At 70.1% G+C, this 57,671-nt stretch carries 46 protein-coding genes and 1 other RNA gene (2 of these 47 only partly in view); 19 read left to right on the top strand and 28 right to left on the bottom strand.

What is annotated here, in order from left to right:
* Positions 1–67, bottom strand: the beginning of a protein-coding gene (locus POL67_RS12380; RefSeq protein ID WP_271917485.1) for a response regulator. 617 nt of this gene lie to the left of the window's left edge; 67 of the gene's 684 nt are visible here — the first part of the coding sequence; it begins with the start codon at positions 65–67; its stop codon lies off the left edge, out of view.
* Positions 68–219: 152 nt separating this feature from the next.
* Complete coding sequence (locus tag POL67_RS12375) at positions 220–1,716, bottom strand: ATP-binding protein (RefSeq protein WP_271917484.1); 1,497 nt, start codon at positions 1,714–1,716, stop codon at positions 220–222.
* Positions 1,717–1,874: 158 nt separating this feature from the next.
* On the opposite strand from POL67_RS12375, the gene POL67_RS12370 reads away from it, so the two are divergent.
* The 6 genes from POL67_RS12370 to POL67_RS12345 are packed head-to-tail and all read left to right on the top strand — an operon-like array spanning position 1,875 to position 7,981.
* Complete coding sequence (locus POL67_RS12370) at positions 1,875–3,332, top strand: hypothetical protein (protein WP_271917483.1); 1,458 nt, start codon at positions 1,875–1,877, stop codon at positions 3,330–3,332.
* A gap of 21 nt (positions 3,333–3,353) precedes the next feature.
* Complete coding sequence (locus POL67_RS12365; RefSeq protein ID WP_271917482.1) at positions 3,354–4,052, top strand: plastocyanin/azurin family copper-binding protein; 699 nt, start codon at positions 3,354–3,356, stop codon at positions 4,050–4,052.
* A complete protein-coding gene (locus POL67_RS12360) occupies positions 4,034–5,263 on the top strand; it encodes a multiheme c-type cytochrome (protein ID WP_271930801.1) in 1,230 nt (409 codons plus the stop codon). The genes POL67_RS12365 and POL67_RS12360 overlap by 19 nt, the downstream gene beginning before the upstream one ends.
* Positions 5,260–7,053: a PP2C family protein-serine/threonine phosphatase gene (locus POL67_RS12355; protein WP_271917481.1), complete on the top strand. Its 1,794-nt coding sequence runs from the start codon at positions 5,260–5,262 to the stop codon at positions 7,051–7,053. The genes POL67_RS12360 and POL67_RS12355 overlap by 4 nt, the downstream gene beginning before the upstream one ends.
* Before the next feature lie 59 nt (positions 7,054–7,112).
* On the top strand, positions 7,113–7,604 hold the full coding sequence (locus POL67_RS12350) for a hypothetical protein (protein ID WP_271917480.1): 492 nt from the start codon (positions 7,113–7,115) through the stop codon (positions 7,602–7,604).
* Positions 7,601–7,981 carry a hypothetical protein gene (locus POL67_RS12345; RefSeq protein WP_271917479.1) on the top strand — a complete coding sequence of 127 codons (381 nt, stop codon included), beginning with the start codon at positions 7,601–7,603 and terminating at the stop codon, positions 7,979–7,981. Before POL67_RS12350 ends, POL67_RS12345 begins: the two co-directional genes overlap by 4 nt.
* 176 nt (positions 7,982–8,157) lie before the next feature.
* Here the strand turns inward: POL67_RS12345 and POL67_RS12340 are convergent, their stop codons facing one another.
* From POL67_RS12340 to POL67_RS12310, 7 genes are all read right to left on the bottom strand, one after another.
* Positions 8,158–9,201 carry an ABC transporter permease gene (locus POL67_RS12340; RefSeq protein ID WP_271917478.1) on the bottom strand — a complete coding sequence of 348 codons (1,044 nt, stop codon included), beginning with the start codon at positions 9,199–9,201 and terminating at the stop codon, positions 8,158–8,160.
* A complete protein-coding gene (locus POL67_RS12335; RefSeq protein ID WP_271917477.1) occupies positions 9,198–10,721 on the bottom strand; it encodes an ABC transporter permease in 1,524 nt (507 codons plus the stop codon). The genes POL67_RS12340 and POL67_RS12335 overlap by 4 nt, the downstream gene beginning before the upstream one ends.
* Positions 10,722–10,726: 5 nt before the next feature.
* On the bottom strand, positions 10,727–12,172 hold the full coding sequence (locus POL67_RS53555) for an FHA domain-containing protein (protein ID WP_271917476.1): 1,446 nt from the start codon (positions 12,170–12,172) through the stop codon (positions 10,727–10,729).
* Positions 12,169–13,197: a trypsin-like serine peptidase gene (locus tag POL67_RS12325; protein WP_271917475.1), complete on the bottom strand. Its 1,029-nt coding sequence runs from the start codon at positions 13,195–13,197 to the stop codon at positions 12,169–12,171. The genes POL67_RS53555 and POL67_RS12325 overlap by 4 nt, the downstream gene beginning before the upstream one ends.
* A gap of 58 nt (positions 13,198–13,255) precedes the next feature.
* Positions 13,256–14,533: a Stp1/IreP family PP2C-type Ser/Thr phosphatase gene (locus POL67_RS12320; RefSeq protein ID WP_271917474.1), complete on the bottom strand. Its 1,278-nt coding sequence runs from the start codon at positions 14,531–14,533 to the stop codon at positions 13,256–13,258.
* A 7-nt stretch (positions 14,534–14,540) separates the two neighbouring features.
* Positions 14,541–16,172: a double zinc ribbon and FHA domain-containing protein gene (locus POL67_RS53550; RefSeq protein WP_271917472.1), complete on the bottom strand. Its 1,632-nt coding sequence runs from the start codon at positions 16,170–16,172 to the stop codon at positions 14,541–14,543.
* Positions 16,173–16,259: 87 nt separating this feature from the next.
* Complete coding sequence (locus tag POL67_RS12310) at positions 16,260–16,943, bottom strand: hypothetical protein (RefSeq protein ID WP_271917471.1); 684 nt, start codon at positions 16,941–16,943, stop codon at positions 16,260–16,262.
* Between the two features lie 282 nt (positions 16,944–17,225).
* Between POL67_RS12310 and POL67_RS12305 the strand changes: the two genes are divergently transcribed.
* Positions 17,226–17,618, top strand: coding sequence for a hypothetical protein (locus tag POL67_RS12305; protein WP_271917470.1), 393 nt, complete (start codon positions 17,226–17,228; stop codon positions 17,616–17,618).
* 9 nt (positions 17,619–17,627) lie between these two features.
* Here POL67_RS12305 and POL67_RS12300 read toward each other — a convergent pair whose 3' ends face one another.
* The 3 genes from POL67_RS12300 to POL67_RS12290 all read right to left on the bottom strand — a co-directional run bounded on the left by POL67_RS12300 (position 17,628) and on the right by POL67_RS12290 (position 20,481).
* Entirely contained in the window at positions 17,628–18,749 is a 1,122-nt protein-coding gene (locus tag POL67_RS12300; protein ID WP_271917469.1) for a tetratricopeptide repeat protein, read from the bottom strand.
* The gene (gene ltaE, locus POL67_RS12295) at positions 18,746–19,783 is read right to left on the bottom strand and encodes a low-specificity L-threonine aldolase (protein WP_271917468.1); all 1,038 of its coding nucleotides are present in this window, start codon (positions 19,781–19,783) and stop codon (positions 18,746–18,748) included. The genes POL67_RS12300 and ltaE overlap by 4 nt, the downstream gene beginning before the upstream one ends.
* Before the next feature lie 86 nt (positions 19,784–19,869).
* The gene (locus POL67_RS12290; protein ID WP_271917467.1) at positions 19,870–20,481 is read right to left on the bottom strand and encodes a hypothetical protein; all 612 of its coding nucleotides are present in this window, start codon (positions 20,479–20,481) and stop codon (positions 19,870–19,872) included.
* A gap of 627 nt (positions 20,482–21,108) precedes the next feature.
* Between POL67_RS12290 and POL67_RS12285 the strand changes: the two genes are divergently transcribed.
* The 3 genes from POL67_RS12285 (at position 21,109) to fdhF (ending at position 25,359) form a co-directional block, all read left to right on the top strand.
* Positions 21,109–21,771 carry a hypothetical protein gene (locus tag POL67_RS12285; RefSeq protein WP_271917466.1) on the top strand — a complete coding sequence of 221 codons (663 nt, stop codon included), beginning with the start codon at positions 21,109–21,111 and terminating at the stop codon, positions 21,769–21,771.
* Positions 21,772–21,898: 127 nt separating this feature from the next.
* Entirely contained in the window at positions 21,899–22,393 is a 495-nt protein-coding gene (locus POL67_RS12280) for a hypothetical protein (protein ID WP_271917465.1), read from the top strand.
* A 113-nt stretch (positions 22,394–22,506) separates the two neighbouring features.
* On the top strand, positions 22,507–25,359 hold the full coding sequence (gene fdhF / locus POL67_RS12275; RefSeq protein ID WP_271917464.1) for a formate dehydrogenase subunit alpha: 2,853 nt from the start codon (positions 22,507–22,509) through the stop codon (positions 25,357–25,359).
* Positions 25,360–25,362: 3 nt separating this feature from the next.
* On the opposite strand, the gene POL67_RS12270 is transcribed toward fdhF, so the two are convergent.
* The 4 genes from POL67_RS12270 to erpA all read right to left on the bottom strand — a co-directional run bounded on the left by POL67_RS12270 (position 25,363) and on the right by erpA (position 29,246).
* On the bottom strand, positions 25,363–26,925 hold the full coding sequence (locus POL67_RS12270) for an ATP-binding response regulator (RefSeq protein WP_271917463.1): 1,563 nt from the start codon (positions 26,923–26,925) through the stop codon (positions 25,363–25,365).
* A 285-nt stretch (positions 26,926–27,210) separates the two neighbouring features.
* An RNA gene (gene rnpB, locus POL67_RS12265) (RNase P RNA component class A) lies at positions 27,211–27,619 on the bottom strand.
* Between the two features lie 49 nt (positions 27,620–27,668).
* Positions 27,669–28,520 (bottom strand): sigma-70 family RNA polymerase sigma factor, encoded by an 852-nt coding sequence (locus POL67_RS12260; RefSeq protein ID WP_136931464.1) that lies wholly within the window; start codon positions 28,518–28,520, stop codon positions 27,669–27,671.
* Positions 28,521–28,919: 399 nt separating this feature from the next.
* Positions 28,920–29,246 carry an iron-sulfur cluster insertion protein ErpA gene (gene erpA / locus POL67_RS12255; RefSeq protein WP_136931465.1) on the bottom strand — a complete coding sequence of 109 codons (327 nt, stop codon included), beginning with the start codon at positions 29,244–29,246 and terminating at the stop codon, positions 28,920–28,922.
* A gap of 153 nt (positions 29,247–29,399) precedes the next feature.
* Between erpA and POL67_RS12250 the strand changes: the two genes are divergently transcribed.
* From POL67_RS12250 to POL67_RS12240, 3 genes are all read left to right on the top strand, one after another.
* Positions 29,400–30,107: a hypothetical protein gene (locus tag POL67_RS12250; RefSeq protein ID WP_271917461.1), complete on the top strand. Its 708-nt coding sequence runs from the start codon at positions 29,400–29,402 to the stop codon at positions 30,105–30,107.
* 9 nt (positions 30,108–30,116) lie between these two features.
* Positions 30,117–32,675 carry a homocysteine S-methyltransferase family protein gene (locus POL67_RS12245; protein ID WP_271917459.1) on the top strand — a complete coding sequence of 853 codons (2,559 nt, stop codon included), beginning with the start codon at positions 30,117–30,119 and terminating at the stop codon, positions 32,673–32,675.
* 95 nt (positions 32,676–32,770) lie between these two features.
* Positions 32,771–35,362, top strand: a complete 2,592-nt coding sequence (locus POL67_RS12240) for an HD domain-containing protein (protein WP_271917458.1) — start codon at positions 32,771–32,773, stop codon at positions 35,360–35,362.
* Positions 35,363–35,966: 604 nt separating this feature from the next.
* Here POL67_RS12240 and POL67_RS12235 read toward each other — a convergent pair.
* The 3 genes from POL67_RS12235 to POL67_RS12225 are packed head-to-tail and all read right to left on the bottom strand — an operon-like array spanning position 35,967 to position 39,489.
* Complete coding sequence (locus POL67_RS12235) at positions 35,967–36,878, bottom strand: ABC transporter permease (RefSeq protein ID WP_271917457.1); 912 nt, start codon at positions 36,876–36,878, stop codon at positions 35,967–35,969.
* Entirely contained in the window at positions 36,875–37,984 is a 1,110-nt protein-coding gene (locus POL67_RS12230; RefSeq protein WP_271917456.1) for an ABC transporter permease, read from the bottom strand. The genes POL67_RS12235 and POL67_RS12230 overlap by 4 nt, the downstream gene beginning before the upstream one ends.
* A complete protein-coding gene (locus POL67_RS12225; RefSeq protein ID WP_271917455.1) occupies positions 37,981–39,489 on the bottom strand; it encodes an ABC transporter ATP-binding protein in 1,509 nt (502 codons plus the stop codon). The genes POL67_RS12230 and POL67_RS12225 overlap by 4 nt, the downstream gene beginning before the upstream one ends.
* A 97-nt stretch (positions 39,490–39,586) precedes the next feature.
* On the opposite strand from POL67_RS12225, the gene POL67_RS12220 reads away from it, so the two are divergent.
* Positions 39,587–41,959: a fused MFS/spermidine synthase gene (locus POL67_RS12220; protein WP_271917454.1), complete on the top strand. Its 2,373-nt coding sequence runs from the start codon at positions 39,587–39,589 to the stop codon at positions 41,957–41,959.
* Between the two features lie 12 nt (positions 41,960–41,971).
* On the opposite strand, the gene POL67_RS12215 is transcribed toward POL67_RS12220, so the two are convergent.
* A complete protein-coding gene (locus tag POL67_RS12215) occupies positions 41,972–42,721 on the bottom strand; it encodes an OmpA family protein (RefSeq protein WP_271917453.1) in 750 nt (249 codons plus the stop codon).
* 117 nt (positions 42,722–42,838) lie between these two features.
* Between POL67_RS12215 and POL67_RS12210 the strand changes: the two genes are divergently transcribed.
* From POL67_RS12210 to POL67_RS12200, 3 genes are read left to right on the top strand one after another with little or no spacing between them, the layout of a single operon-like run.
* Complete coding sequence (locus POL67_RS12210; protein ID WP_271917450.1) at positions 42,839–43,243, top strand: hypothetical protein; 405 nt, start codon at positions 42,839–42,841, stop codon at positions 43,241–43,243.
* Positions 43,244–43,265: 22 nt separating this feature from the next.
* Complete coding sequence (larE, locus tag POL67_RS12205) at positions 43,266–44,108, top strand: ATP-dependent sacrificial sulfur transferase LarE (RefSeq protein WP_271917449.1); 843 nt, start codon at positions 43,266–43,268, stop codon at positions 44,106–44,108.
* Positions 44,109–44,141: 33 nt separating this feature from the next.
* Entirely contained in the window at positions 44,142–45,065 is a 924-nt protein-coding gene (locus POL67_RS12200; RefSeq protein WP_271917448.1) for an MBL fold metallo-hydrolase, read from the top strand.
* A 76-nt stretch (positions 45,066–45,141) separates the two neighbouring features.
* Here the strand turns inward: POL67_RS12200 and POL67_RS12195 are convergent, their stop codons facing one another.
* From POL67_RS12195 to POL67_RS12185, 3 genes are all read right to left on the bottom strand, one after another.
* The gene (locus POL67_RS12195; protein ID WP_271917447.1) at positions 45,142–45,675 is read right to left on the bottom strand and encodes a Spy/CpxP family protein refolding chaperone; all 534 of its coding nucleotides are present in this window, start codon (positions 45,673–45,675) and stop codon (positions 45,142–45,144) included.
* 155 nt (positions 45,676–45,830) lie between these two features.
* Positions 45,831–46,544, bottom strand: coding sequence for a glycoside hydrolase family 16 protein (locus POL67_RS12190; protein WP_271917445.1), 714 nt, complete (start codon positions 46,542–46,544; stop codon positions 45,831–45,833).
* Between the two features lie 172 nt (positions 46,545–46,716).
* Entirely contained in the window at positions 46,717–50,319 is a 3,603-nt protein-coding gene (locus tag POL67_RS12185; protein WP_271917444.1) for an FG-GAP repeat domain-containing protein, read from the bottom strand.
* Positions 50,320–50,480: 161 nt separating this feature from the next.
* On the opposite strand from POL67_RS12185, the gene POL67_RS12180 reads away from it, so the two are divergent.
* Entirely contained in the window at positions 50,481–51,479 is a 999-nt protein-coding gene (locus tag POL67_RS12180) for a DNA polymerase III subunit (protein ID WP_271917443.1), read from the top strand.
* Here the strand turns inward: POL67_RS12180 and POL67_RS12175 are convergent, their stop codons facing one another.
* Positions 51,480–52,106: a hypothetical protein gene (locus POL67_RS12175; RefSeq protein ID WP_271917442.1), complete on the bottom strand. Its 627-nt coding sequence runs from the start codon at positions 52,104–52,106 to the stop codon at positions 51,480–51,482.
* Positions 52,103–52,789, bottom strand: coding sequence for a thiamine phosphate synthase (locus POL67_RS12170; RefSeq protein WP_271917441.1), 687 nt, complete (start codon positions 52,787–52,789; stop codon positions 52,103–52,105). Before POL67_RS12170 ends, POL67_RS12175 begins: the two co-directional genes overlap by 4 nt.
* Before the next feature lie 81 nt (positions 52,790–52,870).
* Here POL67_RS12170 and POL67_RS12165 point away from each other — a divergent pair, with 81 nt between their 5' ends.
* Positions 52,871–54,130 carry a hypothetical protein gene (locus tag POL67_RS12165; protein WP_271917440.1) on the top strand — a complete coding sequence of 420 codons (1,260 nt, stop codon included), beginning with the start codon at positions 52,871–52,873 and terminating at the stop codon, positions 54,128–54,130.
* 32 nt (positions 54,131–54,162) lie between these two features.
* Here POL67_RS12165 and POL67_RS12160 read toward each other — a convergent pair whose 3' ends face one another.
* The 3 genes in view from POL67_RS12160 to POL67_RS12150 are tightly spaced (at most 23 nt apart) and all read right to left on the bottom strand, a layout consistent with a single transcriptional unit that may run on beyond the window.
* Complete coding sequence (locus POL67_RS12160) at positions 54,163–54,753, bottom strand: Tll0287-like domain-containing protein (protein WP_136965911.1); 591 nt, start codon at positions 54,751–54,753, stop codon at positions 54,163–54,165.
* Positions 54,754–54,776: 23 nt separating this feature from the next.
* The gene (locus POL67_RS12155; RefSeq protein WP_271917439.1) at positions 54,777–56,084 is read right to left on the bottom strand and encodes a cytochrome c3 family protein; all 1,308 of its coding nucleotides are present in this window, start codon (positions 56,082–56,084) and stop codon (positions 54,777–54,779) included.
* Between the two features lie 15 nt (positions 56,085–56,099).
* A protein-coding gene (locus tag POL67_RS12150) for an FAD-dependent oxidoreductase (protein WP_271917438.1) crosses the window boundary here: on the bottom strand, positions 56,100–57,671 show its final stretch. The gene runs 2,247 nt beyond the window's last position; only the last 1,572 of its 3,819 coding nucleotides appear in the window; its start codon lies off the right edge, out of view; the stop codon is at positions 56,100–56,102.

Below are 57,671 nucleotides of genomic sequence, written 5' to 3'. Positions count from 1 at the left end.
CGAGCTCGCGGCAAATCTCGCTGTCGTCGACCACGAGAATCCGTCGCTTCGTCGTGCTCGCGCTCATGAATGCCTCTCGCTCACCGAGGGTGATGGCTCCCGCGCGTCATGCACGGGCCATTGACGCCATCGTATCGAGGAGCCGTTGCCACGGCAAGAAGGACGTAACCCGGGGGCACGATTCACGCGCGCGGCGGAAAAACCGGTGTATGGACGGAGTCAGAATACCTCGGGCCGCACGAGCAGGACGTCGGCCCCGTCGACCGTCACGATCTCGGCAGGGCAATCGTCCGCCGTGGGGCAGAGGCGCGTGGCCACGGCCGCGTACGGCTCGCCGCCAGCACGAAGCGTGAAGCGAGCCTCCCCACGCCGCACCTCGATCCGCACGCCCTCGCCGCTCCGCGCGCCGCCCGGCGGCGCCATATCGAAGTATTCCACCGGGTCGAGCGCCGGCATCCCACCTTCGGCAGGCAAGACACGAACGCCGGGCCCGGTCGCCACCGCAAGGACGAGGTCGGCGCCCCGCGCAGGAAAACAAATGACGGGGAGCACGTGGCTCGCCTGGGGGACGCGGAGCCGGAGCGTCGTGCCCTGGCCGCGGCGCGTGGTGATGGAGATACAGCCGCCGACCCGCTGGATGGCAGCCCGCGCCGCGTCGAGGCCGATGCCGCGGCCCGAGACGTCCGTGACCTCGGTCCGCGTGGACAGGCCGGGGCGAAAGAGCAGCTCCGTGAGCTCGTCATCCTGCGCGCACAGGGCGATCTCCGGCGTGGAGATGCCGAGGTCGATCGCGCGCACCCGCACCGCTTCGAGGTTCACGCCCGCGCCGTCGTCCTCGACCGAGATCTCGATCTCGCCGCCCTTCTGCCGCGCCGCGACGCAAATCGACGCCTCGGGCGTTTTGCCCGCGGCCCGGCGCGCCTCGGGCCGCTCGATGCCATGATCCACCGCGTTGCGGAGCGCGTGCAGGAGGACGACTTCGACCGACTCGGCGACCTCGGCGCGCACGCGCACGTCCTCCACATCGAAGGCGACACGGACCTCCTTGCCGAGGCTCTCCGCGAGGAGGCGCGCCGCCTCCTCGTGCGGCGCGAGGCGCGGCGCGAGGGTGACGGCCGAGAGGGAGGTGACCTCCGCGGAGAGCGCGCGGACGACGTCGCCGAGGCGCCCACGCGCGCGCCCCGCCGCGACGTGCTCCAGAAAAACGCGCACGGCGAGGGCCGCGAGGCGCCGCTGCGTGGCCATCGATACGCGATCGGGGAGGTCGACGACGGCGCTGCGGGGCTCGGGCACGGGCGGGGGGTATTCGGGCTCGTCGGCCGAGACGTCGGCGAGGACCTCCTCGATCTGGTGGACGAACCCCTCGACATCCATCCCGGCGCTCGGGGCCGCGTCTTTGCGGCGGAGCATCACGACCGCGAACCGGATGGCCATGGTCACGACGAGGTCGACCTCCTCGGGCACGCGCCGGCCGCGCCGCGCCACGGCTGCGACGAGGCCTTCGAGCGCGTGGCAAAGCGTGGCGAGCCCGCCAAAGTGCATCATCCGGGCTTCGCCCTTGAGCGTGTGCAGCTCCTGCTGCATCGCGGCGGCGACCTCGGGCCCGCCCTCGCCGTGCATGAAGCTGCCCCAATCGCCCTCGACGCGGTCGAGCCGTTCGAGCGCCACGCCGCGGAAACGGCCGAGGAGCTCGCTGGGAAGCGCAGCCGGGCTCAAAACGCCTCTCGCCGCACGGCAGGATCGCTCACGGGTTTGGACAACAAATGCGCCCCCTGGACGGGAGGCATCATACCGAAGCAAAGAGCGAAGCGGGAGCGCAATCAACGCTCGACGGGGCCGTTCGGTCCCTGTAGGGTCGCGTCGGAGCAGAGGACATGCGGAAGCCGCTCGGGATCGTGCTCTTCCTGTCCATCGTCGGAATCGTGCCTCGTACGACGCAGGCCGCGGACGGGGAGGGAAAGGGCGCGCCGGAGGCACGTGAGCGAACCGCGATGGAGCGGCTCGACGCGCTCGAAGAGGAGAACCGCCGCATGCGCGCGCGCGTGGCGGAGCTCGAGCGCGCGGCAAAGCAGAACGAAGCGACGCGCGAGAAGGTCGCAAAGCTCGAGGACGACGCGAGCTTCTTCGATCAGCAGATCGCAAAGCTTCTGCCGATCGCGAGCCGGCTCGGGGGCTACCTCGACTTCGGTTTTTTCCGGGCGACGGGGACGGGCGCGGGCATACGGAGCGACCGGGGATACCGGTATTTCCCGGAGTACGAGGGCGACATCCCGGCGTCGTGGGTCTTTTATGGCGACCCGCTCTCGACGATGGTGAACGCGCGCGGCGAGCCGGCGGACACGGGAGAATCGCGGGCGCTCACGTTCGACGCGATCGATAGCGGCGGCAAATCGTCGTTCGCGGTGAACGCGCTGAACATGCAGCTCTTCGCGGCGCCGCGCGAGGACCTCACGCTGACGGCGTCGATCGACTTCGCGCCTCGGGGGCGGGACGTCTCGGCGCCGGGAGATCGCGCGCTCGGCGATTTCATCGACGTGAAGCTCGCGTACGCCGAGTACCTCGTCCCGATCGAGCGCTTCGAGCTCAGCCTTTATGCGGGGAAGTTCGATTCCGTGCTCGGCTGGGAGTACCGCAGCCGCGAGGCGACCGACCGGCTCACGGTGACGCCGTCCTTGCTTTGCCGATACACCTGCGGATCGCCGCTCGGGCTCAAGGCGCGCGGGAAATTCTGGGACGGCGCGATGATCCTGAACGTGGCCGTGACGAACGGCAGCCACGGGAGCGAGGCGTTTCCCTTTCACGGCGAAATCGATCGAAACGACTGGAAGACCGTGGCGGGCCGTATCTCCTCGCGGGCGCCGCTCGGCGCGGGGCTCGAGGTCGGCCTGTCTGGCTCGATCGGCGCGCAGGACCTGCAAAACGCCGAGGATGCGCTGCACACGCACGTCGGCGTGGACCTGCACCTCGATTGGCACGATTTCGATGTGACGGCCGAGTTCCTGCAGGGCGTGATCGATGGAAAGAGCGCGCCGGGGGACACCAAATGTGGCCTCGCCCCCTGCCTCCGGTACCGCGGAGGTTATGTCCAGATGGGCTATCGGCTGCTGAACTGGCTCACGCCATATGCGCGGGTCGATGTGCGCGACGCGGTACATCGGAGCGGCGCGAGCTTCGTCTACCAGTCCCAGGTCCTGCGCGCGACGGCCGGGGTGCGGATGGAGCTCGGTACCCACCTCATCCTGAAGGCCGAGTACAATCTGAACCGCGAGCTGGGCCGCGCCCCCCAGTTTCCGAACGACGTGTTCACGAGCTCGATGCTCCTGAAATACTGAAGCTCCCGAGGAGAATGGCGCATGCGTCTCGGCTCTCGTCTCCTAGGCCTCGTGATCAGCCTCTCTGCGGTGACGCTCCCGCTCACCGTGTCCTTCTCCCCGCGCGTGAGCCGCGCCGAGGCGCCGGCCGTGGGCAACGTCTCGGGCGTGGTCACGGTCGTCGTGGACGATGCGCCGAAGGCCGATCGATCGGGCGTCGTGCTCTACCTGGAGAACGTGCCCGGCCCGCCGGCCCCGGCCGGGAAGCGCGAGATCCGCCAGAAGAACCTGACGTTCACGCCGGGGCTGATGGTCATCGTGAAGGGGACGACGGTCGAGTTCCCGAACGACGACAAGGTCTTCCACAACGTCTTTTCAGTCTCGAAGGCGGCGCGCTTCGATCTCGGGCTCTACAAGAGCGGCGAGAGCAAGTCCGTCACGTTCCGCGAGGCCGGCGTGGTGGACGTCTACTGCAACATCCACCCGCACATGGTCACGAAGATCAAGGTGCTCGACAACGGCTTCTACGCCGTGACGGGCACGGATGGCTCGTTCCAGATCAAGAACGTGCCGGTGGGGACCTACCCGGTCGTGGCGTGGCAAGCGCACGCGCCGGAGGTGCGAGGCGAGGTGACGGTGACGGCGGGCGGGACGGCGACGTTCAAGCCGACGATGACGGAAGGCGCGGCGCCCAAGCGGCACCTGAGAAAGGACGGGACGCCATACGGCCGGTACAAGTAACGGCGCTCTTCGCCTGCACGTTCGCCTGCAATCCCTCCGCGCCGCCGGCAGGCTCCGAGCGCTCGGGAACGAACCTCGAAGCGCCCACGCCCGCGTCCGCGTCCCCGGACAAACCCTCTTCCCTCGAACCACCGCGCCCGCGCGCGTTCCCCGCCGATCGATGCGGTGAGTGTCACGGCATGCTCCACGCGGAGTGGAAGACGTCGGGGCACGCGCGCGCGCGGAGTTCGCCGCTCTACGTGGCGATGCGGGACCGGTCGAAAAACGCCACGTGCGAGGCGTGCCACGCGCCGCTCGCGACGCTCACGGATCCGGCGGAGAGGGCCGTCGACGAGGGCGTGACGTGCGAGGCGTGCCACGCGATCCGCGACGTCGGGGAGTCGGCGGCCGAGCCACGTTCTTCGTTCGACCTCCAAGGAAACCGGAAGTTCGGGCCGTACTGCGACGGCAAGGACAACTACTTCCACAGGATGGGCTGCGCGCCCTGGTTCCGCGACGCGCGTGTCTGCGGCGGCTGTCACACGTTCTCGATGCCGATCGCGGATGGGAAGAGCTTGCCGATCATCAACGAGTACGCCGAGTGGCGCGCGTCGAGCTTCTCGGTCTCGGGGACGGCGTGCCAGGAGTGCCACATGCCGCCGGAGGTGACGCACGCGGCGACGGGCAGCGAGCGGAAGGTGCGCGTGGGCCATCACGGGTTCATGGGCGAGAAGGGCGAGCTCGTGCGCAAGGCGCTCGGGATCGTGGCGTCGGCGGCGGACCGAGCAGGTACACTCGCGGTCTCCGTGGTGCTGAAGAACGAAGGCGCAGGGCACGCGGTGCCGTCGGGGTTGCCCGGGAGGCAGGTCGTCGTGCGCGTGCAGGCGCTCGATGAGAAGGGCCACGCGCAGGCGCGCGAGGAGCGCACGATTGGGCGGGTGCTCGTGGACGAAGCGGGGCGCGAGGTGCCGTTTTACGCGGCGCGGGCGGAGAAGAGCGACGAGCGGATCGCAGCGGGCGAGGCGCGTACGTTCACGTTCGAGCTCGACGCGCCGCGAGCGGGCTCGCTCGTGATCGAGGTGGCGTGGCGCTCCGTGTCGCCCGCGCTGTCGGAGGCGCTCGGCGTGCCCGCGGAGGAACGTACGATGGGGAAGATCGAGATGCCGTTCGGCGGAAAACGAAGCGGCAAGGGGCGCGAGCACCTGCCGAAGACGGTGGTGGCGCGGCCATGAAGTTCCGGAGCACGCTGCTGCTCTGGATCGTGCTCCTCATCGCGGCGATCACGGTGGCCACGGCGGGAAGCGCGGCGATCGTGCTGGAGCGGCGCGCAAGGGAGGAGCTCGGGGAGGCGCTCGAACGGAGCGCGCGCGTGTTCGAATCGCATCGCACCGAGCGGCTGCGCGCGCACGCGGCGAAGGCGCACGTGGTGGCGGAAGAGCCACGGCTCAAGGCGGTCGTGGCGACGGAGGACGTGTCGCCGGAGACGGTCTACGGCGTGGCCGACGAGCTGCGCAAAGCCGTGAAGAGTGATCTCTTCCTGATGACGGACGGGACCGGAATCCTGCTCGCGGACGTGGCCGATCCGAAGGCGTCGGGCTTCGACATGTCGAAGGATCCGATCGTGGCGGGCGCGCTGCGCGAAGGCGACAGGTCCGGGCTCTGGACGAACGAGGGGAAGCTCTACGAGGTGGTCGCGCGGCGGCTCTCGTTCGGGACCGAGACGGTCGGCGTGCTGGTGCTCGGCTTCAAGCTCGACCACGCGCTCGTCGAGGAGGTGCGTCTCCAGACGGGGAGCCTCGTGGCGGTGACGGATGGGGCCACGGTGGTGGCGCATTCGAAGCTCGAAGATGGAAGGGATGTGCCGAGCGAGGTGCTCCGAATGTTCACGACGCCGTCCGCGCATGAGGGCGGGCCGTATCTGTCGACGTCGCGGACGCTGGATACGGGCACGGGCGCGACGCGGACCGTGCACCTCGCGCGCTCGCTCGATCGCGCGCTCGTGCCCTCCCGCGAGCTCGAAGCACGCGTGGCGCTCATCGCGCTCGTCGCGCTTGCCGCGGCAGCGGCGCTCGCGATCGTGCTCTCGCGCAGGCTCTCGCGCCCGCTCGACGGGCTCATGGCGTTCGTGGGCGACGTGTCGCGCGGAAAACTCGACACGCAAGCGACCACGTCCGGGCCGACGGAGATCCGCGCGCTCGGCGAGGCGATGAACCGGATGGCGCGCGAGCTCGCGGAGTCACGCGAGCAGATGGCGGCGAAGGAGCGGCTCGAAAAGGAGCTCGAGATCAGCGCGCGGATCCAGACGTCGATCCTGCCGCGGCGCCTCGACGTGCCAGGGCTCGACGTGGCGGCGCGGATGATCCCGGCGAGCGAGGTCGGCGGCGACTACTACGACGTCTTCCCCGTAGAGGGCGGCGGCATCCTCGCGATCGGCGACGTGGCGGGGCACGGCCTGAAGTCAGGGCTCGTGATGCTGATGGTGCAGAGCGCGATCGCGGCGCTCGGGCGGGAGGATCCGTCGGCCCGGCCGAAGGATCTCGTGCGCGTGCTGAACCTCGTGCTCTACGAGAACATCCGCAACCGCCTGCGCAACGACGAGCACGTCACGCTGACGGTGATGCGCTACCACCGGAGCGGACGCGTGGTCTTCGCCGGGGCGCATGAGGACATCCTGATCCTGCGCGCGCGCACCGGGAAGATCGAGATGATCCCCACGCTCGGCCCGTGGGTCGGCGCGATGCGCGACGTCGCACGGACGGTGCAAGACGACGAGCTCGTCCTCGAGGACGGCGACGTGATGGTGCTCTACACGGACGGCGTGACGGAGGCGCGGGGCGCGTCGGGCGAGATGTACGGGATGGAGCGACTCACCCAGCAAATCCAGGCGCTCGCGGGCGAGCCCGTGGAGCAAATCCGCGACGTGATCCTCGACGACGTGGCCCGCTTCGCCAGCACCCAGGAGGACGACGTGACGCTCGTCGTCGTGCGCTTCAGGGCGAACGAGACGAGCGCCGAAGGCTGAGATAGATTGAACGGCGCGATCCGCACAGCCGCGTCCTGGATCCAGGACCGCGAGGTACGATGACCGAGACACCGACCGCGTTCGAGCTGACGTTCCAGCCCAATGTCGAGCTCATCTCCATCGTTCGTAGGTTCCTGTCCGACTTTTACGAACGGATGATCGAGGACCACGACACGGTGTCGCGCATCGCGCTCGCGACCCACGAGCTCCTGGAGAACGCCGTCAAATACGCGAGCGACGGCGCGACGTTTTTATCCGTCACGTTCGAGCCGGGAGGGACGTCGAGCACGGTCTCCATCCGGCTCATGAACCGGGCGAACGCCGAGCACATCGCCGCGGTTGCCACTATCTTCGAGGAGATGAGCCTGCACGACGATCCCTTCGGCCACTACCAGATCGCGATGGCGCGCAGCGCCAAGCGGAAGGTGGGCTCGGGGCTCGGCCTCGTGCGCGTGCGTGCCGAAGGAGAGATGACGATGAGCCACACCATCGAGGACGACAGGGTCACGATCCTGGCGCAGACGACCGTCACGGCGCGGAGGCGCTCGTGAGCGCGGCCTCGGATCTCTCGGTCGCGCTCCGCGATTTCTCGGCGAACGTGCGCGCGGAGGGCCGCTCGCTCATCCTGCGCCTCTCGGGCAACGCGGACATGGCCGCAAAAGACAGCCTGGATTCCCTGCTGCCGCGCGTGCACGCCGAGGCGCAGCGGATCAGCGCCACCGAGGTGCAGGTAGATTTCCGCAACCTCGAGTTCATGAACTCGTCCTGCTTCAAGAGCTTCGTGACCTGGATCAGCGAGATCGGCGATCTCGAGAGGAGCAAGGAGTACAAGATCCGGCTCTTGTCGAACCCGGAGATGCACTGGCAGCGGCGCAGCTTGCACGCGCTCCGGTGCTTCGCGGTGGATCTCATCAGCGTCGAGTCGTGACGCCGCGCGCTCCCTCGCCTCCCCCGGCGTGATCCTTGGGGCTGAAATGAAAAAAGGCCCGGCGAGGTTGGTCAGCACGCCGGGCCGAGCCCAAGCCTTCCAAGGAGACCGGGCTGTTTTCAACGTACGTCGGGTGCGTGACGCGTTGCAAGCCCATCACGGATGGTGACGTATCGTCATCGGGACACGTGCGGCTCGTCCGCGGAACGACCGAACGAACCGTACGTTTCGTCCCGTCGCTTTCGGACCGCGCGCGGGTCCATCGCGTCGCGCAGCGCATCGGCGACGAGGTACGAGCCGCCCACGGTCACGAGCAGCAAGAAGACCGGCAGGACGAGCAAGCGGAGCGCCGCGGGGTTTCGCGCGCCCTGCGCGAGCGTCTCGCCCCAGGACGCGGCCGACGTCGGCGCGCCCATCTCCAGGAACGAGATCGCGGCTTCGAGGAGCACGACGGACGCCACGCCGAACACCGAGCTGACGGTGACGGGGCCGAGCGCGTTCGGGAGCACGTGGCGCAGGAAGATGCGCGCGCGAGAGGCGCCGAGGGCGCGCGCGGCGAGGGCGTAGTCCTCGGAGGCGCCGCGCAAGGTCTCCGCGTGCACGAGGCGCGCGACCTCGGCCCAGCGCACGAAGGCCACGGCGAGCACGAGCGAGAGCGCCGAGGGCTCGTGCTCGATGGCGCGCACGAGCGCGACGACGAGGATGGCTGGGAAGGTGTCGATGGTCTCGACGAGACGCACGAGGATGTCGCGCGAGGTGCCGCCGCGGATGCCCGAGAGGCCGCCGAGGAGGACGCCGAGGACCGCGCTCACGAGGACGGCGGCGAGCGAGAGTCCGAGCGCGGTGCGCGTGCCGTAGACGAGGCGCGCGAAGAGGTCACGGCCCTTCTCGTCGGTGCCGAGCGGGTGCGCGCGGGAGGAGGACGCGAGGGGGCCCGCGACGCTCGGCGCCTTCGGGCCGGATCGCACGAGGGGCCAGACGGCGAAGGCGTCCGCATACGAGCGTGAGATCTCGTCTTCGGAGAGCTGCTCGTACCGCTCGGCGTGGACGATCGCGGGGAGGAACTCGACGCCACGCGGTCCGACCGCGAAGACCGGCGCGGGCGCCGCGAGGAGCTCGGCAAAGACGCCGACGAGCACGAGCAAGCCGAGCAGCACGGCGCCGAGGCCCGCGCGGCGGCTGTGGGCGACGCGCTGGAGCACGATGCTGCGGTGGCTCATGTGCGCGGCCTCTGGCGCAGGATGCTCTGCGCGAGCCGCGGATCGAGCGCTGTGTACACGAGGTCCGTCATGATGACCCCGATCGTCGCGGTCGCGGCCGTGAAGATCGAGACGGCCATGAGCCAGCTCGTGTCGCGCGACTGCACGGCGACGATCGTGGCCGCGCCGAGGCCTTCGAGGCCAAAGACGCGCTCGACGACGAAGGCGCCGCCGAGCGCCATCGGTGCTTCGAGCGTGGCGAGCGTGACGACCGGGAGGAGCGCACCGGGGAGCGCGTGAACGAGGAGCGCACGCGCGCGGCTCGCCCCCCGCGCGAGCGAGGCGCGCACGTGGTCCTGGGCAAACGCCGACGCGAGGCCCGCGCGCGCCTGACGCGCTGGCGCGGCCACGAGGCCGAGCGCGAGCACGACCGTGGGCAAGACGAGCCCGTGCCCATGGGAACCCCGCGCCGCCAGGAGCGCGAAAAACGCCGTCGGGATCGCGTAAAGCACGAGCACGATGGCCGCCGTGATCCCGTCGCGACGACGCCCACGTGACGCGGCGCCGAGGAGACCGAGTGGCAAGGCCGCCGCGTATGCCAGCGCGATCGCGCCGAATACGAGCGTGAGCGTGATCGGCGCACGCCGCGTGAGGCCGTCGAGGACGGGCACGCCGTCGAAGCCCACGCCGAGCCGACGCGTGACGGCGCCGAGCGCCCACTTGCCGTAACGCGTTTCGAGCACGATGGCCGCGAACCGCGAGGGGCCGTCGAGCGTCACGAAGTCGTTCTTGTAGACCATCCAGAACGAGCCCCACCGCTCGACGCAGGCGAGGGCCGTGGCGTAGTCCTCGCCGGGCGAGATGCGATCGTCGCGGCCCGTGACGTGCGCGGCGATGTCGACGAGGGCCCGCGCTCGCTCGAACGAAGCGGCGTCGGTCGGATGCTCCAGCGCGCCGAGGACGTCCTCCAGCACGAACGTGTCGAGCTCGCGGAGCTCGGCCGCGCGTGTCGTGCTGCCGTACCGCGAGAGCCTGCGGACCGCGCTGCGCACGGACGCGCGGCGGAACTCGATGCCGCGGTCGTCCCAGAAGCGCGTCCAGAACGCCACCGCGCGCGTCGGATCCGAGAGCCGCTCGCCCGTGAAGCCCATCCGCTCGCCGACCGGCGCGAGCGCGAGCGCGACCTCGGCGCGGGGCCCGGGCGCGAGCGAGTCGAGCGCGGGGAGCACGTGCGGCAACGCCGCGCCGCCGAGACGCGCGAGCTCCTCCTGCCCCCGCGCCTTTTGCGCGATGTCGCCGTCGACGATCGCGCGCATCGCCTCGGCGGACCGCGCGCGGACGTCGCGTGTTCCGAGGTTCACGAAGCGCGGCAGGTCGAGAAATCGCTCGCGACGAAGGCGCGCCCGCTCGGAGGGCGTGACGGCGAGCGCCGGATCGTCCGTCGGATCGGGGACGTACGAGAGGAACAGGAACGTGACGATCGAGACCCCGATCAACGTCGGAAGAATGAGGAGCAGCCTGCGGATCGCCAGCCTGAGCATCGTGACTACTTGAGCAGCGCCTCGACGAGATCGATCCGCATGCCGAACTTGTAGGGCGAGGCCTTCACGACCTCCGTCTTCCGACCTGCGATCTTCTCCTCGCCCTCTTCGAGGTAGCCGCCCGAGTTCACCGCGATCACCTTGCCCTGGCCGCTCCAGACGGGGCTGCCGTTCGAGCCGCGTGTCGTCGCAGCGTCGTGCTGCACGAGCCAGGCGTCCTGGTATGCCGCGGGACGGCCGGACGCGCTCGTGACGCGGCCGATGTGCGCGGCGAGGAACGTCGCGGCGGGGTTCGTCGCGTCCATCAAGCGGCCGGGAAAGCCGATGAGGTAGACGTCGTCGCCCGCGCCCATCACCGAGAGCTCTTGCTTCGTCGCGATCTCCAGCACGACGGCCGAGCGGCCCCGGATGGTCAACACGCCGACGTCGGGCGTGATGCTCTCCTGATCGGTCGGGCGATAGCTCGGGTGCGTGCGCATCTCGATCACGTCGAAGCGCGCCTGCCCGCGTCCCTCGTTCTCCAGCGCGACCACCGAGCCCTTCGCCTTCGCCTCCTGGATGCAGTGCGCGCTCGTCGCGAGCATCGAGGGCCGGACGGCGAACGCCGTGCAGAAGCCCTCACCCTTCGAGGCGAGCATGAAGATGCCCTTCTTCGATCGGTCGTAGAGGTTTCGGCCGAAGCTCGCGTTCGACGGGTGGAGGTTGCCGAGCCGCCCCTCGATCTCCTTGCGGCGCGGATCCTCGGGCGGCATCTGCGCGAGTTCCTCGCGCAGGCGCTGGATCTCGTCCTGCGAGCGTGTGCTCCAGAAGATGAGCCCGCCGAGCGCGAGCAGCGCGATCACGAGGAGCCCGCCGAGCACGTACGCCGTCCTGCGTTGCGACGCCGTCGCCGCCGTGACCTTCTCCTCGACGATCGCGTTGAGCTCCGCCGTCCGCCCGAACTTCTGGCGCCCGCTCGCCACGGCCACGGCCTGCGAGATCATCATCGCGATCGTCCGTTGCCCGACCCGCGCGCCCGCCGGAGGCGCCGGCTGCACGGCCTGCGCGACCTGCGCGCGCGGCGGCGCGGCGGCGGGCGCGATGCCCAGCGGCGGCGGCGGCATCGGCGCCATCGGCGGCAGAGGTGCCAGCGGCGGCGCGGCGGGCACGAGCTCGATCAGAATCCGCGGGCCCTTCGCGCCGAAGCTCACCTCGGTCCCGGGCGTGAGCGGGTGCCGCTGGTGGATCCGCTGCCCACCCGCGAACGTCCCGTTGCGGCTGCCGAGATCCACGACGTACCAAGCGCCGCCCTCGCGACGCAGCTCCGCGTGATGGCCGCTCGCCTCGCGATCGTGGTTCGCGTCGAAGACGACGTCGTTGTCCGGCGCGCGGCCGAGCCGCACGACGTCTCGTTCGAAGGTCTGCGATGTCCCCGCTTTTTGCCCTGCGATGTGCACGATCCGGAGGTTCACGGCGTGGGCACCCCGCGGACGAGATCGATCCGCATACCGATGCGGTAGGGAGAGGCTTGCACGATCGTCGTCTTCTGCCCGTCGATGGAGATGTTTTCCTCGTCGTCCACGTGGGCCGCGTGGACACCGATGACGTGGCCGTACTGGTTGAAGATCGGGCTGCCGCTGTTGCCGCCACGCGTGACCGCGTCGTGCAGGATCACCGTGGCCTTGTCCGCCGACGTGGCCTGCTCGTCGAAGCCCATCAGCCGGCCGAGGTGCCCGCTCAAGAACGTCGCCGACGGGCTCACCGGATCCATCACTCGCCCAGGGAAGCCAAGCACGTACATGTCATCGCCCGGCCCGAGCGCACGCAGTTCCGTGTCGCTCGCCAGCGTGACGGCCACGGGCAACGTCCCTTTCACGCGGAGCAGCGCCACGTCGGGTGTGTCGGCGCGCTTCGACGACGTGTTGTAGGTCGGGTGCGCGCGCTGCGCGACGACCTCGAGCTCGACCTTCCCAGCCGACTCGTTCTGCACGACCACGGGCGTTCCGCCGCGGGCTCCGCACGACGTCACGCAGTGGGCGTTCGTCACGAGTTGGTTCTTGCCGATCGCGAAGGCGCTGCAGCAGCCGCTGATGAGGCGGTTCTGCTTGTACGCGAGGACGTAGAGCGCGCCCTTGTTCTGCTCGTAGATCTCGCGCCCCGAGAGCACCTTCGTCGGCAGCGTGCCCACGGGCGCCGCCACTGGGCGCGCGCCGAGCCCCGCCTCGGTCGTCAGGATCGCCGCGGCGCGCTGCGATCGGTACACGACGAGGGCCGCCACCCCGAGCGCGACCAGCGTCACAGCCACGCCGAACGCGAGCAGCGCGTTCAGCCGCGCGCCTCGCCGCGTCGCCTCCGCGACCTTCGCCTCGATGATGCTCGCGCTCTTGTCGGGCCCGCTCGTCGCGCGCGCGACCGCGTTCTCCACGATGCGCTGCGCTGTCGCGACGTCCACACGACCGTCTGCGTCCATCGCCTCGCGCGGCACCTCGCTCGGCATCCCGCGAGTATACGTTTTTTTGGCGGCCGGGCTTCGCCAGCGCTTGCGAGGGCGAACGCTAGGGCTTGAGCAGGTAGTAGCCGGCGATCGTGATACACGCGAGCGCACTCGCGATCATCATCACGATGAGCCACTGCGGCGCGCCGTCGGTCGGGATGTGGATCGGATCGTCTGGGCCGTGCGAACGCGGCCCGTACGAAGATGGACCCTCTCCGTCCTTGGAGGCGTCTTCCCGCCGCTCGGAGTCGCTCTCGCGGCGGTGCCCTTCGGACGAGGTCGATGAGGGCAGCGGCGTGAGCGGCACCGAAATCTTCGGCTGATCGAGCTCCTTGACACGGCGGCTCGGATCGGGGGCCGTGAGCGAGCTCGGCGGCATGGGCTCGGGGAGCTGGTACTTGCGGTAGCGCAGCCCTGCGATGTCCTCTTCCGTCGGCTCGGGCAGCGCCTCGCCTTCGAACTTCGACACGACGACCGTGATGTTGTCGTGACCGCCCGCTTGGTTTGCGCGATCGGTGAGGGTCTTACACACCTCGAGCGGATCATCGATCGTGCGCAGGACCTCGCGGATCTCCTCGTTGCGCACCATGCCCGAGAGGCCGTCCGAGCAGAGCAGGAGCGTGTCGCCGCGCTTGAGCTCGACGAACGTGAGGTCCACCTGCACGCTGTCCGAGGTGCCGAGCGCCTGCAGGATGATGTTGTTGTGCTCGAAGGTCTCGGCCTCCTCCTCGGTGAGCTGACCGGCCTCGATGAGCTGGTTCACGAGCGACTGATCGCGCGTCACCTGCACGAGCCTGTCGCCGCGCAGGATGTACGCGCGGCTGTCGCCGACCTGGCCGATGAAGAGGTGATCGTCGACGAGCGCCGACACGGTGGACGTCGTGCCCATCCCGCGCCGCGTGCGATCGAGCTTCGCCTCGCTGAAGATGCGCAGGCCCGCCGACTCGATCGAATGCACGAGCCTCGCCGCGATCTCGTCGTGATCCTTCGGCGGCTCGCCCGAGATCATCTTCTGGAAGATGATGTCGACCGCGAGCTGGCTTGCGACCTCGCCGGCGGCCGCGCCGCCCATGCCGTCGCAAACGCCGAGCAGCACGCCTCGCTCGCCGACGAGCTGGTTCCGGTCGGTCTCCATCAAGCCGCGGCTCGCCTTCGTCAGGTCCGCGACGATGAAGTTGTCCTCGTTGTGCTCGCGCACCTGCCCCACGTCCGTTCGACCGAACAAGCGCAGCTTGATCGGAGCGGACTTCTTCGGCTTGCGCTCGCTGGGCAGACCCTCGGCGCTGTCCGCGGTGCGGTTCGAGTCGGGCTGCGTCTCTCGGGAGGCTTGTTCGCTCATGGGCTCACTACGAGAGGTCCACCCGGAACAGGTGCTGGCCGATGCGTAGGTAGTCGCCGTTGTCGAGGGTGACGTCCGCGCGGATCGCGACGTAGGTGCCGTTGGAAGAATCCAGATCCGCGATCGTGAACTCCCCGCTCATCGGGCTCCTGCGCAGGACGGCGTGCCGCCTCGACAGGAACGGATCGGCCGTGAAAACGATGTCTCCCACCTCTCGACCGATCACCGTTTCGTCCCGGAACAGATGGTACACGTCGCGGGTCACACCCTCGACCGTCCGCTGACAGAGCCGTGCGCGCCGCGGGGTCGAGGGAGACCCGAACAACAGGGTCCCATGCTGGGTTGCATGCCCGAGCCCTCGCTCCGCGTCGTTCACGGTTTCGAACTGTAACACTTCGAGGCCCAGGAGGAGCAAGTCGCCGTCTTTCAGGGCGTGCGGTTCCCGGATGCGCCGGTAGACCCCGTTCGTGGAATGCAGATTCCGGAGGATCCACTGCCCCCCCTGGGGCAAGAGGCGCGCATGCCGCGGGGAGACGTACAGATCGTCCGACAGGAGGATGTCCCCCTCGGACCGGCCGACGTCGACCTGGCGATCCACGAGCGGAAACGACTTGCCTTCGCTGCCATCCTCCACGATCACGACGAGCCGGCCGGTCTGCAGGCGCCCGCTCGGCGTGACCGAAGGCGCGACGGGCACAGGGGCGACGAACGTGGACACGAGCCGCTCGTCCCTGCGCCCCGCGGTCACGGGCTCGACGAACGTGGGCTCGGCCTCCGCGCGGGCGGCCTTCTCCCCCTCGTCGAGTGGCGCGCCGCAGTACTTGCAGAAGCGCATGCCCTCGGCGGAATGACCGTGGCAACGCGCACAACGGACGAGCCGCGGAGGGCCGGTCCGGGCCGTCGCGATCCCGACGACGGGCGCGCCGATGATCTTGTCCCCCGTGTCGTCGGGGCTCGTGGTCGGCGCGCTCTCCGGGTTCGGCGCGACCACCGAGCGCGGAAACACCGGCCGGGCCGCCGGGGTCTGCGTGATCGGCGCGGGGACGGGAGCCGCCGCGGGAGGCTCCGTCGGCAGAGGTGAAGGAGGCGGCGCGGCCACAGGCGCGGCGAGCAGCTCGGGCTCGAGCTCGGACTCCGGCGCGCGACGTACGACGGCGGCTTCGTTCGAAGCGGCCGCGGGACGACCGAGCGAAGCGCCACACGTCACGCAGAAGCGGTACCCCGGCGGGTTCGAGGAGCGACAGCTCGGACAGGTCGTGATCGCATCGGCGCCAAACGAGACGGTGAACTGGAGCGCGGGGGCCTCGGGCCGAGAGCGCGGCGCCGAGGGTTTTGGCGACGAAGCCGAGCCGCCGGACGTCGGGCTGCCGGATGTCGGACTGCCGGACGTCGGACTGCCGGACGTCGGGCTGCCGGATGTCGAGTTCGCCGAGGGAGCGGGGTTCGAGGCGATCGCGGGCGTGGAGCTCGGCGCGTCGTCCGTGCTTCGGACCTCGGTGACGGCGGCGCGCTCGACACGCTCGATGCCGTGGGGCGGTGTGGGCGGCACGCCGCGCCCCTGGGTCCGGAGGCGCCTGCCGCAATCCAGGCAAAACGTCAGGTTGTCGGCGTTTTCACGACCGCAGACGTCGCAGATCACAGCGCGAGAGGACCGCGGAGGCGCTTTCGAGTCAAGTGCCCGAGCGCAAGTTCGACACGAAAAGGGCGCCCCGCGGGCCGCTCCGACCTACCTGCGCCCGATCTCGCTGCGGAGCTCGAACTGGAACTCGGCGCCCAAAAAGTGCGCTACACCCGTGGCCCGGACGGCCCCCGCCGTGTCGGTCCATCCGGCGATGAGCATCGGGCGGTACACCAGCCCGAAGCCCAGGATCGCCACCCGCGAAAGCTCGATTTCGACGCCGAGGCCCCCGAAGAGCAGCCCGCCGCCCGTCTCGACGCCCCACTCGTTTCCATAGGCGAGCGCGCCGATGCCCCAGGACGCGTAGGGCGCGGCGCGGGTACCGAAGTCCGGCAGGTAGCGCATCTCGAAGCGGAGCTGCTGGAAGATCCCGAGCCGGTACAGATTGCTCGAGTCCATCTTCGCGAACTGGTAGGCCCCGCCGATGTACCAGGGTCCAGCGGATCGATACCCGCCGCGGATTGCGAGGCCGCCGGCTCCGCCCAGGATGCACGGCGCGGCCCTTCCACCTTGGGGCGCGCAGACCGCGCCCGCGTCGAGGTTCGTCTCGGCCACGATGGCCACGCCGTATTGGATGTACTCGACGTGCAGCGGCGGTGGACGGACGCCTCCGAGGACACGCAGAGGCGCGTTGGCCGGAGGCAGGGAGGCGCTCGGCTCACCACGCGCCGGTCCGGAGGCGGCGAGCAGAGAGGCGCAAAGGAGCAGACCGAAGGGCCGTCGCGCGCTCACCGGCGCTCACGCTACGCGCCTGGGCCCGAGCCCGCAACCCGCCGCGCGCGTGCCTTTCGCGGGACGCGGGCGGGGCGTCTCGTCCCCTCCCCTTTCCGCTCCGGGCAAGGCCGCGGAAGGTGCGGCCCGACGCCAGGGGGCGGGTGGGGCCTGGTCACGAAGGTCTCCGGGAGCTCGTGCCTTGACGCAGCGCGCGCCTGCGCCAACGTCTCGAAAACCTTTTCGCCGATCATCGGCGCGCTTGACGTCGCCATGGTTGGTCGCCTAAACGGAGCCACGCTCATGGAGATCCACCTCGACAAGCGTGCGGTTAAGCAGATCCGCCTCTCCGCTGCGGACGCGATCGACGAAGGCGATACGGAGGCCCTGCGCGAGGACGTCCTCGAGGCGTTCAGCGAGGAGCAGGTCGAAGAAATCGAGCGACGGCTCGACAGCGGCGACTTCTTCGAATTCTTGACCGACGTCCTCGACGAGTGGAGCGGCGACGACGTCGACGAGCTCTTCGAGCTCCTCGAAACGCAGCTCGGCGAGATGGGCATCGATCTCAAGTACGAGCAGCGTGAAGAAGAGGACGAGGAAGAAGTCGAGGACGACGACGACGTCGACGACGACGACGACGACCTCGACGACGAAGAGGACGAGGAACTCGAGGAAGAGGGCGACGACGAAGACTGACGCGCGTCGTCAGTCGGCCGCGGGATCCACAGGATCCTCGTCCTTCCGTCCGCTCACCTCTCGCTCGATGTAGCCCGCGCACGGCTTTTCGTTCGGCGCGGGCCTGATCTCGTCGCAGACGAGGTGCGCGCAGCGCGCGTACCGCGAGTCGGAAAAATCCTTGCGCAAACGCGTGACGAGGTCGCAAGCCTCGTCCTTGGCGCCGTCCTCGTGCGCGAGGCGCGCCTCGGCCCAAAGCGCGTCGTCACGCAGGTCCGACGTCGGATGACCGGCGTAGAGCTTGTGCAGCTCGCGGCGCGCGGCGGGATGATCGTGCAGCCGATCGCGGTAGAGCACCGCGATGCGCATCTGCGCCGGTGAGTACCGCGGGCGCTCGTAGCTGCCCGTGAGGTGCGACGACTCGCGCGCCGCCAGCAGCGTGCGCAGGTGCGTGATCGCCGCTTCGTGGCGCCCGAGCTGCTCCTCGATCAGCGACGCGTGCCAGAGCGCGTCGTCCGTCAGCGTCCCGAACGGGTACGGGTGCGCGATCGAGAGCGCGACGAGCGCGTCGCGGGCCTCTGCGAGCCGCCCGAGCCGCTCGAGCGCGAGCGCCGCTTCGTAGTCGACATTCTCTTCGAGGTCCGTGTTCCGCAGGACCCGCGCTGGCCCCTTCGCCCACACGAGCACCGCCTCGTCGCCGCCGCGCTCGCGCTCGTGCTCCACGATCCGCTTCACGGCTCTGCGCGCGAGGCCGTGCTTCGTGTGCTTCGCCGTCGCGTCGAAGAGCATCCCGTAGCCGCGCTCCGCGTCGCCGTGCTCGATCTCGAGATCGGCCAGCTCGAACGCGGCGCGGCCCGCGCGTGGCCCGTCGGGCGAGGTCTCGGCGAGCTTCTGGAGCGCGACCTTCGCCTCGGCGTGCGCGCCGCGCCGCTCGTGCATGCGCGCCACGAGGAAGAGGGCCTCGTCGCGATCCTTCACGCGCTCGGCGACGCGCGCAGCCTCGTCGTAGCTCTTCGCGGCCTCCTCGTAGCGCCCCGCGTGATACGCCCGCTGCCCCGCGGCAAACGAGCGCTCGTACGCGTCGCCGAGGCTCGGCCCGCACCCCACGAGCCACCACGCGAGGACGAACCCGGCGACGCGCCTCGTGCTCACGCGGGCGTCGCCTTTCGCGTCACGACCTCACGCGTCGCCTCCGCGAGCGCGGCCGCGGCCTCGGCGACGCGCGCGGCCGGAAGATCGAGGTGCGTCACCACGCGCACGCGCCGCGCGCCCGAAGCACCAACGAGCACGCCACGTGCGCGCGCGGCCGCGACGAGCTCGTCGGCCGCCACGGGCAGATCCACCTGCACGAGGTTTGTCTCGACCTCGGGCACGCTCGCCCCGGACACCTCGCGGATCGCCGCGCCGATCACGCGCGCCGCGGCGTGATCTTCCGCGAGCCGCGCGCGGTGATGCTCGACCGCGTACAGGGCACCCGCCGCGAGCACGCCGACCTGCCGCATGCCACCGCCGAGCATCTTCCGGAACCTACGCGCCCGTACGATCGTCGCCGCGTCGCCGCAGATCGCCGATCCCACCGGCGCGCCGAGACCCTTTGAGAAGCAAACACTCACGGTCTCGAACGGCGCGCACAGCTCCGCGACCGAGAGTCCCGATGCGACCGAGGCGTTCCACACACGCGCGCCGTCGAGATGCATCGCGAGCCCGTGTGCCCGCGCGACCTCGCCGATCGCGAGCACGTCGCGCTGCGGGAACACCCGACCGCCCGCCCGGTTGTGCGTGTTCTCCAGCGCCACGACCCGCGTCCGCGGGTGGTAGTCGGCCGGCGGCTTGATGACCGCCTTCAGCTCGTCCGGCCCGAACAACCCTCCGCGCCCGGCGACCTCGAACTGCACCCCGGACCAGGCCGCGCCCGCGCCCGACTCGTAGAACGCGCAGTGCGCGCCTTCGCCGATGATCACCTCGTCGCCGCGCTGCGTGTGACAGAGCAAGGCGATCTGGTTGCTCATCGTCCCGCTCGGCACGAACAACGCCGCCGCTTTGCCGGTGATCTCGGCGGTGAGCTTCTCCAGGCGCGCGACCGTCGGGTCCTCCCCGTAGACGTCGTCGCCCACCTCGGCCCGGGCCATGGCCTCCCGCATCGCGGCGGTGGGCCGCGTCACGGTATCCGAGCGCAGATCAATCATGCCCCTACTTCACCCATGAAGAAGCGCGCTTGGCAACGCCTTGTTCGCGGGCGAGGAACGTCAGGGGCGGACAGGGCCTCGATGCTCTAGCAGAAGAAGCACTTGGTGCGCTGCGGCGGCTCCGGGTCGAAGCGCACGCGGCCACACGTGTCGCAGATGCACAGGTTTTGCGCGTAAAACTCCCGCCGGCCGAGGATGTCCGAGACGAACAGGCTCGTCACGATGTCACTCAGGATGTCGTGGCTCCGGGGGCGCGGCACCCATTGCATCGTATCGCCCACGACGACCCTGCGGACGCGGCCGGCGAAGATCGCGGCCGAGAGGAAGCGGTCGTCGACCGGGGACTGGAGCAGCCCGCGCAGGTGGCCGACCACACGCGCGCGCGTGCGGACCAGGATCGCGGCCGTCTCGTCCGTCGGCGGGATCTCAGGCAGGAACGCGCTGCAGTGCTTGTCGGCGGGCAACGCGCCGAACAGCGGCTCCTGAATCCGCCAGGGACGGGCCATGTAACCCGGCTGCACGAGGTTCCGGTCGATCCAGGAGCGCAGCTCCTCCCGGCACATCCGCCGCGAGGCCACACCCTCGAGGAACGTCAGCGCTGCGGCGAGCGCGTCGCTCGGCGGGGGCAGGGGCTCGGGCATGACGGCGCGACGGATGCCGCTGCCCCGGTTCGACGAGACGGGCGCCGCGTCGCTCATGCCTTCGCTCTTCGTGGCGAGAACGTTTCTGGGCGAGGGTCGCGTCGACATGTCACAGGAACACGAGCAATCGCCGGACCAGACGCCGGGGCTCCGCCATGGTCGTCGGCAGGTCAACCGGGACGAAAAACGGAAGCCCTGGACGGTCGGCAGAGCGGTCGGGCGAGCAGCTCTTGCCATGCGGCCTTCGGCGACTGCATTTCGGGAGCGCGTGGACCGGCCCCCGGTGTGCGGCGCGGACACGGTAAAGCCAGTGCGCAGTCGCCGCGCCCGCGTCGGATTGGAGCCTCCCTTCGGGGCGGGCTCCATTCTTTTCACATTCTACCGACTGCTCCTGATTCGTATGAAAAGAGACCGTCCCCGGAATCGACGCAGCGTCCGGTATCCACCTTATGGCGCGGCGGGGGCAGGAAATCCCGGCTCGCGGGGAGCGTGAGCAAAATCACTGCCGCCAGAGATTCCCGCGCGAATCGCGGACATCGAACCATGGAACCGCTGCGCGACGCCGCGCGTATGCATGGACTCCGACCCCTCTCGCCCTGGGCGTGATCCCCTTTGCGAGCGAATTTCGCACGGGGAACGCCCGAGGGTTGACGTTCTGGTCGGAAAACGGAGAGAGTGCTTTACATGACCAAACATGGACTTGTTTTCCTGGGTGCTTTGCTCGCTTCCACCTCTCTCATCGCGACGACGGGTTGCGGCGATGAGAACAGCGGCGGTTCGGGCGGTTCGGGCGGCTCGGGTGCGTCCGGCGGCACGGGCGGCACGGGCGGCATGGGTGGCTCGGGCGGCTCGGGCGGCAGCGCTGCGGTCGACTGCGACAAATACTGCACGGACATCGCGGCGAACTGCACGGGTGAAAATCAGCAGTATGCCGATAAGGCGAGCTGCATGGGGAGCTGCACGGGCCTCCCGGCCGACGGCAAAGACGGCGACGCGGCCGGCAACACGATGCAGTGTCGCGTCTATCACACGAGCGCGGCGACGGGGGATCCGGCGACGCACTGCCAGCACGGCGGTCCGAGCGGCGGCGCGACGTGCGGCTCGCTCTGCCAGGCTTTCTGTTCGCTCGCGGTGGAGACCTGCCCGACCCAGTGGCCGCAGGAAGGCGAATGCATGACGTCGTGCATGGGCTGGACGGCCGCGAACATGACGTACAACGCGGCGAACTTCACGGCCGGCAATACGACCGAGTGCCGCCTCTACCACCTCACGGTGGCGGCGAGCGACGAGACGGCCGCGGCGACGCATTGCCCGCACACGATCGCGATGTCCGACACCTGCAAGTGAGAGAGACGGACCTCGCCCTCGCGCGAGGTCCACGCCTCTCCCGGGCCCCGCGCCGTTCGCGGGGCTCGCGCTGTTTCCCCGAGAGAGCCGCCACGCCACGCCCGCCCGGTTGCGCTATTCTCCCGCAATGCCTCTCCTTTTCCGTCGCCTCGCGCCGATCGCCTTGTTCTCTCTCCTCGCTGCCCTCGGCTTCGCGTGCACCGCGGATCTCGAAGAAGGTTGCCTCGGCGGGCAATGTGTCCCGCCGGGCAGCCCCCCGATCCCTCCCCTGCCGACGAGCGGCGCGGGCGGCGGCGGCGGCGGCGACGCGGGCCCGACCTGCGACGACACACCGGCCACCGGCGATTTCCCCTGCGACGTCTTTGCCGTCCTCCAGACGCACTGCCACGGCTGTCACCAATCACCGCCGCTCTCGGGCGCGCCTTACTCGCTGCTCACGTACGAGGACACGCGGCTTCTCCACGGCGTGACCACGAAGCCCCGTTTCGTGCGTATGGCCGAGGTCGTCGAGAGCGGCTTCATGCCCCTCATGGCCACGATCCCCGAGGCCGACAAACAACTCCTGCTCGACTGGCTCTCGACCTGCGGCCTGCCCGCCCCCGACGGAATGGGCTGCGAATGACAGCGGCCGTCCGTCCGCTCGCCCCTGCATGACGCGGCCTGCGCGCCTTTGACGCGCCGAGCCGATGCATTCCCCGGCTTCTGTCCGGCCCTCCTCGTGCCACAATCCGCCGTATGCAAGCGCCCGCGGCACCGGACATAGCCACGTCCCCGCGCACCGTCACGCTCACGATCGACGGCACGAGCGTCACCGTCCCCGAGGGCACGACGATCTGGCAGGCGGCGAAGGCCCTCGGCATCAACATCCCGGTCCTCTGCCACGACGAACGCCTCAACCCCGTCGGCGTCTGTCGGCTCTGCGTCGTCGACGTCGGCGGCCGGACGCTCGCGGCTTCGTGCGTGCGGCCTTGTGAGCCGAACATGAAGGTCGCGACCGCCTCGCCGCGGGTCGAGCGTCAGCGCAAGGTCCTGCTCGAGCTCCTGATGAGCGACCAACCCGAGGTTTGCCCCAAGGAGAGCACCACCGGGGGCAATGAGCTTCATGCGCTCGCCCACCGTTATGGCGCCGATGGCAGCCGCCTGCCCCATGGCCATGCCCGTGGCGAGGACAGATCGTCGAAGGTCATTGCCGTGAATCACGACGCCTGCATCCTCTGCGATCGGTGCGTCCGCGGCTGCGACGACATCCAGCACAACGACGTCATCGGCCGGACGGGCAAGGGGTATGGCGCGCGGATCGGCTTCGACCTCGATCGGCCGATGGGCGAGAGCACGTGTGTCTCGTGCGGCGAATGCATGGCCGTTTGTCCCACGGGCGCGCTCGTCAACAAGCCCGTCAGCGCCCCGCTCGCGCCGCGCGTGCATTTGAAGCAGGTCGACAGCGTTTGTCCTTATTGCGGCGTCGGCTGCGCGCTCACGTACAACGTCGACGAGCAGACGAACCGCATCGTGTACGTCGACGGCCGCGACGGCGAGGCGAACCACGAGCGGCTCTGCGTGAAGGGCCGTTATGGCTACGATTACGCCATGCACCCGCAGCGGCTCCAGAAACCCCTCCTCCGCGTGCGTTATCCGAAAGGCCCGCTCTCGGACGCATCGCCCAGCGCACAGGAGGCGCGCGGCGGACGCCGAAAAGGGCACCTCGTCCGGTACGAGGACGTCCTCCCCGCATTCCGCGAGGCGAGCTGGGACGAAGCGCTCGACGTCGTGGCGACCCGCCTCCGCGAGGCGCGGGATACCCACGGCCCCGCCGCGATGGCCGGGTTTGGCTCGGCGAAATGCTCGATCGAGGAGGCGTACGTCTTCCAGAAGCTCGTGCGCGCCGCCTTCGGCACGAACAACGTCGACCATTGCACGCGGCTTTGCCATGCGTCGAGCGTCGCGGCGCTGCTCGAGACGATTGGCTCGGGCGCGGTCACGAACACGTTCGCTGGCATCGCCGAGGCCGACGTCGCGCTCCTCGCGGGCACGAATACCACGGCGAACCACCCCGTCGCCTCGTCCTTCTTCAAACAAGCCGCGGCGCGCGGCACGAAGCTCATCGTCGTCGACCCGCGCCGCCCCGACGTCGCCCAGTACGCCTGGCGTTACGCCCGCATCCGCCCTGGCACGGACGTCGCCTTCTACAATGGCGTCCTCCACGTCCTCCTCGCCGAGGGCCTGTACCGCGCCGATTACGTCGAACGACACACGACCGGCTTCGAGGCCCTGCGGGAGACCGTGGCGCGCTACAGCCCCGAGGTCGCGAGCGAGATCTGCGGCGTCGCGCCGGACCTCATCCGCGAGATCGCACGGGCCTACGGCTCTGCGCGGGCGGCGATCACGTTCTGGGGCATGGGCATCTCCCAGCACACGCACGGCACGGACAACGCGCGTTGCCTCATCTCGTTATGCCTCGTCACGGGCAACGTCGGCCGCCCCGGCACGGGCCTGCACCCCTTGCGCGGGCAAAACAACGTCCAGGGCGCGAGCGACGCCGGCCTCATCCCCATGATGTACCCCGATTACCAGCGCGTCGCCGACCCGGCCATCCGCGCCAAATTCGAGCAAGCCTGGGGCGTCCCGCTCGATCCGAAGCCCGGCCTCACCGTCACCGAAATCACGACGGCCGCGCTCGAAGGCAAGCTCAAGGCCCTGTATTGTATGGGCGAGAACCCGTTCCTCTCGGATCCCAACGTCAACAAGGTCAAAAAAGCCCTGGCGAAGCTCGATTTCCTCGTCGTGCAGGACATCTTCCTCACGGAGACGGCCGAGTTCGCCGACGTGATCCTGCCGGCTTCGAGTTACCTCGAAAAACTCGGCACCTACACGAACACCGATCGCCGCGTCCAGATCGGCCGCCCCGCCCTGAAACCGCCGGGCGAGGCGCGGCTCGATTGGCAGATCGTCTGCGAGATCTCGAACCGCATGGGGTATCCGATGCCCTATACCCGCGTCTCTGACATCTTCGACGAGTTCACCTCGCTCACGGACGCCTACCAGAACCTCGATTACGACATCCTCGGAAAGGCCGGCCGCCTCTGGCCCTCGCCGGATCGCTCGGCCAAGGACGGCGTGCAGATCCTCTTCGACGACGGCTTCCCCACCCCCGACGGCCGCGGAAAGCTCGTCCCTTGTGAATACACGCCGGCCCGCGAGACGCCCGACGCCGAATACCCCTTCGTCCTCAACACGGGCCGCCTGCTCGAACACTGGCACACGGGCACGATGACCCGGCGCTCCTACGCGCTCGACGCCATCGCCCCCGAGGCCTTCGTCGAGGTCCACCCCGAGGACCTCGCGCGGCTCGGCGTTCGTCCGGGCGAACGCGTCCGCGTCACCTCGCGCCGCGGCTCGATCGAGCTCGTCGCCCGCCCGACCACGAACGTCGGCGTCGGCAGCGTCTTCATCGCATTCCACTTCCGCGAGGCCGCCGCCAACATCCTCACGATCGACGCCATCGACCCGTTCGGAAAAATCCCCGAATTCAAGTTCTGCGCAGTCCGCCTCTCGCGCGCCTCCGGCGATACGGCCGAGGCGGCCGAATGATCGTCACGCCGCGGACGCCCGCCCCGTAGGCCCCGCGGGATCACAGAGCTCCGCGAGCAGCCGGTCCAGCGTCTTGAGGTCCAACGGCTTCGCGAGGTGCCGATCGAAGCCGGCCGCCCGCGAGAGCTTCCGATCCTCGGGCGAGGCGTACCCCGTCAGCGCGATGAGGAGCTTGTCCCGGTGCGTCGGATCCGCGCGGAGCGCCTGCGCGACCTCGTAGCCGTTCATCCCGGGCAAACCGAGATCACACAGGATCACCTCGGGATCGAAGCTCCGCGCCTTCTCGATCCCCTCGGGGCCGGAATGGGCGACCTCCACGTGCACGTTGCGCCGCCCGACCGCGAGCGCCTCGGCGAGGCTCGCGGCCGCGTCCGCGTTGTCCTCGATGACCAGGATACGGCCGCAGCGGTGCTCCTCGCGGCCCACGCTCGCCGCGCCGTTCGGGGCCGCGGGCTCCCGCACGGGCAGCTCGATCGTGAAGGTGGCGCCCCGGCCCGGGCCCTCGCTCTCGGCGCGCACGTCACCGCCGTGTAGCTCGACCAAACCCTTGACCAGCGAGAGGCCGAGCCCGAGCCCCCCGCGGCTCCGCGTGAGCGTCCTGTCGGCCTGCGTGAAAGGATTGAAGAGTCGGGGCAAGACCTCCGGCGCAATGCCCATGCCGGTATCACGCACGCAAATGTAGGTTCGTCCCCCCTCCACGAGCGACACCACGACCTGCACCCGCCCGCCACGATCCGTGAACTTGGCCGCATTGTGCAGCAAATTGCCCACGACCTGCGCGAGCCGCGTCCCGTCGCCGTTCACCCAAACGGGCCCGTCGGGCAGCTCCACGCTGAGCGTCACCCCGCCTTGTTCGAAGACCGAGCGGAGATCCTCGATGGCGCGATGCACGAGCTCGCAGAGCTCGACCGGCCCGTGCTGGAGGTGGATCTTGCCGCGCGAGATACGCGTCACGTCGAGCAGATCGTCGATGAGCCGCGTCATGTGAACGATCTGCCGCTCGATCACGCGCTCGGCGCGCTTCGCCTGCTCGCTGCCCGGCGCCGCGCGGCCGAGCACATAGAGGCTGTTGCGGACCGGAGCCAAGGGGTTTCGTAGCTCGTGCGAGAGAATGGCCAGAAACTCGTCTTTGCGACGATCGGCCTCCTGCAGCGCCTCGGCGAGGGCGCGATGTCGCTCTTCGCTCTCGTGCAGCGCCGCGAGCGAGGCCCGGGCGGCCGCGGCGGCCCGCTCGGCCTCCAGCCGGGAGCGCTCGGCGAGCAAACGCTCGCCCTGCGCGCGCTGCCGCGCCCGGCGCTCCGAGCCCATGACGAGGCTCACGATCAAGCCGGTCACGAAAAACGTGATGAGACGAAATACGTAGGGAAAGACAACCCCCGGAGGCTCGTCCCCCGACGACGCCACAAACCAGTAAACCCCGAAGCCGATCGTGGAGAGGACGAGCGAAACCAGGCTCGGAAGAAACCCCGCGACGAGCGCCAGAAGCGCGAGGATCCCGATCGGCCCCATCAAGAACAGGCCGTCGAGCGGCCGGATCAGCAGGAGGGCGATCGCAATCGAAGCCATCGCGACGGAAATCGCGAGCAGCCAAGGCCAGATCACGGCAAATGTGGAACGCGCGGGTACTTCGGAGGGGATGGTTTGCTCCATCGGTGAAGAGACGACGGACGGGTTGCCACAACGTAACATACGGCCGAGGCCACGCCATGCGAGGCGAGGACGTGCCTGGCATCGCCAGGAAAAACGCTTATGGCAGAGCCCGCTTCGGCGGCCGACATCGCTCGGTTGCACTCGCATTCGACAAGCTGCGACAAAAAGCGAAAGGCCCCGATCGTTCGATCGGAGCCTCTCGGTCGCAGCGGCTCATAAGCCGAGTTCTGTCTCGCCCCGAGGTCACCCCCGGAGCGTCGGCGATCATTCCTCTAGGGCACGCATTGCTACGTGCCTCCAGCAGCCAACCCGGAGGCATCGGACGGGCCGTCCTCCCGGGACCTCTCGATCCCATCGCCTCCCTACGCGGCCTTGCACCGGGTGGGGTTTGCCATGCCACCCCCGTTACCGGAGATGCGGTGGGCTCTTACCCCACCGTTTCACCCTTACCGACTGGACGAGCACCACGAGGGCACCTTCAAGCCGGCGGTCTGGTTCTCTGTTGCACTCTCCTCGAGGTCACCCTCACCGGGCGTTACCCGGCACCCTGCCCTGCGGAGCTCGGACTTTCCTCCCGCGGAAACCCGCCGGCGATCACCTGCTCCGCTGCGACGAGGCGGAAGATAACGCCCCCCGATCCGAAAGTCGAGGTGGTGACTTCATGCCGCGAGCGGGTGGAGCCGGTCGCGCAGCTTGCGCTTGGCGCGGGCCTCGAGCTGGCGCGCGCGTTCGCGCGAGACGCCGAGGCGCCTGCCAATCTCGGCGAGCGAGAGCTCCTCCTCCGGATCGGCCATCATGCGCGTCTCCACGATGTATCGCTCGCGCGGATCGAGGTTCTGCACGGCCTGCTCGAGGCGCTCGCGCAGGAGCGCCCCCTCCTCGGCGCGCGAGAATCGCTCCTCTTGATCCTGATCCTCGGCGACGAGGGTATCGACGAGCGAACGCGCCCCGTCCTCGAACACCTTCGTGTCGAGCGAGACGTCCCGGGCTTCGAGCCGGCGGGCCATCTCGACGACCTTCTCCGCGGGCGCGCCAAACTTCTCGGCCAGGAGCTTGTCCCCCGCTTCGCCCTCGCCCACGAGCCCCGCGATACGCGCGCGCTCTCGGCGGAGACGGAAAAACATCTTCGACCGGAGCGGGCCGGATCCGACGCCGACGAGGCTCCATGAATGAATCACGTGGTTCAGGATGTACGCACGGATCCAGTATGCCGCATACGTGACGAACCGATTGCCGCGATCCGGGTCGTACTTGCGGATCGCGTGCACGATCCCGAAGTTCCCCTCGGCGATGAGATCGGCGAGAGGAATGCCATAACGCCGGTAGCTGATCGCGATGGACACGACATGCCGCAGGTTGGCGAGCGCCAGCCGGGCGGCCGCGCGCTCGTCTCCCCGATCCCGGAAAGCACGGGCGAGCTCGACCTCCTCCTCGCGCGAGAGCTCCGGAATTTGCCGAACGTGCGCGATATACCGAGAAACCGCGCTGCTTTGGTCTCGAGAGGTCTGCACGTCTTCCCTCATTCTCATGAAAGGTGCGATTTCCAGTGGGGCGCACCGCGTCGTCGCTCGGGCCTACCCGCCGTGGACGCCGTTTCGAGGGGCCTTCGAGGACGTCGGCCCCGACGGACCGACTCCCTGCATGACTCACGCCGCCCGCGATTGGTTCGGACCTGGTCCGCGTGTGGCACGCCCCTGGCTCACGGGGTGACATGGCCCCAGGGAGAAAGGACCAGGGGTGCGGCGTGGCTGCACGCTGTGCGACCGGAACGGCCGTGGAGGCGCGCTTCGGCAAGGCCCGAAGAACGCAGAAAACCGGAAGTTCGTGGGGATTTTCGAGGAGTTTGCCGTCCGCGAGAGAGCGGGCGGCGTGGCGCGGCGGAGCGCCGCGGGCGGGCGCGCGGGGGCGTGCTAGGCGGAGAACGAAGAGCCGCAGCCGCAGGTGCTCTTCGTGTTCGGGTTCGAGAACTTGAACCCCGAGCCGTGGAGGCCTTCCACGTAATCGATCTCCGTCCCGTCGAGGTACTGATAGCTCAGCGGGTCGACGTAGAGCTTGATGCCCTTGTCCTCGAAGGTCTCGTCGAGGTCGGTCGGCTTGTCCTCGAAGTAGAGATCGTAGGAGAAGCCGGCACAACCGCCGCCGATGACACGCAGACGCAGGCCCTGCCCCATGAGATCCTCGGCCGTCGCAATCTCGACGACCTTCTCGGCTGCCTTAGGCGTGATGCTGATAGACATAGTTCTCCTCGTAGCCTCGTCCGGAGAAGCCATGGACGCGGGTGGTGTGCGTCGCAGAGGCCGCGCTGAGGTCGGCGGCTCCCAGACGCTCCCTAAGATAGGCAACCTCCTAGCCACTTGCCAGTGGTAGATGACGCTACGGAACAAAAGGGCATGCGGCTCCTACGTCGCGGCGTGAACATGGTGCGAAGCGGGATCCCAGCGCCGGACGAGCGCGAGGTCCTGCGCGCGCTCCGGGTGCCCCACGCGACCCGGATCGCGGACATCGACGAACGCGGCGTGCGCGAGGCGATCACGCTCGCGCTCGATCGCGCGCTCGGGATGGCCTCGTTCGAGGGCGTGTTTCGAACGGCGGAGGTCGTGGAGATCCGCGAGGACGAGGTGGTCACAGAGGAGTCGCCGCCCGGGCTCTTGCGTTCCTCCGTGCTCGCGGAGCGGTTCGCAGGGGCGCGCGAGGTCGCGTTCCTGGTGGTCACGCTCGGCGAGCGATGGGACGAGGCGCTGGATGAGCTCGCGCGGCGCGGCGAGCCGGCCGAGGCGTGGTTCCTCGACGCGCTCGGAACGTTCCTCGTGGATCGGGCGGCGCGTGTGGTGGAGGCGCGGATCACGTCGGATCTCGCGCGGGCGGGGCTCGCCCGGTCGGCGCGGTACCGGCCAGGCTACATCGGCTATCCGATGGAGGCGCAAGGCGCGCTTTGCCCGTTCGTGGAGGCTTCGCGGATCGGCGTGACGGTGAACGAGGCGATGAGCCTCTGGCCCAGGAAATCCGTGACGACGGTGGTGGCGTTCGTGGCGCGGGAGGACGGGCGAACTCCGGAAGACGAGGGGGATCCGGTCGTCATCGGGGCGGAATCGAGCTAAGGAGACCGCGTGAATCGTCAGGAATTCGCGAGGCGGCTGCGAAGCGAGGTGCTGATCCTCGATGGCTCGATGGGCGCGTTCTTGCAGGCGCGCGGGCTGCCCGACGGATACGCGCCGGACCTCTGGAACGTGGAGCAACCCGACGCGATCATCGCGGTGCACCGCGAGTACGTGAACGCCGGGGCGGACATCCTCCTGACGAACACGTTCGGGGCCTCGCGCCTGCGGCTCGGCGAGTACAACGCGGCGGATCGCGTGCGCGAGCTCAACGCGGCCGCCGTGCAAAACGCGCGGCGGGCCATCGGGGACGCACGCACGCTCGTCGCGGGCGACATCGGCCCGAGCGGGACGACGTTGCAGCCGGGCGGGGAGCTGCCGTTCGAGGAGGCCGTCGAGATCTTCTCGGAGCAGGCGCGGGCGCTCGTGGACGCGGGCGTGGACGTGATCGTGATCGAGACGATGTTCGATCTCGTCGAGATGAAGGCGGCGCTCATCGGCGTGCGCGACGTCTCGCGGACGGTCCCGGTGATCGCGCACATGACGTACACGGTGCGCGGATTGACGGACACGGGCACGGATCCGGAGACGGCGGCGATCGTGCTCGAAGCCTGCGGCGCGGACGTGATCGGCGTGAACTGCTCCGTGGGCCCGGAGGACATGCTGGAGGTCGTGGGGCGCATGGGGCGGGCGACGTCGCTGCCGCTCTCGGTGCAGCCGAACGCGGGCCTTCCCGTGATGCGGCACGGCCGGACGGTCTTCCCGCAGACGGCCGAGCAGATGGCGCCGTTCGCGCGGCAGTTCGTGGATCGCGGCGCGGCGATCGTGGGCGGCTGCTGCGGCACGACGCCCGAGTACATCCGCATGATCGCCTCGGAGGTCGGGCACAAGCCCCACGCGACGACGAACCGCCTGCCGGGCACGTGGATCACCTCGCGGAGCCGGAGCCTCCGGATGGGGAAGGGCGCGCCGTTCGTGACGATCGGCGAGCGGATCAACCCGACGGGGCGGAAGATCTTTTCGCAGGCGATCCGCGAGGGCCGGACGGACCTCATCGTGCAAGACGCGCGGGCGCAGGCCGAGGGCGGCGCGATGGCCCTCGACGTGAACGTCGGCGTCCCGCTCGTGGACGAAGCGGCGATGCTGGAGAAGGCCGTGCTCGCGGTGCAAAACGTGACGGATCTGCCGCTCGTGGTGGACTCGGCGAACGTGCACGCGCTGGAGCGCGGGATCCGGGCGTTCCCCGGGCGCCCGCTCGTGAACAGCGTCGATCCGGTGCGCGAGAAGGCGGAGTTCTTGCTGCCGATCATCAAGCGTTACGGCTGCGCCGTGATCGGGATGTGCGCCGAGAGCGAGATCCCCGAGCGCGCGATCGATCGGGTGCGCAACGCCGAGAAGATCCTGCGGATGTGCGAGGAGCACGGGATCCCCAAGGAGTGGGTCGTCTTCGACTGCATCTCGATCCCGGTGAGCGCGGCGCCCGTGGCCGCGGCGCAGACGATCGAGACGATCCGCATCATCACGAACGAGCTCGGATGCGCGACGACGCTGGGGTTGTCCAACGTGTCGTTCGGGATCCCGCTGCGGAAGACCGTGCACAACACGTTCCTCGCGCAGGCCATCGCGGCGGGGCTCGACAGCGCGATCTGCAACGCGGTCGACCCGCTGCTGCAGGAGACCGTGGCGGCGGCGAGCCTGTTCGCGGGGCGTGATCTGAACTGCCGGCGGTACATCGACCTGGCCGTGCCGCTCGAAGCGCAGCGGAAGCGTGATCAGGCCATGCTCGAAGCGGCGAAGGCGGGGCAGCTCCTCAACGTGGCGACGCCGGGCGGCGACGAGCCGAAGGGCGAGGCGGGCGCGGGCAAGGCGAAGGGGACACGTGATCTCCTGTGGGGCGCGGTCGTCGAGGGCGACAAGGACGGCGTGCCCGGGCTCGTCAAGCGCGCGCTCGCGGAGGGCATGGATCCCTTCGACATCTTCCTGAACGTGCTCACGCCGGCGATCCGGCACCTCGGCGATCTGTTCGGCTCGGGCAAGAAGTTCATCCCGCACCTCATCGCGAGCGCGGACGCGATGAAGGCCGGCGTCGCCGTGCTGATGCCGCTGCTCGAAGCGTCGGGCAACATCGAGAAGAAGGGCACGGTCATCCTCGCCACGGTGAAGGGCGACATCCACGACATCGGCAAGAACATCGTGGGTCTGATGCTCCGCAACTTCGGCTTCGACGTGCACGATCTCGGGCGCAACGTGCCGCTCGAAGACATCCTCGCCGCCGCGCGCGAGCACAAGGCGCAGATCATCGGTCTGTCGGCGCTCATGACGACGACGATGATGCGCATGAAGGACGTCATCGACGCCGTGCGAGGCCAGGGTTTGCCGCACGTGGTGATGATCGGCGGCGCCGTGACGACGTCTTCGTTCGCTGAGGAAATCCACGCCGACGGATACGGCAAGGACGTAGGTGACGTGGTTGCGATCGCCGAGCGGATGCTCGTGACGCACAAGGAGCGGTTCCCGCGGGAAGCTTCGGAAAAAGCTGTCACGCAGGAGCCACGCTCGCCCTCGCCGTAACGCGGCCGCGCGCGCCGCGAGCGATCACGCCTCCCCTCGCCTCCCCTCTCCCTTCTCCCTCCCCCTCGCGGGCCGAGTCGGACTACCCTCGGAAGATGGCGCACCTCGAGACGACCACGCTCTGGGAAAGCACACTCGCGCCCCGCGAGGCTGACGTCGTAGCGGGACCTCGCGCGACCTTGCGCGACGCGCTTTCGCGCATCCGCGGGCGCGCCACGGCCATCGCAAACGAGATGGTCGCAGCGCGCACCGACGAGCCGAGCCTCTCGGATCTTTTGCACACCGACGATCTGTGGATCAGCGCGGACGCGGTGGCGGGGCCGAGCTTCTCGCTGACGCCGCCCGAGGCGTTCGTCCTCGCGTCGTCGCTCGTCGTGCACGATCTCGCGCTCTCGCTGGCGATGATGCACGGCGGGACGGACGCGCTGAAGGGCGAGCGCACGTGGGTCGACGCGGTCGTGGGCATGCTGGTGCGCAAGCTCGGGCGCGCGCCGACGACGGCCGAGTTGCAGCAGCCGCCGGCCGACATCGAGCAAGAGGCGATCACGGAGGCGTTGCGCACGCTCTACGCCAGGCACGCCGAGCGGCTCACGCTCGCGCCTTACGGAGACGCGCACGGGCAGGAGCACCACCTGGTCGAGCCGGTGGAGCTCAGGCAGGCGTACGGGTCGACGATCGGCCGCGTCGCGCGGAGCCACCTGTGGCTCGCGACGGAGCTGCCGGAGCACTTCCACGAGACGATCGCGCCGCTCGCCGGGATGCCCTCGGGCTGGACGGTGGACGCGTTCAAGCTCGCCTGTCTCTTGCGCGTCGCGGACGTGTCGCGGATCGATTTTTCGCGCGCGCCGCATTTCTGGCGCGCGGCGCGCAGGCCCGCAGGGGCGCGGCGGGAGCACTGGATCCTGCAAGAGAAGCTGCGCGAGCCGTACGTCGCGAACAGCCGGCTCATCTTCCTCGCCGACAGCCCCTTCACGGTGGAAGAGGCGCCCGCGTTCTGGCTCGGGATGGACACGCTGGTCGCGGTGGATCGCGAGCTCCGGATCGTGGACACGCTCCTCGCGGAGGCAGGTCGGCCGAGGCTCGGGGCGCGCGGCGTGGCAGGCGTGGAGGATCCGAGCCGCCTCGCGGATTTCCTCCCCGTCGAGGGATGGACGCCGGTGGATACGCGGGTGCACGTGACGGACATCCCGTCGCTCGTGGAGCGGCTCGGGGCGACGCGGCTCGACGAGAGCGACGCGTCGATGCCGCTGCGGGAGCTCGTGCAGAACGCGGCGAGCGCGGTGCGCGCGCGGCGCATGCTGGAGGAGTGGCCGAGCGACTGGGGCACGATCACGGTGCGGCTCGGCGAGGACGAGGAAGGGCACTGGCTCGAAATCGAGGACACGGGCACGGGGATGCCCGCAGAAGCGCTGTCGGCGCCGCTGCGCGACACGGCGAGCGAGTACTGGTCGTCGCTGCTCCTGCGCCGGGATCCGCCGGGGCTCCTGGCGAAGGGCTTCCGCCGCGGCGGTGGTGGGCTCGGGCCGTTCGCGGTGTTCCTTTGGGGTCAAAGGGCCCGGATCACGACACGCACGTCCGATCGGGGGCGCAAGGAGACGAGCGTGCTCGAGCTCTACGCGGGCGGGACGACGCGCCCGATCCTGCGCGCAGCCGCGGAAGCGGAGGTGATGAGCGACGCGGGGACACGCGTGCGGGTGTGGCTGCGCGCGCCGCCGGATGCGCCGGACGGGATCTTCTACCGTCGCGGGCACGATCGCTGCTGGACGCTGGAGGAGCTTTGCGCGTGGCTCTGTCCGGCGCTCGACGTGCACCTCGACGTGGAGGACGCGCATGGCAAGCGCACACGCGTGGTGCCGGCATCGGACTGGATGACGATCGACGGCTACGAGTTGCTCGGCCGGACGTGGAGCCCGGAGCCCGAGCCGTTCGAAAGGCTCTGGCCGCGCGAGATCCCGGAGATGGCGCAGAACCTCCGGCCGCTCGTGACCTCGTCGGGCGACACGGTGGGCCGCGCCTGCATCCACCCGACCTACGCGGGCGTGGTGGCCGTGGGCGGCCTGCGCGCGTGCTCGATGCGAGGGATCTCGGGCGTGCTCGTGGGTCGTCCCGGGGCGACGCGGCAGGCGACAGTGGTGCCGGTGGTGGAGCGGCAGGAGCTCGCGCGGTGGGCGTCGGAGCAAGCCGCGCTCTTGCCAGCGCTCGTGAAGGAGCCGGCGGAGCAGATGGCATGCGCGCAGATCGTGCGGGCGTGCGGCGGTCGGCTCGACACGCTGCCGATCGCGGAGGGCGCCAAGGGCTGGCTGTCGGAGCAGGCGATCGCGGCGTGGGACGTGGTGCCGGACGAGGTGCTCCTCGTGCGGGATCACCAGAGCGGTCGTGGTCCGTGGTGGCGCGGGAAGATCACGTTCGCGCCGAACGTGCTGGTGGTGCGGATGCACCTGCCGGCGATCCTGGATGCGCGTGATCCGACGCTCTGGCCGAGCGAAGAAGCGCCGAGCGGCGAGCCGTGGCGCGCGGTGTTGCGCACGCTGGCGGGCGCGGTGCTGGAGGCGCTGGCGCGCGCGTGGGGCGTGCCGCTCGACGAGGTCGTGCGGTCGACGGGGCCGTCGCGGGAGTCGCGGGTGATCGGGATGGCTGAGGGGCGGGCGGTGGAGAGCTTTGTGGATGTGGTGAAACGGCCTGGCTGAGGGGTTGGGAGGGTTGAACGGGGGGAGGGCGGGCGGAAAAAGGACGCGAGCTAAGGACGCGAGCTTTCGCGCAAAGCGGGGCGTGCCGGCGTGGAGTTGAGGGGATCCCCGGTGCAACGGGTCGGCTTGCCGTTGCGCGGCGTGTGTTGCACGCACGCAAAATCGCCCCGTCGAGCGTCAGCCACGGTCGTTGCTCCATGCAAGACGGTCCTCGCGGCTGCGAGGGGTGCGTTGCATCCGGTGCAAGGCGCCTCCCGACCCCGTGACGGCGGTGTTTGCACGCGCGCAAGCAGGAATGTGGCGTGGGATGGCGGAGCGTTGCACCCGTGCAACCGCGGTGAACGAACGTCGCTGGCCGCGTTTGCACACGTGCATGGCACGCCTCGCAAGGGGCACGCGTCGTTTTGCGTGCACGCAAGGCACGCCTCGCAACGGGCACGCGTCGATTTGCGTGCGTGCAAGACACGCCTCGCAACGGGCACGCGTCGTTTTGTACGCGCGCAAGGGCCGTGCCGGCAGGAGGTTGCCTCGCTCTGCGCCGGCGTGAGCGCGCCGCGGAGCGGACGTTGCAGGCCCTCGCGCGCGTGCAAGGGCGCTCGGGACCTTAGTCGGCGGCGTGTTTGCCGAGTCCCTCGGGCGCGCCCGCGCGGCGTGGCGCGAGCGCGAGCACGAGCAACGTCGCGACGTAGGGCAAGGTCTGGATCAGATCACCGATCGCCGTCTTGCGCACCTCGTCCTGGAGCACGATTTGCAGCGCTTCGAGCATGCCGAACGCGAGGCACGCGAGCGCGGCGCGGCCCGCGCGCCAGCCCGAGACGACGACGGCCGCGAGCGCGATGAAGCCACGGCCCGCGGACATGCCGGACTCGAAGCGCTGCTGGTCGTAGGCGAGGTGTGCGCCGCCGAGCGCGCAGATCGCGCCGGAGACGGCGAGCGCGGTGAGGCGGACGCGCGTGACGGAGATGCCGACGCTCGCGGTGGCGACGGGGTTCTCGCCGGCGGCGCGCACGCGCAGGCCGAAGCGGGTGTTTTGCAGGAGGAAGGGGGTCGCGGCGACGGCGGCGAGCGCAAGGAAGAAGACGGGATCGGCGAGGACACGCAGGAGCATCGCGCCGCCCGTGGCGCCCGTGGGGCCGAACCGGTACGCCTCGATCCCAGGGGAGTTCGAGGCGCTGTCGTAGAGGGCGCGCAGGCCCATGCGGGTCGCGGCGAGCGCGAAGAGGTTCAAGGCGATGCCGCTGATGACGGCATGAACGCGGGCGCGCTCGGTGAGCTGGCCGTGGCCGAGCGAGAGCGCGATGCCAGCGCCGATCGCCGCGACGAGGCCAAGCGTGGGGCTGTTCGTCGCGTGCGTGACGGCGACCGCGGTGAACGCGCCCGTGAGCAGGATGCCTTCGAGGCCGATCTGGATGACGCCCGCGCGCTCGGCCCACACGCCGCCGATCGCCGCGCACGTGTACGGCACGGCAATGCGGATCGACTCGGCGAGCATGGTGAGGGAGAAGATCGAGCTCACGAGCGGGCCTCCTCGGAGGCAGGCGTGGGGGTAGGTTTGTCGCGGGGAGGTGCAGGCTCGGGGCCTTCGTTCGTCGCGGCGCGCGCGCCCTTGAACGCGACGCGGCTCGCGACGGCGACGAGGACGATGAGCGTCGCTTCGAGGACGTCCATCGCCTCCTTCGGGACACGCGCGTTCACCGCGAGGCCGGCTTGCTCCAGCGTGCCGAGGAAGATCGCGGCGAGGACGATGCCGACGGCCTTGCCGCGGCCGAGCATGGCGACCGCGATGCCGCTCCACCCCGCGCCCGCGCCGAGGCCGAGCTCGTAGTACCCCTTGTACCCGAGCGCCGTCGAGGAGACGGCGAGCGCCGCGATCGCGCCGGAGAGGAGCATCGCGAGGAGCAAGCGCCGCTCGACGTCGATGCCCTCGGCGCGGCAAGCCTCGGGGCGAAACCCGACCCAGCGGATCTCCCGACCGAGCCGGGTGCGTTCGAGCAGGGCCATCGCGACGAAGACGATCACGACCGCAAGAGGGAACGCAAAACTCGCGGCGCTGCCCGCGAAGGACGGCACGACACGATCGAGGCGCGGGAGCGCGGCGCCGGGCGCGATGTCCGCGGTGCGGAGCGTGGAGGAGCCGAGCACCGTGGAGAACGTCCACGGGAGGATCGCGTCCACGATGCGGTTGACCATGATCGCCGTGATGATCTCGTGCACACCGCGACGCGCGCGCAGGATCGCGGGGATGAACGCGACGAACGCGCCGACCGCGGCGGCGGTGGCGAGCACGATCGGCAGCGCGATCGGCATGGGGAGCGAGGCGGGGAGCTTCGAGGCGACGAGCCCGCCCACGAGGCTCGCGAGCGCGAGTTGTCCCTCGGCGCCGATGTTGAAGAGGCCCGCGCGCAGCGCGACCTCGAACGCGAGGCCCGTGAAGAGCAGCGGCGTGGCCTTGAAGAGGACCTGGCCGAGGCCGTACGGCGTGCCCCACGTGCCCTCGAACGCGAGGCGCAACGCCGAGGCCGGCGCTTCCCCGAACGCGAACGCGATCAGGTTGAAGATCAGGATGCCGCCCGCGATCGCGAGGACGATCGGGAGCAGGGCGCGGACGCGTTTGTCGTTCACGCGTCCTCCATGCCGAGCATGGCCCGGCCGATGACGTCGTCGGAGGACGTGGGCGGGAGTTCCGTCACGATACGGCCGCGGTGCAGGACGAGGATGCGGTGCGAGAGGCGCCTGAGCTCGCCGAGGTCCGCGCTCACCACGAGCACGGCGAGGCCCTTTTCCGCGGCCGTGACGATGGCGCCGTGGATCGTCGCCGCCGCCCCGACGTCGACGCCGCGGGTCGGTTGTCCGAGCACGACGAGCGCGCGCTCGGGGCTCGCTTCGATGCGATCGAGCGCGCGTCCCACGACGACCTTCTGCTGGTTGCCGCCGGACAGCTCGCCCGCGCGCCTCGCCGCGTCGGGCGGGTTCACGCCGAAGCGATCGATACGATGCTTGATCAACGCGGCTTCCGCGCTGGGCCCGTCGATCTGACCGAGCTCGCCGAGCACGAGGTTGTCGCCCACGGACGCATCGAGCATGAGCCCGTCGGCGTGGCGATCCTCGTGGACCACGGCGATCGCGCGGCGTCGCTTGCGCAGATCCTCCGTGGTCCTCACGGCGGGCAGGCGCGCGCCGCCGAGGACGATCGATCCGGCCACGCCGGGTTCGAGCCCCGCGACAGCACGCACGAGCTCGCGCTGCCCGTTGCCCTCGATGCCCGCGATGCCCACGATCTCGCCCTTCTTCACGGCGAGGTTGAGGCCGTCGAGCACGCGTTTGCCCGTGGCGTCGACGAGCACGAGATCCTCGATCGAGAACGCGATCTCGGCGTCCTCCGCGAGCGCGGGCGGGCTCGCCTCGGGCGGCGGCTCTCCACCCATGATCGCCCGCGTGAGCTCGTCCTCGAGCCGCTTCGGATGGTCACGCTCGTCCGCTGCGATCGGCCGCGAAAGCACGGTCCTGCCGCGCCGCATGATCGTGACGTGGCCGGCGAACCGGATGACCTCGTCCATGCGGTGCGTGACGACGGCGATCGTCGCGCCTCCCTCGGCGAGCGCGCCGAGCGTCGTGTAGAGCTCCTCCGCTTCGAGCGGCGAGAGCACCGCGGTCGGCTCGTCGAGCAAGATCGCGCGGGCGCCGCGGTAGAGCACGCGCAGGATCTCCAGCCGCTGCCGCTCGCCCACCGCGAGATCCGAGGTGCGCGCGTCGAGGTTCACCCGAAGGCCCGTCTTTTCCATGAGCGCCTCGGCCTCGCGCCGCGCCTTCGCGAGGTCGAGGCGTCCGAACGAGCCCGTGGGTTCGCTGCCGAGGACGAGGTTCTCCAGCGCCGTGAACGCCGAAACCAGCATGAAGTGCTGGTGCACCATCCCAATGGCTGCCGCGCCGTCCTCGATCCGCACCGTGCCCGCCACGCGCGGGGCGAACCCCGCCGCCGCTTTGAGCAGCGTCGACTTGCCGGCGCCGTTTTCTCCCAGGATCGCGTGGATCACGCCGGGTTCGAGGGTGATCGTGGCCGACCGGATGGACCAGCAATCGCCGTAACGAACGGCGATGTCTTCGATCTTCATCACGGGGCCGCGCATCGGCCCCGAGGATACCGCGGGCCCTGCGCGCCGGGATCGGCGCCGATGACCTTTTTCGCGCCGTGCGATCTCGGCCCCTTGGACTATCGTCCGCGGCGTGCGCCCTCGGTTTTCCCTCGTCGTGACGCTCTTCCTCGTCTCCGGTTCGACCGGGCTCCTCTACGAGGTCGCGTTCGGCAAGCTGCTCGGCTACGTCTTCGGCGCGACGGCGTACGCCGTGAGCACGGTGCTCGCCGCGTTCATGGGAGGCATGGCGCTCGGCGCGCACCTCGGCGGCAAGCGCGCCGCGCGCATCGCCCGCCCGCTCGTGGCCTACGGGGTGCTGGAAATCATCGTCGGCCTCGTCGTCGCCGCCTCGCCCGCCGCGCTCGAAGCGCTCACCGCGGCGTATGTCCACGTCGCGCAGAAGGCCCCGGGCTCGCTCGCGATCCTCACGGCGGCGCGCGGCGCGTTGACGGCGCTCGTGGTGATCGTTCCGACGGTGGCGATGGGCGCGACGCTGCCGATCCTGTCGCGGGTCGTCGCCGGCGAGGTCGGCGAGCGAAGCCAGCGCCGTCTGTCGTTGCTCTACGCCATCAACACGGCGGGAGGCGCGATCGGCGCGCTGACGAGCGCGTACCTCGTCCTGCCCGCGCTCGGCGTGCGCGGCACGATCTGGGCTGCGGCGCTGGCGAACGTGACGATCGGCGTGACCGCGATCGTCACGGGAAGGCGCGCGCCCGAGGAGAGCCCTGCGCCCGCGACGGAGACGAGCGACGAGAGCCCGAAACGAACGGCGCCCGCGGCGCAGGCGCAGGGTCCGTACCACGAGAACACGGCGCTCGCGTTCGCGTTCGCGTCGGGGTTCATCGTGTTCGCGGCCGAGGTCGTCGAGACGCACCTGCTCGCGCTGCTCATCGGCAACAGCGCGTATGCGTTCGGCCTGATGCTCGCCGTCTTCCTCGTGTGCCTGGCGATCGGCGCGGCGCGCTCCCCTGCCCTCGCCGAGAAGCGCGGCGACCGCGCGCTCGCGTTCGGCCTCGGCGCCGCCGCGATCTCGCTCGCGCTCACCATGCCGCTCTGGGCCGAGCTGCCGCGCCTCTTCCTCTTCGCAGGCAAACATGTGCACTCCTGGACGGGCCGCGAGCTCGTCCGCGCGCTCGCCGCGCTCCTGATCCTCGCGGTCCCGACGGTCTTCCTCGGCACGACGTTTCCGCTCCTGCTCCACCGCATCGCCTCGATGCCCGACGTCGGCGCGCGCGTCGGACGGCTGACCGTGGTGAACACCGTCGGCACGATCTTCGGCTCAATCATCACGGGGTACGTCATCCTCCCGGTGCTCGGATCGCAGGGCACGCTGCTCGGCGTCGTCGCGGCGCTCGCGATCGCCTCGGTGCTCGCCTCGCGCGTGGCCGCCGGAGAGAAGGGCTCCGCCGTGACGCGGTTCGCCTTGCCCGCGGCCGCGATCGTGGTCGCGCTCGTGCTGCCGCGCTGGGACATGGCGCGCATGACGAACGGCGCGAACGTGTACTTCTCCGCGGGCCCGCCGCCCGATCGCATCGAGATGGTGCGCGAGGACGTGCACGGCGGCGTGACCACGGTGGCGCGGCGCGCCGAGGTGCTCACGCTCTACACGAACGGCAAGTTCCAGGGCGACAACGGTCCCGAGATGGCCGCGCAGCGCAGGTTCGCGCACTTCCCCTCGATGTTCCTCCGTGGCACCGAGAAGCGCGTGCTCGTCATCGGCCTCGGCACGGGCACGACGCTCGGCACGATCGCCACCTACCCGTGGGAGCGCATCGAGGTCGCCGAGATCTCGCCCGCCATCGTGGACGCGTCGCGGAAGTATTTTTCCGGGCCGGCGCGCAATTCACTCGACGATCCGCGCACGGTGCTCTCGCTCGAAGACGGCCGCAACCACCTGCTCGTGTCGCCGGGCGGCTACGACCTCGTCACGATGGAGCTCACGAGCGTGTGGTTCGCAGGTGCCGCGAGCCTCTACAGCCGCGAGTTCTACGAGCTCGTGCGCGCGCGCCTCGCAGACGGCGGCATCCTCCAGCAGTGGGTGCAGCTCCACCACATCCGCAGGCGCGAGCTCGCGGCCATCGTGCGCACGCTGCGCGTCGTCTTCCCGCACGTCGCGCTCTTCGTCGGCGGATCGCAGGGCATCCTCGTGGCGAGCGCGCGGCCCCTCGTCGCCTCGCGCGCCGAGCTCGATCGCCTCGCCACGGTGCCCGCGATCCGCGAGACGCTCGGCGCGGGCACGCTGCCGGGCTTGCTCGACGAGCTCATGGCCTCGGGCGCGGAGCTCGATCGGTTCGTCGGCGAGACGCCGGGCGAGCCGCTCGTCTCCACCGACGACAACCTCTTCCTCGAATACGCGACGCCGAAGGGCAACGTGCTCGACTACTGGCAGTCGCTCCACGAGACGCTCGCGATGCTGGAGCAGTACCGCACGCCGAACGCGGCCGAGCGGCACCTCGGGCCTTAGGCCGAGCGCGCTCTACTTCTTCTGCTCGGGCTTCTTCTGCGTTGGGTCGAGCGAGATCTGCTTGTCCTGGACCTTCTTCACTTCGTTGCCCGTGGGCTTGAAGTTCAAGGTCGGCACGACCGCGATCACAGGCTTCTTGCGCGCCTCTTCCTCGGCCTTGCGCTCTTCGAGGCTCGGCACGTCGAGCACCATGCCGCCGCCCGTCGGGTCCTTGCCGAGGAAGGGCTTGCCGTCGACCTCGGCGACGTGGAACTCGGTGCGGCGGTTCTCCGCGCGGCCCATCTCGAGCTCGTTCGGCGCGATGGGCTTCGTCTCGCCGAAGCCGACGGCGAGCAGGCGCAGGTGGCTCACGCCGTTGTCGACGAGCCAGTTGCACACGCTGAGCGCGCGCCGCGCGCTGAGGTCCTGGTTCTTGTCCTCGGCGCCGTTGTCGTCCGTGTGCCCCTCGATCCGCAGGCGCGTGACCTCGGGGTGCTCGTTGACGAACGCGAGCAGCGTCTTCAGGACCTTCTCGGTCTCGCCGAACTTGTGGATCGTGGCGCTGCCGGTCTGGAAGACGATCTTGCCCTCGATGTAGATCTGGCTCTGGCCTTCCTTCGCGGTCCAGGCCTTCTCGGGGTACCAGCGCGGCAGTTGGCTCTTCTGCTCCGCCTTCGGCACGGGCACGGGCGGCAAGCGGTTGTCCGAGCAGCCGACGAGCGCAGCCAAAGCCCCCAGCGTGGCGGCGAGCGCGACGGACCTTCCAAGCGAGGTGCGGTTCATGAGAGGCCCCAAGCGTCACCCATTCCGGCCTTCTCCCGCAAGTAACTCGGTACGAGGCGGGCCCGACTTGTGTTCCGGCGCCGATTTGGGCACCGTCCGGAGGGCGCGGAGGCTCCTATGGCGCTCGTCGGCAAGCTCGAAGTCACCATCAAGATCAACCGGCTCCCCACCGAGGTGACCACGGACAAGAACGGCTGGAAGGAGTTTCTGGTCGACTTCGGCAAGCGCGGCGCGCGCGTGAGCCTGCGCCCCCGCATGTGGAACCGCCTCGAACAAGCCGCGAACACGCACCCGCACTGGATCGCGGTGATCACCGGCCAGATGGGCGACGACGTGCAAAAAGGCGTCTTCAAGCTGCTCGAACCAAACCTGCAGGTGTTCGAGTACACACCAAAGGCGACCGGGGCCGAGACCAAACCCGACGAATCGAAGGCGCCCGACGGCAAGGTGGACGGGCCCGCGCCGACGGCCGCGCCGGAGAAGACCGACGAAAAGCAGGCCGCCTCCCCTCCCGCGGAGTGACGGCGTGTTAGATCCTCCTCCCATGGCCCTGGCTCCTGCCATCGAGGAGAAGCTCGCTCGCCTGCGCGAGAGGCTCGTCGAGCTCGACTCGGTCCTGGTTTGTTACTCCGGCGGGGTCGACAGCGCGTTCGTGCTCGCCGCCGCCCACGCGGCCCTCGGGCCGCGCGCCATCGGCATGACCGCGGTCTCGCCGAGCCTCGCGCCGGGCGAGCACGAGGACGCCGTCACGGTCGCGCGCGCGATCGGCGCCGATCATCGGCTCGTCGCGTCGAACGAGATCGAGGATCCCGGCTACGTCGCGAACAACCCCGACCGCTGCTTCCACTGCAAGAGCGAGCTTTACCGCATCGCCGCGCAGAAGCGGGTCGAGTGGGGGCTCGCGGCGATCCTGAACGGGACGAACGTCGACGATCTCGGCGATTACCGGCCGGGGCTCGAAGCGGCGCGGCTCGCCGAGGTCGTGAGCCCGCTCGTCGAGCTCGGGTTCACGAAGGCCGACGTGCGGGCGGGCGCGGCCGCGCTCGGATTGCCGATATGGGACAAACCCGCGGCCGCCTGCCTTTCGAGCCGCATCCCCTACGGCACGAGCGTCACGCGCGAGCGGCTGACGCAGATCGGCGGCTTCGAGGGCGCGCTGAAGCGGCTCGGCTTCCGCCAGGTGCGCGTGCGCTACCACGGCGAGCTCGCGCGGATCGAGCTCGCGCTCGCGGAGCTCGGGCGCGCGGCCGAGCCGGAGATGCGCGACGCGATCGTCGAGGCGGGCAAGCAGCACGGGTTCAAGTACGTCACGCTCGACCTCGCCGGCTACCGCGTCGGCAGCCACAACGAGGTCCTCGTCGGCAAAAGCCTGCGTATCGTGAGCTGACACGAAAACGAGGAACGAACAGGAGGAGGTCCCGTGGGTCGATTCGATCACCTCGCCACCCAGCCGCGCCGCGGCCCGGCCGACCTCTTCCGCTGGCGGGTCCTCGATCCGCTGAAGGGCAAGAAGATCAAGGATCCGGGCGGGTTCATCACGCCGCACCGGCCGTACGACGCGGACCTCGTGAAGAGCCCCGCGCCGAGCCTGACCTGGATCGGGCACGCGAGTTTTCTCCTCACGCTCGGCAAGAAGAACATCCTCTTCGATCCGGTCCTCGGCGAGCGAATCGGCCCGATCAAGCGGCTCGTGGCGCCGGGCATCGGCTGGCAGGAATTGCCGCCGATCGACATCGTCGTCATCACGCACAACCACCGGGATCACCTCGACGCGTGGAGCATCGAGCGGCTCGGCGATCGGCCGACGTACGTGGCGCCGCTCGGCAATGCGCGCTTTTTGAAGGCGGCCGGCGCGTCGGCGAAGATCGTGGAGCTCGACTGGTGGGAGACGACGGGGATCGATTCGCTGGAGATCACGCTCGTGCCGGCGCGGCACTGGTCGATGCATTTGCCCTGGGATCGGAATGACGCGCTCTGGGGCGGATACGTGATTCGTGGGCCCGAGGGCACGGCGTATCACTCCGGCGATACCGCTTATTGGGATACGTTCGAGGAGATCGGGCGCCGCGCGGGGCCGATCGACTGGGCGATGCTTCCCATTGGTGCGTACGAGCCGCGCTGGTTCATGGAGCCGCAGCACATGGGGCCCGAGGAGGCGGCGTCGGCCGCGAAAATGCTCGGGGCGAAGCATTTCGTGGCCATGCATTGGGGGACGTTCAAGCTGACGGACGAGCCGATCGGCGAGCCGCCGGAGCGGGCGCGCGCGGCATGGCAGGCCGAGGGCGGCGCCGAGGAAAAGCTCTGGATCCTCGACGTGGGCGAGACGCGACACCTCGGGCGCTAGCCGCGCACGGGGGACGAGCGCCGTCCGTGAGACGGAAGGAGCGTGTGGGGGGCCGGAGCCCCCCACGCGCCGGGATTCAGATGGCGAGCGCGCCGGTTCGCAGCAGATAGGCGAGCTTCTTCCGCTGCTCGGCCGACAGGAGCGCGTGAATGCGCCCAATCGCGCGCACCACCGACGCCTGCAGCCGCTCGGCGCTCTTCACCCGATCCGCGCGGATCTGATCGAGCCGCGGTTCGTCGAGCTGCTCGCCGAGCACCGCGTCGGCGAACGCGCTCGTCGTGCGTCGATGATCCACGGCGGCCTGCGCCCGCTCGATTTTCAGCTCGTCCAGGATCGTCGCGAGCTCCGCGATTTGCACGTCGTCGAGCTCCAGCCGGTGGGCCAGGAATCGCAGCGGCCGGCGCACGCCGAAGTTACCGCCGCCCGCGCCGTCGAAATCGGAGCCGCCGGGCAGGTCGTCGCCGCCCCCGTGCCCCCCGTGTCCATGACCGCCGCCTCGTCCGGGGCCGCAGCCCCCTCCGAACCACGCACGACGACGACCGGACCAACCCTCAGGGCCACACGAGCCGCCTCGGCCCGCGTGCCACCACGCCACGAATGCAGGATGCATGTTCACTCCTCCTCGCCGGGGCTGAGCGCGCCCGGCGGGTGTTTCGAGCGCGGGCTTCATGCCTCGCGCCGTGGGAGGAGCTTGTGGCGCGGCGGGGGGGCTGTCAACGCGCGCCGCGCAGGCGCGAACTTCTTCACAGTTCACGGGAAGGACAATCAGGCCGGGGTGTACGACACGCTCCGGATGATGACCTCGAGCGGGCTCGTGGCCCCGGCGGGCGCCACGCCGGCGCGCAACCAGAAGTTGATGCGGAGATTCGTGGTGTTCGTCGGCCGCGGCGGCGAGCCGAAGCTGGATTGGATGGGCGTCCCTGCGCCGGCGAGGGGGCGCGTGAGGAACGTGGTGCGCGAGCGGTCCCATACGAACTGGTGGAACGTCGCGTTCCAGAGGTCCGGAACCGCGTAATGGGAGCTCTGCGGCTGGAGCGAATGCACGAGCCTCGGGTCGCCCGCGGCCGTGCCGCGGAACCGCGCGATCTCCACGTCCATCTCGTTCGATCTTCCGCGCGTGCTCCAGGTGAAGAAGCCGAGCACCGCCTGGTTGTGGAACGTACGAATCGGGGTTTCCAGCGTCATCGTGTACGTGCCGTAGCCCACGGCGCGCGTGGAGATGATCTCGGAGCTCCGCCACACGCCGTCGCCGTCCTCGTCCTCGATGAGCATGTGCAGGCGGTTTTGATCGTCGACGAATACGTTGTCCCCAGAGAACACGTTCGGGCCGGGGCCGACCGCCGCGTCGCCGCTGTCCTTCAGGTTCCACTCGAGTCCAGACCACGGAAAGGCATTCGCCTCGTTCACCGGGATCACCAGCGTCGAAAGCACGAGAGCCGCGGAAAACCCGGTCGAGAGCATGTTCGAGATTCGGTGCATGCGAGGGGTCCACTGCCATCGTCGTGCCACGCGCCGGCAAAGGCCGACGCGGGAGTCTCGTGGAATGCGCGGCGAGCCTCGCGCCCGCCTGACGGTCGACTCTCGCTGTTCCACGAATTCGGATGGGCAGCGCCTGCGCAGCGGCGGGGTGCACGGATGCGGTTGCGCTTGGTCAGCCGGGCTCGTTCGAGCTGCGCCGCGCGCGACGGAAGAGACCGCCGAGGCCGAGCGCGAGCGCCACCACGAGGGCGGACGCGTCCGGCGTTCGGCCTGAAGCGCCACAACCGCCGAACGTGGTGGGGCCGGACGGAGCAGCCCCGGGTTTCGGCTCCGCAGGCAGGATCACGGGCGGATCGACGTGCGTGACGTGGCCTTCGTCATCAACGGACGCATTCACCGAGACCATCGCCGGGTTGCCCGCGGAGTCGAGGACGGAGACGCGCACCACGACCTTCTTGCCGAAGAGCGAGGCCGGCGGCGTGACGGAGAGCTCGGCCTTGCCCGCGGGGCCACTGAAGAGGCCTTCCCCGGCGACGAGCGCCTCTTCCTCGGCCGCGCCCGCCTCGTGCATCCGGACGAGCCAATGGTCGAGCGCGAGGTCGTCCGTCGCCTCGAAGGCGACGTGCACGGCCGTGCTTTCGGCCGTCGCGGCGGCGTCGAGCGTCGGGGGGTTGCCGTCCGCAATGACGACAGGCCTCGAGAAGGCTTCCGGGCTCCCACCGTTCGGACCGATCGCGCGGACGGCCACGCGGTACGGGCGCGAGGCGAGCATGCCGGTGAGGTCGACCGAAACCGAGGGCCCCGCGGCGGACTTGTAGGCCGGCGACCAGAGGGGCTGATCGTCCGGACCGACGAGCGCGTATTCGTAGGTCTTCGCCTCGGCAACCGGCGCGAACGTGACCTTCACCGCCTCGCCGGGCTTGACGACGTGGGGCGCCTCGGTCGGTCCATCGTCTGTCTCGCCAAACGAGACCCAGCTCGGCGAGAGGCAGCCGGGGACGTCGATGTGGTGGATGTAGCCGTCCGCAACGCCCACGAGGATCTCGTCCGCGCCGTCGCCGTCGGTGTCACCCACGACGGGCTCCGCGACCGAGCCGCCGAGGAACTTCGACCAGCGTAGATCGAGCGTGCAGGCGTCGAGGGCATAGAGGTGTCCGTCCGTCGAGCCCGCGAGAATGGCAGGGCCGCCCGGGCCGAGCGAAGCGACGGAGGTCGCGTTCGAGAGCACGCCGGGGCGCTTTCCCGCGGCGATCGCGGCGTCCACGGTGGGGAAGACGCTCCCGCCAGCGAGCGCGCGGACGCCGAGGAGCGCGCCGGTCGCGCCGTCGAAGGCGCGCAGCGTGGGCGAGAGGACGGCCGGCGTCACGAAGCGCGCGGCATTGCCACAAACGACGCGCGCGCCGGCCATTCCATTGACCTGCTCGGAGCTCTCCGATTGCCACGCGGTGCCGAGATCCGCCTGGAGCAGCCGCGGCGAGGACGCGCCCGCCTGGAGCAGGAGCTCGGGCCCGGGCCCGCCCTGGAACGAGGCGAGCATGGGAAGCGAATACCACATGGAATTGCCGGGCGTCGTTTTGACGAGGCCCGTGGCGGCGTCGCGCGCGTTCAGGCCGTCGTTCATCGAATACCACGCGTCCGTCCCGTCGCCGTCGAGGTCGCCGACGCTCGAACCGAAGAAGCCACCGAACGGCAAGGGTACGCCCTGCCAAACAAGGCTCTTGGAGGCGAAATCGACCGCGGACTGGACGATCTGCACGCCCTCGATGCGCCAGTCGATGCCGACGCGCGGCGCGCTCGCGCCCTGCACGCGGAGCGGCAAGGGCGTGCCGTGCGGCGCGCCGGGGCCGAGGTCGACGGCGCCGAGGGAGGCGCCATCCTGCGAGCGACGCGCCACGAGCGCGCTGCCCTCCACGCCGACGACGGCCATTCCGAGCGTGTCGAGGTCCACGATGCTCGCCGCTTGCATGCCGGCCTGAATGAAGCGCGGCAGCGGCGGGACGATGAGCGAGGCGAACCGCGCGTCGCCGACGTAGAGGCCGAGCGGCGAGCCCGGCAGGACCACGAACGGCCCGAGGTCGTCGCTCCCGACGAGCGGCCCGCCCACGGCGCCCGAGCTCGGCTGCATGCCGCCGCCGACGAGCGAGCCCGTCGCGCTGCCGCCCCAAACCACGATGCCGTTGGTCCCCTGCAAGGTTTGGCCGAGCACCACGATCGTGCCCGCGGTCGTCCCGACGGCGACCTGCGGATAAGGGCGCGTGGAGAAATCGGCCCCGAAGACGCCGGTGACGTCGCCGACGAGCGGCGTATGGTCGCCGATCTTCTTCGGGCCGGCCGCGTCGAACGTGAATGCCTGGATGTCCCGGAAGGTGTGCGGGTTCTCCAGGGAAGCGTAGGGCAGCTCGGATTTCGGCCTCCCGACGAGCAACGCCGCGGCTTGTCCGGGCCGCGGGAGCACGGCGAGGCGACGGTCGAGCGGGCCTCGCTGGCCGCGCGCGGGGTCGGGCATCGAATGGGCGCGCACCTCGGGGATCGGGCCGGCCAGGGTCGCGAGGGCATTGCCGTCGAAATGGTGGACGGAGAGGCCCGCGGCGGTCGCGACGACGAGCTCCGCGCCGGTCGAAGCGCCGAGATCGGCCGCGCCCTCGAAGCGCGCGCCCGGGAGCACGGCGGCGGTCGTGCCCGCCGCCCCCTTCAGGATCTCCGTGGTGAACGGGGACGCGGCGGACGCGCGGTGCGAAAAGACGAGCTCGTCGATGCCGTCGCCGTCGAGGTCCTTGGCGACGTCGGCGAGCGTGACCATTTCGGCGTCGTATCCGGCCGTCTTTCGCTGGAAGAGGAGCGTCCCGGCCTTCGTCTGGGGGTCGATCTTGAACACCGTGAGCCCCGGCGGGCCGACCTTCGCCGCGACCTGGCCGTACGGCTGCACGACGACGAGCTCCTTGCCGGGCAAACCGTCGATCTCGGCCGCGAGCGCGTACGCCTGCGAGAAAGGTTTGTCTTGGGCGCCGCCCGGCAAGACGAGCGTGGTCACGGTCTGGCCGTCGTTGCCGCGTACGATCACGATCTCGGCCGGCGAGGTGAGCACGACCTCGGGCAAACCGTCGTCGTCGAGGTCGACGATCGTGTCCGAGCCGCTGTGCGAGGGCGGCGGCGACGCATTCGCCGGGCGCATCCAGAGCGCGCTCGCCACGCCGAATCCCCCGGCAAACGAGAACGCGCCGGCCGTCATCGTGCCGGGCGTCGCGCAGCTCGTGCATTCGTCGATGTAGACGTCGGGCAAACCATTGCCGTCGAGATCGGTCACGCGGACGGATGCAGGCGAGCGGAATTCGCCAAGGGGCGAGCTCCAGAGGACCACGCCCGTCGCGCCGTCGAGGACGTGCGCGCGAGTCTCGGTGCGGACCACGACCTCGCTCTTGCCATCCCCGTCGAGATCGGTGAAGGCCTCGACCACGCCGACGCCGAGGATGTCGCTCTTCCATAACGTCGCCTGCGACACGCCGTGCTTGGCGACGAACCGCCCGCCGACGGCGGCGACGAACTGCGAAGGATTCCCGAGGCCAAAACGCGCGACGCGGCCCGTCGGGCGGCCGCCCATGTAGGCGCGCCACGTGACGACGGGCTCGACCACGGGCACGGCTCCCCCCGAGGCCCCGGTGCGCGCGGCGTCGTGGCGCGCGACGGGCCAGGTGTCGGCATGAGCGAGGCCGGGCGAAAGCCCCCCCGCGAGAACCACGAGCGCGCCGAGCAAGGCAGCACGAGACGATCCGCGCATGACTCCTCCCTTCGGAATCCTCATCATTGGCGGATCTTGGTTGTTCGGTGGGCCCTCCACATTCAACGAGCCGGGAAAAGAACGGATCTGAAGAGGGTGCTCTGGCCGCGTCGCGCAACGCGCACTTCAACGCGGCGGGGCTCCGTGCTAGGCAGTCGCGCGTGCCGTTTTCGCGCATCCTGGGCCAGGACGAGGCCATCCGGACCCTCGTGCGGGCCCTCGAGAGCGGGCGCGTTCATCACGCCTACCGCTTCGAGGGACCCGACGGCGTGGGCAAAGAGATGGCCGCCTTCGCGCTGGCGCAGGCGCTCGTGTGCACCGGCGGCGACAAGCTCGGCTGCGGGCGATGCGACGCTTGCCATCGCGCGGTGACGCTCGGGGCCGAGCGCCCGGAGGTGCCGAAGCACCCGGACGTGATCCTCGTCGAGAAGGGCCTCTACCCGCCGGCGACGCTCGACAAGAAGACCGAGGAGGTGCAGGGCATCTCGGTCGAGCAGGTGCGGCGTATCGTGCTGCCCCACGCGGCCTACCCGCCCCACGAGGGACGCGCGCGGCTCTTCATCATCCGCAGGGCCGAGGAGATCACGGCCTCGGCCGCGAACGCGCTCCTGAAGACGCTGGAAGAGCCGCGGCAAGGCACGCACTTCGTGCTGATCACGTCGCGGCCGGATCGCATGCTCGATACGATTCGATCGCGCACGCTGAAGATCCGCTTCGGGCCGCTCTCGGACGCCGTGCTGCACAAGATCCTGGAGGCGAAGGGGATGCCGGCGGGCCAGCAGGAGCTCGCGATCGAGCTCGCCGCAGGAAGCGCGGCAGCGGCGCTCGATCTCGCGGACGCCGAGCGGACGGCGGCGCGCGACGAGTTCGTCACGTCGATGCTCTCGGCCGTGGCAGCGCCGGATCTCGGGCCGGCGGTGGTGCTCGCGGAAGCGCTCGACACGAAGAACAAGGATCGGCTGCGCGACGATCTGCGTGCCCTCGGCGCGGCGCTCGCCCGCTCGTCGCGCGTCCACGCGGCGCGGGATCCTCGCGCGGCCGTGATCGACGCCCGGCGCTACGAGTTCGTGCTCCGCACGATCAGCTACCTCGAGCGCAACGCCTCGCCGAACCTGTCGATCATCCAGCTCGTGTCCGAGCTGCGCGACGCGATGCCCTGATCAACCTTCGGCGTCGCCGCGGCCCATGCGGTCGTACTCGCCCTCGTCGAGGCGGCGACCCGCCCACGCGAGCGCCTTGCCTTCGCTCGTGACGACGATCGCGACCTCGCGGCCGCCGGCCTCGTACACGGCGAAGAGGCCCGACGCGCCGAGCGTGGGCGCGCCCTGGCCGAAGCGCTCGAACGTCACGGGCAAGCGGCTCCTGCGTTGCATCACCATGCCCCGGATCTCCAGCGTCCCGGGCGGCTCGGGCGGCGTGTCCACGGCCTCGGGGCTGAGCCAGAGGACTGTACGCGCATCGGCGGGGACGAGCGCCACGGCGTGATGCGCGAGGCCCTCCGGCGCCACGAAAATCACCGCGGCGAGCGCCTGCTCCCGCGCCACGATCGCGCCCGCGAGCCAGCGCTCGTCGCCCTCCGCGGAGACGACATCGCCGAGCGCGAGCGTGAGCCCGGCGAGCGGATCGGCAGGCGGGGGCGCCTTCAAGGCGCGAGGCTTCTTCTTTTCATCGAGCGCCTTGGTCTCGTCCGGGCCCTCGACCTCGCGCGCGCTCTCGCGACGCCGGCTCGCGAGGTAGCCGAGGGACGCGGCCACGGCGGCCGTGACGGCGATGGCGACGAGGCTCATGGCTGCTCCGTTCGGGGCGCTGCGCCGGTGATCGCCTCGTGCAGCGTCCGCGCGCGCGCCGTCGTTTCCGCGAGCCCCGCGTCTCCGCTCGCGAGCGGGAGCAACGCGCCGATGACCGCCGCGGCGTCGACGACCGCGCCGACCGCGGCCGCGTTCTCCAGGCTGATCCCGCCGATCGCCACGAGCGGACGTGTATACCCGACCGACCGCGCGTGCTGCGCGAGGGCCGCGAGGCGCGGGAGACCGATCGGCGGTTCGGCGTCGTCTTTGTTTTGCGTCCCAAAGACCGGCCCGATCCCGAGGTAGTCCGCGCCCTCGGCGACGCCGGCGTCGATCTGCGCCTCGTCGTACGTCGAGAGGCCAACCGCGAACGCCCCTCCCGTCCGCCCCGCGAGCGCGCGCACGAGCGGCACGGGCAGATCTGTTTGACCTACGTGGATCCCCGGGCAGCCCGTGAGCAACGCGAGATCGGGACGATCGTTCGCGTAGAGCGGGACGCCGGCGCGCGCGGCGAGCTTCGTGAGCTCGGCGAGGAGCGCGAGCGTCCGCCGCACGCCCGAGGCCTTGTCGCGGAGCTGGAGCGCGGCGGGGCCGGCAGCGAGCACCGCCTCGGCGAAGGCGACGACGTCGATTCCGCGCCGGTCGAGCGCGGCGGTGTCCACGATGGCGTACAGACCTCGCATGCGAGCGCTCATTTGTACGCTAAGGTTGACGCCCTCGGAAGGAAAGCGGAAAGCCGCCTCTCGACCGACTCCGGAGCCTTCGTGATGCGATCCTCGCGCGCTTCCCTCCTCGCCTCGTTGTTCTGCCTTTCGAGCCTCGTCTCGCCGAGCGCCCACGCCGCGCCGCCCGCCAAGACCACGAAGGCCCAGAAAGCGCCCGAGCCGCCGCCGCTCCCGCCCGCGCAAGCGCGCCTCTGGATCGTCGCGCCGACGATGACCGGGCCGTGGACGATGCGGATCGACAACGAGGGCACGGTGCCGCTGCGCGTGCCCGCCGACCCGCGGCTGCTCCGGTTCGAGATCGAGGTGGAAGGCGAGAAAAAGCCCACGACGTGCGAGCTACCAAAGTCGCTCCGGCCGTCGAGCTTCCCGGAAAACCGCGCGCTCCTGCTCGGCCCGGGGCAGTCGTACGTCGAGCCCTTCGATCCGCGGCTCTTCTGCTTCGGCAAAGCCGCAGCGGCGCTGCGGCCAGGCGTCACTTTGCACGCGCGCTTCGGCTGGGATCCGCCGAAAAAAGGCACGAAAAAGCCGCCCGAGCCGCCCTTCGCCGCCGAGAGCACCGAGCGCGAGCCGACGATCGCGCCCGCGCCGGAGCTCCTCGCGCCCGCGATCGTGCTCGGCGAGAGCCCGCCTCCGCCCCCGCCGGCCGCGAACGCAAACGCGAACGGGGCGAAGCCTGCGGACGGCAAGCCGGCCGCGCCTGCGCCGGTCGTCGACGAGCGCGCCGGGAGGCTCGAAATCTCGGCCGATGCGTTCAAGGACGTGGCCGCGCCGAACGGGGTCTCGCTGACGGTGACCGCGAAAAACGCGGGGCTCCGGCCGATCTTCGTGGCGCTCCGGCCGTGGATGTTCTCGTTCCGTATCGACGGGCCTTACGGGCACACGAAGAGCTGCCTCGGCGATCCGCCGCGCGGGCTGCCGCCGGACGCGTTCCGGACCTTGAAACCCGGCGCCTCGACCTCGTTCACGATCCTGCTCCACGAGGTCTGCCCGCGCGGCACGTTCCCGCGCCCGGGCCTCTACCGCGTGACCACCACGCTGAACGCCGGCGAGACCACCCAGGGCGCCGAGGCCTACACGGCCGAGGTCTCCACGCAGTCGCCCACGCTCCTCCGGCTCGCGTCCGCGCCCGAACCCTTCTTCGCCGCGCCGCCCAAGGCGCTGCCCCCGCCACCACCACCACCCGCGAATACGTCCGCGTCCCCCGACACGCCCTCCCCGGAAGCGCCGTCGTCGCCTGAAGCGCCGTCGTCGCCTGAAGCGCCGTCGTCGCCTGCGCCGGCCGCGCCGACGGACAAGTAAAACCCCCCCGCTCGGCCCCCCCGGCCGAGGTGTTACTTGTTCACGGGGATGCGGATCACGAGCCCGCCCATCATATCGCCTTCCTTGAAGTCCTTGCGCGGGCTGTCGGCGTGCTCGTTGTGGCAATTCGCGCACGCGGCGGCGACGGCCTTGTCCGGATAAACCGCGGTGAAATAGGTCTTGTCCGCGATTTTCTCCTCCGTGTAGTAGTTCTTGCCCGGGTTCTCCGCGACGAACTTGAGGCCCGCCTTCTCGGCCTCCGTCTTCGCCTTGTTCTGCTGGTTGATCGGCCACTGCGAGAGGAGCGCGTACGAGAAGCTCGAGTTCGTCTTCTGCGCGTGCTCGGCCCCCATGCGCAGCATCTGCGCCGGCAAGGGGAGCGTCTTCTCCTCCTTGAACCGCTCGGTCGCCTTGATCGCGTTCTCCTTCACGAGGCGATCAACGACCTGGCCCGCGTACGTCGCGCGATCGGCCGCGATGACGGCATAGAGCGCGTCCGCCATCTGCTGCGGCTGGATGCCCGCCGCCGCGCCGCCGCCACCCTGACCACCGCACCCAAACGCCGTCACGCCGGCGAGGGCCACGGCACCGCACACCATCGCGCCCGCCTTCGAGTGTCCCATCTTCACGTCGTCCTTCTCCTTGCTCAGCGCTTCCCCTGCGCTGCGCGCTTCTCGACCATGTCCACGCTCGCCACGTGTTTCTTCGGGCGACCGGCGAAGTTGTGCCGGACGAGCTCCGGGTCCGCGACCGCGTCGAGCGAGAAGCCCACGCCGTGGCAGCTCGTGCAGACGTTGCGGACCATCTTCTCGCTCGGCCTCAAGTTGTCGTTCTGGTTGTGCTGCACCACGACAGCCGCACTGCTCGACGACTTCTCTCGTGGCATGTGGCACGTTGCACACGATACACCCGTCCCGGGTGAAGCCGTGCGGTTTATCTCGGCCTCCCACAGCTTGAAGTGCGGCGACCGCTGGTACGACCGGCTGTGCTCGTCGTCGTGGCAGCCGAGGCACGAGTCCACGGCCGCTTTTCGGGCGTTCACCGAGTGCCCGCCGTGACAACTCTCACAGCCGACCTCGAGCTCCTTGGCCTCGGCCCGCATCGGCAAACGCGCGAGCCCGGGGCTCATCGGGCCGAGGCCCGCAGCGACGCGCATTCCGTGCTTGCCCAGGCCAAACCCCTTGTTTTGTTCGGTGTGGCAGCCGGCGCAGATCGTCAGCATGGGCTTGTTCACCCAGTCCACCCCCTGCGTTCCGCCGTGACAACCCGAGCAGTTGATGCCCACGCGCGCGTGCGCCGACTCCTCCCACTCCGAGACGAGCGCCGCCGAGAACGCCACCGTGCGCGGCGCGTCCTGATCCTTCGCGGCGAGCGACTTCGGCCCCTTCGCGACCATCGCGACCCCGCGCGGCAAGACCTTCGCCGACGCGAGCACGAAGGGCTCGCCGAGGTGCTTCTTCAGGTAATCTTCCCAGAGCGCGCGGTTGTCGTGGTAGTTGTGGCAGCCCGCGTCGCTGCAAGTGGTAAACGACATGCCCGCGTGGCTCGGCCGCTCGGTGCCGACGTCGGCGTGGCACGTGACGCAGAAATCCACGGGCATCGTGTGGCCCTCGCGGTGCGTCCCCTCGGGCCAGTGCTCGACGTGGCAGGTGACGCAGCGGCGCGCGTCGATCTTTTCGAGGTTCCCGGCGTTGCGCGGGTCGTTGAACTTCGACGCGGGGTGCGAGTCGGCCGCGGTGCGCTGTTCGCCGTGGCAATTCGTGCAGGCGTCGTCTTTGACGCCGCCGAACGGCGTGTGGCAGGACGCACACGCCATTTCGATTTGATGATGCCCGTGCGAGGTCTGGTCCGGCAAATAAAGCGTTTGGTCCCGGGAAGTGAGCCGGAACGCCCCAAAGCCACCCACGAGCCCCGTGAGCAGGAGCCAGGCCAATATCGAGGTACGCGTGCTCATCAGCAGGCCCGCCTCTCAGTAGTAGTACACGGCAAGCACATGGAGGGCGACGAGGATCGGTAGCGGCCAGGTCAGGAAAAGGTGAACGGAGGAAGCCCGCAAACGGCGATCCCGCGCCGCGAGAGGGCTCCACCGGGAGCTCACCGCGAAGACGCCCCCCGCGACCGCGCCGAGGAGCACCACGGCGAGGAAGTCGATCGCCAGGACGAGGTTGATCCGGGTCCCCGCAGAGAGGCCCGTGTGCAGGAAAAACAGGAGCATGGTCGCCGCCCCGAGGACGGCGTGGACCGTGCGCCAGACGGGCACGTCCGCCGACCGGAACCGCCGCCACCGCTTGCGCAGCGAGATCCCGAGGCTCGCCACGGCCAGCGCGACGAGCGCGTAGCCGGTCACCTGCTTCGCGACGCCCGGACGCAGGAGCGCGTCCAGGAAGAAGCCCGTCCGGATGGAGCGGGGGGGAGCGATGGAGGGGGCGAGGGCCAGCACCAGGACCCAGGATAAGGCCACGACCGACGCAACGAGGAGAATCTTGCGACCGCGCTCCGGCGGAGCCTGGATCGGAGCCGCGATCGAGGGGCGCACGGGCGGCACGCTCGGGGTCTGGAGCGCGCCCGGCGGCATGCTGAGGCGCTTCGGCGGCACCCAGCTCCGCCGGGACATCGGCGCCCGATCCACGGGAGGGACGCTCGGCGTGAGGCTCGGCGTGAGCCCGTCGCGCGGGATGGAGAGGCTGTCGGTGATCTCGCCCTCCTCGACGCCCGCGAGGAGGGAGATGCGCGAGTAGCGGGTCGACGAGCTCTCCTTGCGGTCCTCCGTGTCGATGAGGCCCTCCATCGCCGAGAGCCGCCGCGCCGAGGAGGGCGGCGCATCCGAGGCCGAGAAGAGGGTCGACTCGATCACGGGCAAGGGGGCGAGCCGCGGCAGAGGCTCGTCGACCGCGAGGATGGCCACGTCCAAGGGCGGGAGGATGACGCCGCTGGAGAGCGGGCGCGACGAGGTCGGCGAGACGGACGAGGGCGGGAGGGTCCGCGAGGAGGACGGGGCGGCCCCCGAGGAGGGCGGCGGCGGCGCGACGGACACGACGCGCACCGAGCCGGCAGGCGGGGTCGATCGGCGGATCGGGCCCTCGGTGGTGGCGCGCGCGGCGAGGCCGAGGACGAGGCCCGTCGCCGGGGTTTGCGGGAGCGCAGGCGGGAGCGCCTCGCCGCCGAGCCCGATGAGCGCGATGCCGGCCGGCGGCGTCGATGTGCGGAGCGGGCTGCGCGGCGTGAGCGCGACGCCCGAAGGCGGCGTGAGCGAGGACGCGCGGACCGAGGTAGGTGCTTGGACCTCGAACGAATGCACCGATCGCGGGACGACCGGCATGCCCGCGGGCGGCGTCGGCGCGGTGTCGGCCCGCGGGGCCGGCTCGATCGAGAGGCGCGACGAGCGCGGCGCGATCTCGGTCCCCGTCGGCGGGGTCTTCATGGGATCGCGGGGCGGCGGGGCCTCCACGAGCGTCGCGTCCGAGCGCGGCGAGAGGTCGGCGCGGGGGTCGAGGAGCGTCGCGTCGGACCGCGGCGCGATCTCGGTGCCGGCCGGCGGCGT

The sequence above is a fragment of the Polyangium mundeleinium genome (genome assembly GCF_028369105.1).
Taxonomy (GTDB): domain Bacteria; phylum Myxococcota_A; class Polyangia; order Polyangiales; family Polyangiaceae; genus Polyangium; species Polyangium mundeleinium.
The sequence above is the reverse complement of the archived record's forward strand: the minus strand, read 5'-3'. Positions and strand labels throughout refer to the sequence as shown.

Coding starts and splice junctions, on each gene's coding strand:
- POL67_RS12370 (WP_271917483.1), top strand. CDS start 1,875: ATGCGGAAGCCGCTCGGGATCGTGCTCTTCCTGTCCATCGTCGGAATC.
- POL67_RS12365 (WP_271917482.1), top strand. CDS start 3,354: ATGCGTCTCGGCTCTCGTCTCCTAGGCCTCGTGATCAGCCTCTCTGCG.
- POL67_RS12355 (WP_271917481.1), top strand. CDS start 5,260: ATGAAGTTCCGGAGCACGCTGCTGCTCTGGATCGTGCTCCTCATCGCG.
- POL67_RS12350 (WP_271917480.1), top strand. CDS start 7,113: ATGACCGAGACACCGACCGCGTTCGAGCTGACGTTCCAGCCCAATGTC.
- POL67_RS12340 (WP_271917478.1), bottom strand. CDS start 9,201: ATGAGCCACCGCAGCATCGTGCTCCAGCGCGTCGCCCACAGCCGCCGC.
- POL67_RS12335 (WP_271917477.1), bottom strand. CDS start 10,721: ATGCTCAGGCTGGCGATCCGCAGGCTGCTCCTCATTCTTCCGACGTTG.
- POL67_RS12325 (WP_271917475.1), bottom strand. CDS start 13,197: ATGCCGAGCGAGGTGCCGCGCGAGGCGATGGACGCAGACGGTCGTGTG.
- POL67_RS12320 (WP_271917474.1), bottom strand. CDS start 14,533: ATGAGCGAACAAGCCTCCCGAGAGACGCAGCCCGACTCGAACCGCACC.
- POL67_RS12305 (WP_271917470.1), top strand. CDS start 17,226: ATGGAGATCCACCTCGACAAGCGTGCGGTTAAGCAGATCCGCCTCTCC.
- ltaE (WP_271917468.1), bottom strand. CDS start 19,783: ATGATTGATCTGCGCTCGGATACCGTGACGCGGCCCACCGCCGCGATG.
- POL67_RS12290 (WP_271917467.1), bottom strand. CDS start 20,481: ATGAGCGACGCGGCGCCCGTCTCGTCGAACCGGGGCAGCGGCATCCGT.
- POL67_RS12285 (WP_271917466.1), top strand. CDS start 21,109: ATGACCAAACATGGACTTGTTTTCCTGGGTGCTTTGCTCGCTTCCACC.
- POL67_RS12280 (WP_271917465.1), top strand. CDS start 21,899: ATGCCTCTCCTTTTCCGTCGCCTCGCGCCGATCGCCTTGTTCTCTCTC.
- fdhF (WP_271917464.1), top strand. CDS start 22,507: ATGCAAGCGCCCGCGGCACCGGACATAGCCACGTCCCCGCGCACCGTC.
- POL67_RS12270 (WP_271917463.1), bottom strand. CDS start 26,925: ATGGCTTCGATTGCGATCGCCCTCCTGCTGATCCGGCCGCTCGACGGC.
- erpA (WP_136931465.1), bottom strand. CDS start 29,246: ATGTCTATCAGCATCACGCCTAAGGCAGCCGAGAAGGTCGTCGAGATT.
- POL67_RS12250 (WP_271917461.1), top strand. CDS start 29,400: ATGCGGCTCCTACGTCGCGGCGTGAACATGGTGCGAAGCGGGATCCCA.
- POL67_RS12240 (WP_271917458.1), top strand. CDS start 32,771: ATGGCGCACCTCGAGACGACCACGCTCTGGGAAAGCACACTCGCGCCC.
- POL67_RS12225 (WP_271917455.1), bottom strand. CDS start 39,489: ATGCGCGGCCCCGTGATGAAGATCGAAGACATCGCCGTTCGTTACGGC.
- POL67_RS12215 (WP_271917453.1), bottom strand. CDS start 42,721: ATGAACCGCACCTCGCTTGGAAGGTCCGTCGCGCTCGCCGCCACGCTG.
- POL67_RS12210 (WP_271917450.1), top strand. CDS start 42,839: ATGGCGCTCGTCGGCAAGCTCGAAGTCACCATCAAGATCAACCGGCTC.
- larE (WP_271917449.1), top strand. CDS start 43,266: ATGGCCCTGGCTCCTGCCATCGAGGAGAAGCTCGCTCGCCTGCGCGAG.
- POL67_RS12195 (WP_271917447.1), bottom strand. CDS start 45,675: ATGCATCCTGCATTCGTGGCGTGGTGGCACGCGGGCCGAGGCGGCTCG.
- POL67_RS12190 (WP_271917445.1), bottom strand. CDS start 46,544: ATGCACCGAATCTCGAACATGCTCTCGACCGGGTTTTCCGCGGCTCTC.
- POL67_RS12185 (WP_271917444.1), bottom strand. CDS start 50,319: ATGCGCGGATCGTCTCGTGCTGCCTTGCTCGGCGCGCTCGTGGTTCTC.
- POL67_RS12175 (WP_271917442.1), bottom strand. CDS start 52,106: ATGAGCCTCGTCGCCATCGCCGTCACGGCCGCCGTGGCCGCGTCCCTC.
- POL67_RS12170 (WP_271917441.1), bottom strand. CDS start 52,789: ATGCGAGGTCTGTACGCCATCGTGGACACCGCCGCGCTCGACCGGCGC.
- POL67_RS12160 (WP_136965911.1), bottom strand. CDS start 54,753: ATGGGACACTCGAAGGCGGGCGCGATGGTGTGCGGTGCCGTGGCCCTC.
- POL67_RS12155 (WP_271917439.1), bottom strand. CDS start 56,084: ATGAGCACGCGTACCTCGATATTGGCCTGGCTCCTGCTCACGGGGCTC.